Source organism: Curtobacterium sp. NPDC086286, from assembly GCF_044746255.1.
GTDB lineage: Bacteria > Actinomycetota > Actinomycetes > Actinomycetales > Microbacteriaceae > Curtobacterium.
In genome coordinates this window covers 315,912-371,894 of sequence record NZ_JBIVBW010000002.1, presented here as the reverse complement: position 1 = coordinate 371,894, position 55,983 = coordinate 315,912, and the positions used below count along the sequence as shown (strand labels likewise).

The 55,983-nt window shown below is 72.2% G+C and carries 54 protein-coding genes (1 of these 54 cut by a window edge); 24 read left to right on the top strand and 30 right to left on the bottom strand.

Annotated elements, in window-relative coordinates; translation table 11 throughout:
• Positions 1 to 946 carry the 3' portion of a PDR/VanB family oxidoreductase gene (locus tag ACIPKM_RS05250; RefSeq protein ID WP_402736315.1) on the top strand. The gene continues 8 nt to the left of window position 1, outside the view, so only the last 946 of its 954 coding nucleotides appear in the window; its start codon lies off the left edge, out of view; the stop codon is at positions 944 to 946.
• Positions 947 to 955: 9 nt separating this feature from the next.
• Here ACIPKM_RS05250 and ACIPKM_RS05245 read toward each other — a convergent pair whose 3' ends face one another.
• On the bottom strand, positions 956 to 2,353 hold the full coding sequence (locus ACIPKM_RS05245; RefSeq protein WP_194671963.1) for an amidohydrolase family protein: 1,398 nt from the start codon (positions 2,351 to 2,353) through the stop codon (positions 956 to 958).
• Between the two features lie 169 nt (positions 2,354 to 2,522).
• Here ACIPKM_RS05245 and ACIPKM_RS05240 point away from each other — a divergent pair, with 169 nt between their 5' ends.
• A complete protein-coding gene (locus ACIPKM_RS05240; protein ID WP_402736314.1) occupies positions 2,523 to 3,821 on the top strand; it encodes an amidohydrolase family protein in 1,299 nt (432 codons plus the stop codon).
• A 20-nt stretch (positions 3,822 to 3,841) separates the two neighbouring features.
• On the opposite strand, the gene ACIPKM_RS05235 is transcribed toward ACIPKM_RS05240, so the two are convergent.
• The 3 genes from ACIPKM_RS05235 to ACIPKM_RS05225 are packed head-to-tail and all read right to left on the bottom strand — an operon-like array spanning position 3,842 to position 8,426.
• Positions 3,842 to 4,834 (bottom strand): XdhC family protein, encoded by a 993-nt coding sequence (locus ACIPKM_RS05235; protein WP_402736313.1) that lies wholly within the window; start codon positions 4,832 to 4,834, stop codon positions 3,842 to 3,844.
• Entirely contained in the window at positions 4,834 to 7,611 is a 2,778-nt protein-coding gene (locus ACIPKM_RS05230; protein WP_402736312.1) for a molybdopterin-dependent oxidoreductase, read from the bottom strand. The genes ACIPKM_RS05235 and ACIPKM_RS05230 overlap by 1 nt, the downstream gene beginning before the upstream one ends.
• The gene (locus ACIPKM_RS05225) at positions 7,608 to 8,426 is read right to left on the bottom strand and encodes an FAD binding domain-containing protein (protein WP_309778761.1); all 819 of its coding nucleotides are present in this window, start codon (positions 8,424 to 8,426) and stop codon (positions 7,608 to 7,610) included. Before ACIPKM_RS05225 ends, ACIPKM_RS05230 begins: the two co-directional genes overlap by 4 nt.
• Positions 8,427 to 8,710: 284 nt before the next feature.
• On the opposite strand from ACIPKM_RS05225, the gene pucL reads away from it, so the two are divergent.
• Positions 8,711 to 9,655 (top strand): factor-independent urate hydroxylase, encoded by a 945-nt coding sequence (gene pucL / locus ACIPKM_RS05220; protein ID WP_402736311.1) that lies wholly within the window; start codon positions 8,711 to 8,713, stop codon positions 9,653 to 9,655.
• Positions 9,652 to 10,221 carry an NTP transferase domain-containing protein gene (locus ACIPKM_RS05215; RefSeq protein ID WP_402736310.1) on the top strand — a complete coding sequence of 190 codons (570 nt, stop codon included), beginning with the start codon at positions 9,652 to 9,654 and terminating at the stop codon, positions 10,219 to 10,221. Before pucL ends, ACIPKM_RS05215 begins: the two co-directional genes overlap by 4 nt.
• 26 nt (positions 10,222 to 10,247) lie before the next feature.
• Here the strand turns inward: ACIPKM_RS05215 and ACIPKM_RS05210 are convergent, their stop codons facing one another.
• The 5 genes from ACIPKM_RS05210 to ACIPKM_RS05190 all read right to left on the bottom strand — a co-directional run bounded on the left by ACIPKM_RS05210 (position 10,248) and on the right by ACIPKM_RS05190 (position 16,822).
• Entirely contained in the window at positions 10,248 to 10,769 is a 522-nt protein-coding gene (locus tag ACIPKM_RS05210; protein WP_402736309.1) for a hypothetical protein, read from the bottom strand.
• A 97-nt stretch (positions 10,770 to 10,866) separates the two neighbouring features.
• The gene (gene opgC / locus ACIPKM_RS05205) at positions 10,867 to 13,377 is read right to left on the bottom strand and encodes an OpgC domain-containing protein (RefSeq protein ID WP_402736308.1); all 2,511 of its coding nucleotides are present in this window, start codon (positions 13,375 to 13,377) and stop codon (positions 10,867 to 10,869) included.
• Positions 13,374 to 13,787, bottom strand: a complete 414-nt coding sequence (locus ACIPKM_RS05200; protein ID WP_261645721.1) for an ATP-binding protein — start codon at positions 13,785 to 13,787, stop codon at positions 13,374 to 13,376. The genes opgC and ACIPKM_RS05200 overlap by 4 nt, the downstream gene beginning before the upstream one ends.
• Entirely contained in the window at positions 13,784 to 15,805 is a 2,022-nt protein-coding gene (locus ACIPKM_RS05195) for a glycosyltransferase (RefSeq protein ID WP_402736307.1), read from the bottom strand. Before ACIPKM_RS05195 ends, ACIPKM_RS05200 begins: the two co-directional genes overlap by 4 nt.
• 297 nt (positions 15,806 to 16,102) lie before the next feature.
• Complete coding sequence (locus ACIPKM_RS05190; RefSeq protein WP_402736306.1) at positions 16,103 to 16,822, bottom strand: TetR/AcrR family transcriptional regulator; 720 nt, start codon at positions 16,820 to 16,822, stop codon at positions 16,103 to 16,105.
• 125 nt (positions 16,823 to 16,947) lie between these two features.
• Between ACIPKM_RS05190 and ACIPKM_RS05185 the strand changes: the two genes are divergently transcribed.
• Positions 16,948 to 17,874: an NAD-dependent epimerase/dehydratase family protein gene (locus tag ACIPKM_RS05185; RefSeq protein ID WP_402736305.1), complete on the top strand. Its 927-nt coding sequence runs from the start codon at positions 16,948 to 16,950 to the stop codon at positions 17,872 to 17,874.
• An 80-nt stretch (positions 17,875 to 17,954) separates the two neighbouring features.
• On the opposite strand, the gene ACIPKM_RS05180 is transcribed toward ACIPKM_RS05185, so the two are convergent.
• From ACIPKM_RS05180 to ACIPKM_RS05170, 3 genes are all read right to left on the bottom strand, one after another.
• Positions 17,955 to 19,271, bottom strand: coding sequence for a fibronectin type III domain-containing protein (locus ACIPKM_RS05180; RefSeq protein ID WP_402736304.1), 1,317 nt, complete (start codon positions 19,269 to 19,271; stop codon positions 17,955 to 17,957).
• A gap of 191 nt (positions 19,272 to 19,462) precedes the next feature.
• Positions 19,463 to 21,301, bottom strand: a complete 1,839-nt coding sequence (locus ACIPKM_RS05175; protein ID WP_402736303.1) for a DEAD/DEAH box helicase — start codon at positions 21,299 to 21,301, stop codon at positions 19,463 to 19,465.
• A 114-nt stretch (positions 21,302 to 21,415) separates the two neighbouring features.
• Positions 21,416 to 21,892, bottom strand: coding sequence for a MarR family winged helix-turn-helix transcriptional regulator (locus ACIPKM_RS05170; RefSeq protein ID WP_071303102.1), 477 nt, complete (start codon positions 21,890 to 21,892; stop codon positions 21,416 to 21,418).
• Between the two features lie 110 nt (positions 21,893 to 22,002).
• Here ACIPKM_RS05170 and ACIPKM_RS05165 point away from each other — a divergent pair, with 110 nt between their 5' ends.
• Positions 22,003 to 24,102: an MDR family MFS transporter gene (locus ACIPKM_RS05165; protein ID WP_402736302.1), complete on the top strand. Its 2,100-nt coding sequence runs from the start codon at positions 22,003 to 22,005 to the stop codon at positions 24,100 to 24,102.
• Between the two features lie 71 nt (positions 24,103 to 24,173).
• Positions 24,174 to 24,764 (top strand): TetR/AcrR family transcriptional regulator, encoded by a 591-nt coding sequence (locus ACIPKM_RS05160; RefSeq protein WP_070416852.1) that lies wholly within the window; start codon positions 24,174 to 24,176, stop codon positions 24,762 to 24,764.
• A 304-nt stretch (positions 24,765 to 25,068) separates the two neighbouring features.
• Here ACIPKM_RS05160 and ACIPKM_RS05155 read toward each other — a convergent pair whose 3' ends face one another.
• Entirely contained in the window at positions 25,069 to 25,953 is an 885-nt protein-coding gene (locus tag ACIPKM_RS05155; protein WP_402736301.1) for an SDR family NAD(P)-dependent oxidoreductase, read from the bottom strand.
• 55 nt (positions 25,954 to 26,008) lie between these two features.
• Here ACIPKM_RS05155 and ACIPKM_RS05150 point away from each other — a divergent pair, with 55 nt between their 5' ends.
• Entirely contained in the window at positions 26,009 to 26,581 is a 573-nt protein-coding gene (locus tag ACIPKM_RS05150) for a TetR family transcriptional regulator (RefSeq protein ID WP_261645727.1), read from the top strand.
• A gap of 72 nt (positions 26,582 to 26,653) precedes the next feature.
• On the opposite strand, the gene ACIPKM_RS05145 is transcribed toward ACIPKM_RS05150, so the two are convergent.
• The 9 genes from ACIPKM_RS05145 to ACIPKM_RS05105 all read right to left on the bottom strand — a co-directional run bounded on the left by ACIPKM_RS05145 (position 26,654) and on the right by ACIPKM_RS05105 (position 35,757).
• Positions 26,654 to 27,160 (bottom strand): flavin reductase family protein, encoded by a 507-nt coding sequence (locus ACIPKM_RS05145; protein WP_261645728.1) that lies wholly within the window; start codon positions 27,158 to 27,160, stop codon positions 26,654 to 26,656.
• Between the two features lie 67 nt (positions 27,161 to 27,227).
• Positions 27,228 to 28,949, bottom strand: coding sequence for an MFS transporter (locus tag ACIPKM_RS05140; RefSeq protein ID WP_402736300.1), 1,722 nt, complete (start codon positions 28,947 to 28,949; stop codon positions 27,228 to 27,230).
• Position 28,950: 1 nt separating this feature from the next.
• Positions 28,951 to 30,276, bottom strand: coding sequence for an NtaA/DmoA family FMN-dependent monooxygenase (locus ACIPKM_RS05135; protein WP_254790809.1), 1,326 nt, complete (start codon positions 30,274 to 30,276; stop codon positions 28,951 to 28,953).
• A 5-nt stretch (positions 30,277 to 30,281) separates the two neighbouring features.
• Positions 30,282 to 30,989 (bottom strand): cysteine hydrolase family protein, encoded by a 708-nt coding sequence (locus ACIPKM_RS05130; RefSeq protein ID WP_402736299.1) that lies wholly within the window; start codon positions 30,987 to 30,989, stop codon positions 30,282 to 30,284.
• Positions 30,986 to 32,050 carry an LLM class flavin-dependent oxidoreductase gene (locus tag ACIPKM_RS05125; protein ID WP_071295311.1) on the bottom strand — a complete coding sequence of 355 codons (1,065 nt, stop codon included), beginning with the start codon at positions 32,048 to 32,050 and terminating at the stop codon, positions 30,986 to 30,988. The genes ACIPKM_RS05130 and ACIPKM_RS05125 overlap by 4 nt, the downstream gene beginning before the upstream one ends.
• 80 nt (positions 32,051 to 32,130) lie before the next feature.
• Positions 32,131 to 33,273, bottom strand: a complete 1,143-nt coding sequence (locus ACIPKM_RS05120; protein WP_336698438.1) for an ABC transporter substrate-binding protein — start codon at positions 33,271 to 33,273, stop codon at positions 32,131 to 32,133.
• 208 nt (positions 33,274 to 33,481) lie between these two features.
• The gene (locus ACIPKM_RS05115) at positions 33,482 to 34,327 is read right to left on the bottom strand and encodes an ABC transporter permease (protein WP_402736298.1); all 846 of its coding nucleotides are present in this window, start codon (positions 34,325 to 34,327) and stop codon (positions 33,482 to 33,484) included.
• A gap of 13 nt (positions 34,328 to 34,340) precedes the next feature.
• On the bottom strand, positions 34,341 to 35,168 hold the full coding sequence (locus ACIPKM_RS05110) for an ABC transporter ATP-binding protein (RefSeq protein WP_402736297.1): 828 nt from the start codon (positions 35,166 to 35,168) through the stop codon (positions 34,341 to 34,343).
• 175 nt (positions 35,169 to 35,343) lie between these two features.
• Positions 35,344 to 35,757: a hypothetical protein gene (locus ACIPKM_RS05105; RefSeq protein WP_070416859.1), complete on the bottom strand. Its 414-nt coding sequence runs from the start codon at positions 35,755 to 35,757 to the stop codon at positions 35,344 to 35,346.
• Between the two features lie 78 nt (positions 35,758 to 35,835).
• On the opposite strand from ACIPKM_RS05105, the gene ACIPKM_RS05100 reads away from it, so the two are divergent.
• Positions 35,836 to 36,984, top strand: a complete 1,149-nt coding sequence (locus ACIPKM_RS05100) for an ATP-binding protein (protein WP_402736296.1) — start codon at positions 35,836 to 35,838, stop codon at positions 36,982 to 36,984.
• Positions 36,985 to 37,013: 29 nt separating this feature from the next.
• Here the strand turns inward: ACIPKM_RS05100 and ACIPKM_RS05095 are convergent, their stop codons facing one another.
• Positions 37,014 to 37,781 (bottom strand): SDR family NAD(P)-dependent oxidoreductase, encoded by a 768-nt coding sequence (locus tag ACIPKM_RS05095; RefSeq protein WP_261645733.1) that lies wholly within the window; start codon positions 37,779 to 37,781, stop codon positions 37,014 to 37,016.
• 68 nt (positions 37,782 to 37,849) lie between these two features.
• On the opposite strand from ACIPKM_RS05095, the gene ACIPKM_RS05090 reads away from it, so the two are divergent.
• Entirely contained in the window at positions 37,850 to 38,428 is a 579-nt protein-coding gene (locus tag ACIPKM_RS05090; RefSeq protein ID WP_402736295.1) for a TetR family transcriptional regulator, read from the top strand.
• 77 nt (positions 38,429 to 38,505) lie between these two features.
• On the opposite strand, the gene ACIPKM_RS05085 is transcribed toward ACIPKM_RS05090, so the two are convergent.
• Positions 38,506 to 39,453: an aldo/keto reductase gene (locus ACIPKM_RS05085; RefSeq protein WP_402736294.1), complete on the bottom strand. Its 948-nt coding sequence runs from the start codon at positions 39,451 to 39,453 to the stop codon at positions 38,506 to 38,508.
• Between the two features lie 105 nt (positions 39,454 to 39,558).
• Between ACIPKM_RS05085 and ACIPKM_RS05080 the strand changes: the two genes are divergently transcribed.
• The 3 genes from ACIPKM_RS05080 to ACIPKM_RS05070 are packed head-to-tail and all read left to right on the top strand — an operon-like array spanning position 39,559 to position 40,984.
• Positions 39,559 to 40,158, top strand: a complete 600-nt coding sequence (locus tag ACIPKM_RS05080; RefSeq protein WP_261645736.1) for a TetR family transcriptional regulator — start codon at positions 39,559 to 39,561, stop codon at positions 40,156 to 40,158.
• A gap of 17 nt (positions 40,159 to 40,175) precedes the next feature.
• A complete protein-coding gene (locus ACIPKM_RS05075) occupies positions 40,176 to 40,592 on the top strand; it encodes a VOC family protein (RefSeq protein WP_175495971.1) in 417 nt (138 codons plus the stop codon).
• Positions 40,589 to 40,984 (top strand): arsenate reductase ArsC, encoded by a 396-nt coding sequence (locus ACIPKM_RS05070; protein ID WP_261645737.1) that lies wholly within the window; start codon positions 40,589 to 40,591, stop codon positions 40,982 to 40,984. Before ACIPKM_RS05075 ends, ACIPKM_RS05070 begins: the two co-directional genes overlap by 4 nt.
• Positions 40,985 to 40,999: 15 nt before the next feature.
• Here the strand turns inward: ACIPKM_RS05070 and ACIPKM_RS05065 are convergent, their stop codons facing one another.
• A complete protein-coding gene (locus tag ACIPKM_RS05065) occupies positions 41,000 to 41,269 on the bottom strand; it encodes a hypothetical protein (protein WP_070416867.1) in 270 nt (89 codons plus the stop codon).
• Between the two features lie 289 nt (positions 41,270 to 41,558).
• On the opposite strand from ACIPKM_RS05065, the gene ACIPKM_RS05060 reads away from it, so the two are divergent.
• Positions 41,559 to 42,224: an Ltp family lipoprotein gene (locus ACIPKM_RS05060; RefSeq protein WP_402736293.1), complete on the top strand. Its 666-nt coding sequence runs from the start codon at positions 41,559 to 41,561 to the stop codon at positions 42,222 to 42,224.
• A gap of 60 nt (positions 42,225 to 42,284) precedes the next feature.
• The gene (locus tag ACIPKM_RS05055) at positions 42,285 to 42,719 is read left to right on the top strand and encodes a VOC family protein (RefSeq protein WP_402736292.1); all 435 of its coding nucleotides are present in this window, start codon (positions 42,285 to 42,287) and stop codon (positions 42,717 to 42,719) included.
• Between the two features lie 6 nt (positions 42,720 to 42,725).
• Here ACIPKM_RS05055 and ACIPKM_RS05050 read toward each other — a convergent pair whose 3' ends face one another.
• Entirely contained in the window at positions 42,726 to 43,679 is a 954-nt protein-coding gene (locus ACIPKM_RS05050) for a manganese catalase family protein (protein WP_402736291.1), read from the bottom strand.
• Positions 43,680 to 43,845: 166 nt separating this feature from the next.
• Between ACIPKM_RS05050 and ACIPKM_RS05045 the strand changes: the two genes are divergently transcribed.
• A complete protein-coding gene (locus ACIPKM_RS05045) occupies positions 43,846 to 44,814 on the top strand; it encodes a helix-turn-helix transcriptional regulator (RefSeq protein ID WP_070416877.1) in 969 nt (322 codons plus the stop codon).
• Between the two features lie 9 nt (positions 44,815 to 44,823).
• Positions 44,824 to 45,699, top strand: a complete 876-nt coding sequence (locus ACIPKM_RS05040; protein ID WP_071301770.1) for a DUF808 family protein — start codon at positions 44,824 to 44,826, stop codon at positions 45,697 to 45,699.
• A gap of 51 nt (positions 45,700 to 45,750) precedes the next feature.
• On the opposite strand, the gene ACIPKM_RS05035 is transcribed toward ACIPKM_RS05040, so the two are convergent.
• A complete protein-coding gene (locus tag ACIPKM_RS05035; RefSeq protein WP_070416879.1) occupies positions 45,751 to 46,590 on the bottom strand; it encodes a glycoside hydrolase family 16 protein in 840 nt (279 codons plus the stop codon).
• A 187-nt stretch (positions 46,591 to 46,777) separates the two neighbouring features.
• Here ACIPKM_RS05035 and ACIPKM_RS05030 point away from each other — a divergent pair, with 187 nt between their 5' ends.
• Together ACIPKM_RS05030 and ACIPKM_RS05025 are read left to right on the top strand one after the other, a co-directional pair.
• Positions 46,778 to 47,131: a helix-turn-helix transcriptional regulator gene (locus ACIPKM_RS05030; RefSeq protein ID WP_071295328.1), complete on the top strand. Its 354-nt coding sequence runs from the start codon at positions 46,778 to 46,780 to the stop codon at positions 47,129 to 47,131.
• Entirely contained in the window at positions 47,128 to 47,811 is a 684-nt protein-coding gene (locus tag ACIPKM_RS05025) for a cation diffusion facilitator family transporter (RefSeq protein WP_071301769.1), read from the top strand. The genes ACIPKM_RS05030 and ACIPKM_RS05025 overlap by 4 nt, the downstream gene beginning before the upstream one ends.
• A gap of 15 nt (positions 47,812 to 47,826) precedes the next feature.
• Here ACIPKM_RS05025 and ACIPKM_RS05020 read toward each other — a convergent pair whose 3' ends face one another.
• The 3 genes from ACIPKM_RS05020 to ACIPKM_RS05010 form a co-directional block, all read right to left on the bottom strand.
• Entirely contained in the window at positions 47,827 to 49,788 is a 1,962-nt protein-coding gene (locus ACIPKM_RS05020; protein ID WP_261645740.1) for a potassium transporter Kup, read from the bottom strand.
• A gap of 394 nt (positions 49,789 to 50,182) precedes the next feature.
• A complete protein-coding gene (locus ACIPKM_RS05015; protein WP_402736290.1) occupies positions 50,183 to 51,070 on the bottom strand; it encodes a serine hydrolase domain-containing protein in 888 nt (295 codons plus the stop codon).
• 125 nt (positions 51,071 to 51,195) lie between these two features.
• Positions 51,196 to 51,600, bottom strand: a complete 405-nt coding sequence (locus ACIPKM_RS05010) for a hypothetical protein (protein WP_070416883.1) — start codon at positions 51,598 to 51,600, stop codon at positions 51,196 to 51,198.
• 141 nt (positions 51,601 to 51,741) lie between these two features.
• Between ACIPKM_RS05010 and ppk2 the strand changes: the two genes are divergently transcribed.
• From ppk2 to ACIPKM_RS04985, 5 genes are all read left to right on the top strand, one after another.
• A complete protein-coding gene (gene ppk2, locus ACIPKM_RS05005) occupies positions 51,742 to 52,650 on the top strand; it encodes a polyphosphate kinase 2 (RefSeq protein ID WP_070416884.1) in 909 nt (302 codons plus the stop codon).
• A gap of 72 nt (positions 52,651 to 52,722) precedes the next feature.
• The gene (locus tag ACIPKM_RS05000; RefSeq protein ID WP_402736289.1) at positions 52,723 to 53,538 is read left to right on the top strand and encodes a glycosyltransferase family 2 protein; all 816 of its coding nucleotides are present in this window, start codon (positions 52,723 to 52,725) and stop codon (positions 53,536 to 53,538) included.
• Positions 53,535 to 54,371, top strand: coding sequence for an endonuclease/exonuclease/phosphatase family protein (locus tag ACIPKM_RS04995; RefSeq protein WP_402736288.1), 837 nt, complete (start codon positions 53,535 to 53,537; stop codon positions 54,369 to 54,371). Before ACIPKM_RS05000 ends, ACIPKM_RS04995 begins: the two co-directional genes overlap by 4 nt.
• Positions 54,368 to 54,991: a hypothetical protein gene (locus ACIPKM_RS04990; protein WP_402736287.1), complete on the top strand. Its 624-nt coding sequence runs from the start codon at positions 54,368 to 54,370 to the stop codon at positions 54,989 to 54,991. The genes ACIPKM_RS04995 and ACIPKM_RS04990 overlap by 4 nt, the downstream gene beginning before the upstream one ends.
• Positions 54,992 to 55,089: 98 nt before the next feature.
• Positions 55,090 to 55,854: a carboxymuconolactone decarboxylase family protein gene (locus ACIPKM_RS04985; protein WP_402736286.1), complete on the top strand. Its 765-nt coding sequence runs from the start codon at positions 55,090 to 55,092 to the stop codon at positions 55,852 to 55,854.
• Positions 55,855 to 55,983 lie beyond the last annotated feature (129 nt).

Below are 55,983 nucleotides of genomic sequence, written 5' to 3'. Positions count from 1 at the left end.
CGTGCCGGAGCGTCGGCGGCTGCGCGTCGCCGCCCGCCACGAAGTCGCCACGGACGTCGTCGCACTCGACCTGGCCCGGGTCGACGGTCCGGCACTGCCGGACTGGGAACCCGGAGCGCACGTCGACCTCGAGGTCTCCCCCGGGACCGAGCGCCAGTACTCGCTCGTCACGACGACCGCCGACGGGCACTGGCGCATCGCCGTGCTCCGCGAGCCCGACGGCCGCGGCGGATCGGTCGCCGTGCACGAGGCGCTGGCGGTCGGCGACGAGGTCGTGGTGGCCGGGCCGCGGAACCACTTCGGCCACGACCCGGCGCGCCCCGCGGTCTTCGTCGCCGGGGGCATCGGGATCACGCCGATCCGGTCGATGATCGCCGCCGCCGAACGCGCCGGCACCCCGTGGGAGCTCCACTACGCGGGGCGGTCCCGCGACCGCATGGCGTTCGTGCACGAGCTCGTCGCCGCGCACCCCGACCGGGTCGTCGTGGCGGCGGCGGACGAGGGCGTCCGGCTCGACGTCGACGCGCTCCTCGCCGCACCGCGCGACGCGGTCGTGTACTGCTGCGGGCCGCGCGGGCTCATGGACGCGGTCGAGGCCGCCGCCGCGCACTGGCCGGCGGGCAGCGTCCGCGTCGAGCGCTTCGAGCCCGCTGCGGACGTCGACGCCCCCGGCGAGGCCTTCGAGGTCGAGCTCACGGTCACCGGCGTCACCGTGACGGTTCCAGCCGACCGGACCCTGCTCGAGGTCGCGGAGGACGCCGGCGCCTTCGTGCTCTCGTCCTGCCGGGAGGGCACGTGCGGCACCTGCGAGACCCCCGTGCTCGAGGGCGAGGTCGAGCACCGGGACACCGTGCTCAGCCCCGAGGAGCAGGCCGACGACCGCACCATGATGGTCTGCGTGTCCCGCGCCCGGCGCGGCTGCCCGCGACTGGTGCTCGAACTCTGACCGGACGGACTACGGACGCTCGGTGCCGTCGAGCGGGCCGCCGGTGAGCGCGGACAGGCGCTCCAGCCCCGCTTCGGCCACGAGCTGCCGGGCGAGCGGACGCGCCCGTTCGACCGCCTCACGCACGTCCACCCGGGTGACGTCGCCGTCCGCGACGCTCAGCTCGCCGTCCACCCAGACGTCGCGGACCTCGCGGCTGCCGGCGACGAAGACCACCGCCTGGTAGGGGTCGTGGACGTTCGCGAGGGTCGGGGAGTCGCCGTCGAGGACGACCAGGTCCGCGCGCTTGCCCGGCTCCAGCGAGCCGATCTCGTCCTCCATGCGCAGGGCACGGGCGCCGCCGATCGTCCCCATCTCGAAGGCCTCGCGGGCGCTCATCGCGGTGGCCTGCAGGTCCCGCACCCGAGCGAGCAGCGCGGCCGTCTTCATCGCCTGCAGGAAGTCCTGGGAGTCGTTCGACGCCGGGCCGTCGACCCCGATGCCCACCGGGACGCCGAGCGCACGGAGTTCCGCGATCGGGGCGATGCCGCTGGCGAGGATCCCGTTCGCGACCGGGTTGTGGGCCACGCCGACGCCGCCCGCCGCGTACCGCTCCCGGTCCTCGCGGTCCACCCAGACGCTGTGCGCGGCGATCACCGGGACCTGGAACATGCCAGTCGCCTCGGCGTGCCCGATGGCCGTCCGTCCGGTGCGCTGCCGGGCCGCGGTGACCTCCTCGCGCACCTCGTGGAAGTGCACGTGCACGCCGTGGCCGCCGGCGACCGCGTAGTCGACGTGCTCCTGCCAGGTGTCGTCCGTGTACCGCCCGATCGACGAGACGCCGACCCGGAACGTGCTGTACCGGCTGGCGGCGGCGGCCTCGCGCAGGGCCTCGAACTCCTCCAGGATGGGCGTCGCGCCGAAGTCGCGGTCGACGTCGCCGGAGCCGAACGACACGACCCCGCGCAGCCCGAGGTCCTCGAGCGCCTGCACCACGCCGGGTGTCGCCGGTTCGTCCGGCACCGGGTCGGCGCAGAACATGTCGTTCGCCGTCGTCACCCCGCTCCGGAGCAGCTGGATGCCCTGCAGCACCGTGCCCGCGTACGCCTTGTCCCGGGTCATCACCGGGTTGACGCGCCCGATCAACGCCGTGAGCCACTCCCACAGCGTGTACTGCGAACCGATCCCCGTGATGAGCCCCTCGCTGAAGTGGCCGTGGGTGTTCACGAAGCCGGGCGTGACGATGTCGTACGCACCGCCGCGCACCGGCGCGTCCGGGTGGGCCGCGGCGAGGTCGGCGTACGTGCCGACCGCGGCGATCCGGTCGCCGTCGAGGAGCACGGCCCCGTCGCGGATCGCGGCGGGCGTGGCAGCGCCGTCGGGTGCTGCGGTGAGCACCCATCCGGCGCGGATCAGGGTCTGCGTCATGGGGCGAACCTACGGTCCGCGTGTTCCCCGGGTGTTTCCGCCCGGTTACCCCGCGGTGCCGACCCACGGTCCTGGAACGCCGGGACCGAGCAGCCACGCCGTCCGTGCGCACCCCGTCCGTGCGCACCCCGTCACGGGCCGGAAACAGGGGACTGCTAGAAACACCACCATGCTGACCGTCACCGGTGCCCTCCGCGTCCTCGTCGACCCCCGGACCGAACGGGAGGGCGACGTCGTCGTCGACGACGGCAGTGACCTCGTCACCACCCTCGACGCGTCCGGGTGCGTCGTCACGGCCGGTCTCGTCAATGCGCACCACCATCTCCTCCAGACCGCGTTCCGCACCCTGCCCGGAACTCGCGGCGTGCCGATGGCGGACTGGCTCCCGACCATGGCCGCGGCGTACGGACGGGTGGGGCACGACCCCGAGCTGTACGCACTGGCGGCGTCCGCCGGAGCCGCGGAGGGCCTCCTGTCCGGCGTCACGACGATCGCCGACCACCACCTGAACTGGCCCGCCGAGGCGACCACGGACGACACCGTCGCGCTCGCCGCGGCCACCGTGGGCGCGGTCCGCGGTCTCGGCGGTCGGGTCGTCTTCGTCCGCGGCTCGGCACGGGACGACCCGGACCGCGCGGCGGCCTCGGCGGACGCGATCGCGTCACGACTGCTGCACGACGACGCCGTCGGCGGCGTGGACCCGGACGGCGGGCTCCAGGTCGCCGTCGGTCCGGCCGGCGTGCACTCCGACGGCGAGGCGACCTTCCGCGCGCTCGGCGAGGTGGCGGCGCGACACGGACTCCGCCGGCGGACCCAGGCCAACGAACAGGTCGACACCGCGATCGCGCTCGAGCGCTACGGCCGTCGGCCGCTCGACCTGCTCGAGGAGTGGGGGTGGCTCGCGCCGGACGTCACGATCGCGCACCTCTGCGACGTCACCGACGACGAGATCGCCCGGCTCGCGGCAGCGGGCGTCACCGCCACGCACGCACCCGGGTGCGACGTGCCGATGGGCTGGGGCATCGCTCCCGTCGCACGGCTCGCCGCGGCCGGGGTCCCGGTCGGCCTCGGCACGAGCGGTGGCGGCAGCAACGACGCCGGACACCTGCTCGCGGACGCCCGGTTGGCCATGCAGGTGTCGGCGCTCGTCGGGCCGCAGCTGCCGGCGCGGCAGGTGCTCGGCGCGGCGACGGAGGGTTCCGCGACGGGGCTCGGGCGCCCGGAGCTCGGGCACCTCGGCGCCGGGAGCGCGGGCGACCTGTGCGTGTGGGACGTCTCCGGGGTGGCGGACGCGGGAGTCGCCGACCCCGTCGCGGGACTCCTCTGGGCCGCCCCCGGGCGGCGGCCCCGACACGTCGTCGTGGGCGGGCGCGTGGTGGTCCGCGACGGGGAGCTCGTCGCGGCGGACGAGCGGGAGATCACGGCGCGGCTCGCCGAACGACTGGCCCGGACACCCGCCGTCGCCTGACCCGATCGTGCGCCGCCGGCTCAGCTCGCGGACACCGCCCGGCGGTGGATGGGACCGGCACCGTCGACGAGCGCACCGCCGCCGGCGCCCGTCCGGACCGCGATCACCTCGGCCATGATCGCGACCGCCATCTCCGCCGGCGTCGTCGCACCGATGTCGAGCCCGATCGGGGACCGCAGCCGGTCGGTGTCCGGCGTCCCGAGCGCCCGCAGCTCCGCCATCCGACGTGCGTTCGTCGTGCGGGAGCCCATCGCCCCGACGTACCCGGCACCCCGTCGGAGCGCCGAGTCGACCACGGCGGCGTCGAACCGGTCGTCGTGCGCGAGCACCACGACGGCGGTGGTCGCGTCAACCGGCAACGCCTCGACCACACGCGTCGGCCAGCCCACGATGCGTTCGTCGGCGGCCGGGAAGCGCTCGTCGGTCAGGAACACCGGCCGCGGGTCGACGACCGTCACGGCGTAGCCGAGCACCGCGGCCGTGTTCGTCAGGGCCACCGCGAACTCGACCGCGCCCACCACGATGCACCGCGGCCGGACGTCGGCGCGCTCGACGAAGAGCCGGCCGCCGCAGCCGTCGGGGACGTGCACGACCGCGCCGAGCGTTGCCGGGTCGAGCGAGAGGCCGAGCGACGTCGGCACCCCGGACGCCGCGCGCCGGAGTGCGTCCACGACGTCGACGTCCTCGGGACGGACGCGACGGACCAGGACCTCGACGCGACCGCCGCAGCGGAGCGCCGGTGCCCACATCGCGTCGACATCGTCCGGGTCGTCGTCGAACCCGAAGCGTTCGAGCACCGCCTCGCCGGTCTCGAGGACCTGTTCCGCCGTGTCGAACAGCGCCCCCTCGACGCACCCGCCGGAGATGGTGCCGACGACCTGGCCGCCGGGCAGGACGGCCATCGACGAGCCGACGCCGGTCGGCGCGCTGCCCGTCATCGCGACGGCCGTCGCGACGACCACGGGGTCCCCCGCGTCGAGGGCGGCCAGGAGGCGCGGTGCCAGTTCGAACATCACGCACCTCCGGCGTCGGTCGCGTCCTGGAGCATCGCCCAGACCCGGTCGCGCGTCATCGGCAACCGGTGGGGGCGCACGCCGACGGCGTCGCGCACCGCGTTCGCGACGGCTGGCGCGACCGGGTTGTACGGCGCCTCGCTCATCGACTTCGCGCCGAGGGGGCCGAGCGGGTCGTGCGTGTCGGCGAAGCGCACCTCGGTGCGGGGCACGTCGGAGATCTTCGGCACCCGGTACGCCCGGAACGCGTCGGTCGTCACCCGACCGGTCTCGTCCAGCACGACCTCCTCGTAGAGCGCCGAGCCGATCGCCTGCGCGGCGCCGCCCTCCACCTGGCCGCGGAGCTGTTCCGGGTTCAGGACGGTGCCGGCGTCCACCGCCTGCACGCTGTGCAGAACGCGGACCTCACCCGTCGGCCGGTGCACCGCCACCCGGGCGCCGTGCACGGTGAACGCGAGCGACCGTGGCGTGCCGTCGTGGCTGCCGTGCGCGACGAGCGGGCCGTCGGCGAGCAGCTCGGCGTGCCCGACGAGCTCCTCCCCGATGCGGACGCCGTCCGGCCCGATCGAGACCGCCGGCCCGAGCGGACCCGACGCGGTCCGGGGTGTCCGGGCGGCGACGATCCCGAGGGCGCGCCCGGTCATGTCCTCCCGCAGTGCCTGCGCCGCGGCGTACAGCGCCTTGCCGGCGACCACGACCCCGGCGGACCCGAACGCCCCGGTGTCGTGCCGGGCAGCGTCGGTGTCCGACTGATGCACGTCGACCCGGTCCGTGGTGGTGCCGAGGGCGGTGGCGACGAGCTGCGTGTGCACCGTCGTCGTCCCGTTGCCGAACTCGGCCGTGCCGACGCCGATGCGGTACCGGCCCTCCGCCGTGGCCTCGACCGACACGTGCGCGTGGTGCCCGCGCGGTGGCATCGTGGCGATCGCCGCGAGGGCGACCCCGGTGCCGAACGCCCAGTCGCCCGAGTCGTCCAGCGGCGGACCGTCCATCCGGGGGACCTCGGGCACCGGTGCGCGGAGGGCGTCTTCCACCAGATCGATGCACTGGTCGAGTCCGTAACTGCCCTCCCAGCGCAGGTCGTCCTGCTCGTCCGGGTCCGTGACCACGAGGGGGTCTCCGGGGACCACGACGTTCCGCCGCCGCAGGTCGAGCGGGTCGATGCCGAGTTCCCGGGCGAGCTCGTCCATGGCGGACTCGATCGCGAACACGACCTGGCCGAGCCCGTACCCGCGGAACGCCCCGGACGGCAGGTTGTTCGTGTACACGGACTCCGCGTCCACACGCTTCGACGGGCACCGGTACACGGCGACGGAGTCGCTGACGGAGTGGAACATGACACCGATCCCGTGGTTGCCGTACGCGCCGGTGTCCATGGTCTGGTCGACGTGCAGTGCCGTCAGGTGCCCCTCGGCGTCGGCGCCGAGCCGGACCCGCACGCGCATCGGGTGCCGGGTCGGGGCGATCGTGAACTCGTCACGCCGACTGAACTCGTACTGCACCGCGCGACCGGTCCGCAGCACCGCGAGGGTGACCAGGTCCTCGGTCAGCAACTCCTGCTTCCCGCCGAACCCACCGCCGACGCGCTTCGCGATGACACGGACTCGGCTCGGGTCGAGGCCGAACACGTGCGCGATCTCGTCCCGCACCAGGAACGGGACCTGCGTCGCGGTCCGGAGCACGAGCCGCCCGTCGCGGTCGACGGACCCGCGGGTCGCGTGGGTCTCGAGCGCGGCGTGCGAGACGCGGCCGGTCGTCCAGGTGCCCTCGACGGTGGCCGCGGCCGTCGCCAGGGCTCCGTCGACGTCGCCCGTCTCACCGTGCAGGGCGGCGACCACGTTGCGGCCCGGCTCGGCGATCCGGTGCTCCTGGGTCGTCTTGTCGGCGTGCAGGAGCGGAGCACCGGCGGCACGGGCCGCGTCCGGGTCGTGCACGCTCGGCAGCACCTCGTAGCGCACCCGAACGAGGGCGCAGGCCTGCTCGGCGATCCGAACGCTGTCCGCGACCACTGCGGCCACGCGCTGCCCACGGAACCGGAGCACCCGGTCGAGGACCCGGGTGTCGTCCGGGTCGTCCAGGCGGGACTCGTGCCGACCGGTGGAGAACAGCACGCCGGGGTCGTCGTGGTGCGTGAGGACGGCGTGCACGCCCGGGAGGGCTTCGGCCGCCGCCGTGTCGATCGACACGATGCGGGCGTGCGGGTGCGGGCTGCCGAGGACCGCGAGGTGCAGCAGCCCCTCGGTCCGCCGCACGTCGAGCGTGTACTCCTCGCGTCCGGTCACGATCGCCATCGCGGCCGGGGCGGCGACCGACGTGCCGATCGCCTGACCGGCCGCCGCGCACGCCGTGTTCGCGACCCCGTCCAGGGCGTCCTCGATCGCCCGGTACCCGGTGCACCGGCAGATGTTGCCCTTCAACGCGCGGTGCCGGTCAGCAAGCGCGTCCTCGTCGAGCGTGGAGGCCGTGACGACGTACCCGGCGGTGCAGAAGCCGCACTGGAAGCCCGGCGCCTCGGCGAACGCGCGCTGCACGGGGTGCGGGTCCTCCGGCGTGCCGAGCCCGGCCGCCGTGGTGACGGCACGCCCCGCCATCCGGTGCGCCGGCGTGATGCAGGAGTGGACCGGCACACCGTCGACGAGCACCGAGCACGCACCGCAGTCGCCCGCGTCGCAGCCCTTCTTCACGGACGTCACCCCGTGCTCGCGGAGCAGGGTGCGGAGGACCTGACCGGGCTGCGGTTCGGCGTCCACCGTCACGCCGTCGACCTCGAACCTCATGCCGCACCGCCCGTCGTCCCGAGCGCCTCGGCGACGAGCTCCGCCGCGAACCGCCGGCTCACCGCGCGCCGCCAGTCCGGGGATCCGTGCGGGTCGTCGTACCAGGCGTCGTGTGCCTCGAGCCGTGCGTCGACCTCCGCGGCGGTCGGGACCCCGGCGTGACGGAGCACGAGTGGCCGCGGGGTCGCCCCGGTCACGACGAGGACGAAGCCCGACGCCGACCACCGCGCCGTGACGAGTGCACCGGTCCGGCCGTGCGGGCTGAGGGACACCCGGCGGAACCCGGTGCGTGCCACGAGGGCCGCTCGTGGCACGTCGAACGCCCGGATGACCTCACCCGGCGCGAGGTCGGTCGTCCGCGGCCCGGTGACCAGGTCCGCCACCGGGACCCGGCGCTCCCCGCCGTCCGGCGTCCAGACCTCCGCGATCGCGTCGAGCGTCACGAGCAGCGCGGTGATCGCCCCAGCCGGCAGGGCGACCGCGACGTTGCCGCCGACCGTCGCCTGGTTCCACACCTTGAACGACGCCAGCAACGCGTTGGCACACCGGTCGACGAGCGGCCAGGCACGCCAGTCGTCCTCGGGCGCCACGCGCAGCAGCGACGCGATCGTGCACGTCGCGGCGATCCGGAGCCCTCCGGCGCTGCGCTCGGTGTCGCGCCACCCTAGTGCCGTGAGGTCGACGAGCCCGGTCAGGCCCGGCTGCTCCTCCGAGTACAGCCAGGTGCCACCGGCGAGGGGATGCTCACCGGGACCGAAGGAGAGGTCGTCGCGGTGCGACGGTGTCCGCACGGTGCGGACGGAGACGAGGTCCATTGCAGGGTCCGATCGGGATGGTGGGACGGGTGTCGGTGGCGCCGTCGGACCGTCGTCCGTGCGCGATCATCCCGCGGTTCCACGCCGAGGACCGCCGGGGTGCGGATGTGTGCGCCACGGGGCCCTCCTCGATCGGGTGCGTCGTGGCGGCAACGCTATGGAACGGGTGTTTCCGTGTGGTTACGGGCGTTCGACGGCTGCGTCACGACCGGGCCGTGGCCGCTGACGGAGCTCGTGACCTGTTCGACCCACCGCCGAAACACGCGGGTGTCATCGTCGCCTCCATGGAGATCACCGACGTCCAGCCAGTCCCCACCACCACGACCGTCCACCTCGGTGCGAACCAGTACGGCAAGGCCGAGGTCCGGCTCGTCCGGGTGACGCGCGACACCGACCGGCACGAGATCGAGGACCTGACCGTCACGACCCAGTTGCGCGGTGCGGCGCTCGCCGACTCGTACACCGAGGGCGACAACGCCAAGGTCGTCGCGACGGACACGCAGAAGAACACCGTCTACGCCTTCGCGAGGGAGCACGGGGTGGGCACGCCGGAGGAGTTCCTCCTGCGCCTCGGCCGGCACTTCAGCACCGCCTTCGACTGGTACGACGGCTCCACCCTGTCCGCCGAGCAGCACACGTGGGAGCGGATCGTCGTCGACGGCCGGGAGCACGACCACTCGTTCGTCCGGGCCGGCCGCGGAACCCGCACGGCCGTGGTGCAGGTCGACGGCGACGACGTGCACGTGCTCGCCGGGGTCACCGACCTGACGGTCCTGAAGTCGACGGGCAGCGAGTTCCACGGGTTCCCGCGCGACGGGTACACGACGCTCGCGGAGACCGACGACCGGATCCTCGCGACCTCGGTGACGGCCCGCTGGCGCTACACGCCCGAGGCGGTGGCGGCGGGCATCGACTACGACGCCGTGTACGCGGGCGTCCTCGACCGGATGCTCGCGACCTTCGCCGAGCTGCACTCCCTGGCGCTGCAGCAGACCCTGTTCGCGATGGGCCGCTCGGCGATCGAGGCGTTCCCGGAGATCGCCGAGGTGCGGTTCTCGATGCCGAACAAGCACCACTTCCTGGTCGACCTCGCACCGTTCGGCCTGGACAACCCCGGCGAGGTGTTCTTCGCCGCCGACCGGCCCTACGGCCTCATCTCCGGCACCGTCGTGCGCGACGGCGTCGCCGAGGCCCCAGCCGCGTGGACGTCGGTGCCGGCGTTCGTGTGACCGACGTGGTGGGCGTGCTGCTCGCCGCCGGTGCGGGGACGCGGATGGGGCGGCCGAAGGCGCTGGTCGCCGAGCCGGACGGCACCCCCTGGCTGCACCTCGGCGTCGACGCGCTCCTCGTCGGGGGTTGCGACCGGGTCGTCGTCGTCCTCGGCGCCGCCGCCGACCGGGCGCGGGCCCTCGTGCCCGCCGAGGACGCCGTCACCGTCGTCGTCGCGGACGACTGGGCAGCGGGTCCGGGCGCGTCGCTCGCCGTCGGGCTCGCGGCCGTCACCGGTCCGGCGACGGCGTGCGTCTCCCTCGTCGACCTGCCAGGCCTCCCCGCGTCGGCCGTCCGGCGGGTGATCGGCGACGGTGACCACCCGGCGGCGCTCCGCCGCGCGGTCCACCACGGCATGCCGGGACACCCGGTGGTCGTCGGCTCGGAGCACCGCGCCGCGCTGGTCGCCGCGCTGTCCCGCGACCCCTCGCACGGCGCCGGGCCGTGGCTCGCGTCGTCGGGCGCGGAACCCGTCGAGTGCGGCGACCTGTGGGACGGTCACGACCAGGACCGCCCCCGCTGCTAGCGGGGGTCGCGGTCACCCATCGCGTCTCACTGGACCGACCGCGCACGGCGGTCGAGTTCGGTCAGCATCGCGTCGGTCCGGCGGACCGCTCGAGGGGCAACGATCAGGGAAGCGACCAGCATGACGAGGAAGAGGCCGACGAAGATCCAGGAGAGCGGTTGTCCGGACACTGCGAGCCAGACGGAGAGGCCGGTCATCGGAACGTACAGCAGCGGGGCCGCCCATCGCAGCGGGCGGTACTGGTTCCGGTGCTGCTGCACCGCGCGTCGCCATCCCTCGACGTCGACGTCGGGCGGAACGACCCCGCGGCGGACTGCTCGACGGAAGCCCGCGTCCTGCAGGACGGTGCCGTACCCGCGCCGCAGCCGGATGAGGAAGATCGCCATGACGATGCCGTACGCGGAACCCGTGATGGCGGAGATCACGGCTCGCTCGACAGCGTTGAGCTCCGGCATCACGACGATCGTCACCAGGAACCACAGGCCGCCGAACGCGACGGCGAGCGCCAGCGCAGCCAACCACCACGGCCACCGTCTCATCAACCCCACACGACCAGCTTTCCAGACACGGGCGCACCGCGACCAGCTGACGGACGGGAGGCGCGGTGCGGGCCCGCCCCGCGCCTCCCGTCCGTCCCACAGCGCGTCAGCGCGGGATCACCGAGAACAGGAACCGCTTCCGCACCATGTACCAGGCCAGCAGGATCAGCAGGGTGTGGGTCGCGAAGCCGATCCAGCCGTTGCCCCAGTCGACACCCGGGATCGACGCGATCGCCAGCGCGAAGAACACCTGCCAGACGAACACGTAGAGACTCGCCTGCCCGATCGGGATCCACAGCCATCCGATGGCCTTCGCGATCGGCTTCCAGAACACGGTGAGGATCGCGTACGACACGATCGCGAAGAAGGCGATGTCGACCAGGCGCCCCCACTGCAGGTCGACGCGCTGGTAGGCGGTGTTGTACAGCTGGTCGTACATCGAGGCCGGGAACGGCACGGGCGTGAACCCGAAGTGGTCGCCCGCCCAGACGTAGACCAAGAACAGGGCGTACCCGCCGATGCCGACCCCGACGAGGACCTTGCCGAGGCGCCCGGTCAGTGCGCCGATGATCTGCCGGCGGTAGTACCCGAGCACGAGTCCGTGGGTGAACACGACCTGCCAGGTGAGGAGCGGGAAGACCGCCTCGAACTGGGAGTTCAGCGGCCGGAACTCCGGGTTGAGCGCCTGGTAGACGTAGAGCGCCCAGCTGACGATGAGCAGCGCCCACCAGAACCCGCGGCGGATCACCCACATGAACGCCGGGATGAACAGGCTCAGCACCACGAAGAGGCCCATGATGTTGAACGGCCACGGGCCCATCTCGAGCAGCAGGAACTGCCGGATCGCGTACCAGGGCGGCGGGTACGCCAGCAGCTGCATCGCGTTCGGGTAGAGGTCGTAGACGCGCCCCTCGGCGCCGACTCCCCCGGTGCCGGTCCCCCGGTCGGTGAAGGTGGTGATCGCGTCGGTGTTCAGGAACGGCACGAAGCTCAGCGCGAAGACGACGAGGATCACCCCGAGCGTGACGAGGTACTGCTTCCGCGCGCGTTTCCACGCCCCGATGGCGGCCGCCCACTCGCCGAACTTCTTGATGGCGAACGGGTAGGTCATGCCGAGGACCATGCCGGACAGGAACACGAACATCTCCGCGCCGGTGATCGCGCCGACGGCGTGCAGCGTGATGTACGAGTACGGTCCGCCGATCTCGATGTGGGTGATCACCACGGCGAGGATGATGAACCCGCGGAACAGGTCGAGCCGCAGGTCGCGCCCGGGCTTGCCGTCGTCGGGGTAGCGCCAGCTCGGCAGCAGCCGACCGAACAGGCCGCTCAGCAGGAACACGACCGCGAGGCCGACGGCACACCAGACGATCCAGGCCATCTGGTCGCCGCCGGTGTCGTACTGCTGGTCGGTCGCCGCGGCGCCGTCCCGTGGCGTGACCTCGTCCGTCACGGGTCCGAACACGAAGTCGCCCGCGCGCTCGAGGTCGGTGCGGAACGAGCCGGCGATGCCGGGCACGGCGGTGTCGCGCCAGTCGGCCACGCGGTTGCCGGCCTCGGGTTCGCGGCGGTTCGTCTCGAGGAACGTCACGCCGCGGATCAACGGGCGGTCCTGCACGGCGGCGATCACCTGTCGCCACCAGCCCTGCTTCACCGGGAGTTCGTCGGCGCCCCGGAGCGAGTGGTCGTACAGCGCCCCGGTGTCGAGCAGCATCGGCCGGTCGTCGGCCACGGCGAAGCGGTCGTAGAAGCTCCCCTGTTGTCGCTGCTCGTAGCCCCAGGTCTCGTCGAAGCGTGCGGAGACCTCGCCGGCCTCGGGGACGTCGTTCCGGGTGAGCGGGACGTCCCGGCCGGCTGCCTCGGTCGCCTTGCCCTTGCCGAAGTACAGCATCGACAGCCCGACCCAGTCGACGGAGGAGTCCCCGGGCCAGTACGGCTCGTAGGGGTCGTCGGCCGCGGTGAGCTGTCCGTCGCCGTTCGTGTCGAGCTTCGAGACGTCGGTCGCGGAGAGGTCCTGCAGCCGGCCGGCGGACTCGCCGAAGGGGTAGCCCGCACCGTAGGACGGGGACCACACCATCAGCGCGTCCGAGCTGCCGCCGTGGACCGCGGTCGCGAGCGTCCGGAAGGCCGAGACGAACTGGGTCGGCTGCTGCCCCCACCGCACCCACGTGCCGTTCATCTGCGGGGCGAACCGGACGAGCACCTGGGTGTCGTACTGGCGGTGGACCTCCTCGAGCAGGGCATTGGCCGCGCGGGCGTCGGCCGCGGTGAGGGACCGGAGCGACCGGTCGGGCTCGAGGCTCACCACGAGGACGGCGCCCTGCGTCGCGGCAGCGCGGGTGGCCCGGAGGAACTCCTTGCGGGCGCTGCGGTCGAGCGGGTACTGGATCTCCACGCCGTACATCGACGGTGTCGCACCGAGTCGTCCCGCGTACCCGGCCGGTGCGTCGTCGCCCCAGTCGATGTCCGGTCCGAACCAGGTCTTCCCGTCGGACGGCGCGATCGACGCACCGCTCGTCGCGGCAGCCTGCACCGCCGACGCCGGCAGCGCGCCACCCAGGGCGAACGTCGCGAGCACCACCAGGAACGCGACGAGCCGGGCAGCGGTCCGGCTCACCGTGCGCACACCAGGGTCCAGACGTTGTGACCGCCCTCGTGTCGGTGCTCGAGCCGGTCGAGCGCGGCGATCGCGAGGGCCAGGCCCCGACCGCTCTCCTCGTCGGCGTCGGCCATCGTCACGGCAGCGAGGTCGATGTCGACCGGCAGCCCGTTGTCGGTGAGCACGGCGACGAGCTCCTGGTCGGTCGCATCGAGTTCCACGGTGTAGCGCCGGCCGGCTTCCTGGTCGGCGCGGCGGGTGTGCTCGACGATGTTCGCGGCGATCTCAGCGAGGGCGGTCTCGAGGCCGAAGCGGAGCCGGACGTCGTCGATGCCGAGGGTGTCCCACCACGCGCCGAAGCGGTCCTGCACCTCGTCGAGGGACGCCGGCACCGCCGGGACGTCGAACTCGACCCGCGCCGGGCTCACAGGGGTCCCCCGGCCGTGCTCGACTCGTGCTCGGACTGCGCGGTGCCCGGTCCGCGGTAGAGCACGGCCCGGATGACGATGCTGAAGATGAACAGGTCGAACACGACCCATGCGGTGTTCACGAGCGGCGCGATGCCGGACGCCTGGCCGGTCAGGTACCGGATGCCGATCAGGATCAGCGCCGCCACGAGGGCCCCCATCGCGATGAGCTGGGGCTTCACGAGGTCCCACCGCGGCTTCTGCTCGGACTCGTCACGGACCTTCGGGGTGACCCGGAAGCCCAGCGGCTTGCCCCGGAACACGTTCTCGAACGCACTCGTGACGGACTCGATCCAGACCGGGAACAACGCCAGCGAGTACTGCTGCCCGCGCCACGTCGGTCTGCCGGCCGCCACCACCCAGAAGAGCAGCTGGTTGAGGACGAGGAACGGGATGAGCCGGACGAAGAAGTCGACGCTGTACGCCTGGACCGGCACCACACCGAAGGACAGGCAGAGCACCGGGGCCGCGATGTAGACGATCGCGGCGAAGCCGGACAGGTAGCTCCACATCGTCGAGAAGTACATGAGCCGCTGCCCCCACGACAGGCCCTTCTGCACGAGCGGGTTCTCGCGGAAGAAGACCTGCATGGTGCCCTGCGCCCAGCGGAGCCGCTGCACGAGCATGGTCGGCAGGTCCTCGGGTGCGAGGCCCTTCGCCAGGATCTCGTCGTGGTAGGCCGACTTCCAGCCGAGGCCGTGCAGGCGCATGGCGGTCGCCATGTCCTCGGTCACCGAGATCGTCGCCAACGGCATGATCGGCTGGGCCTCGTCGTCGCGGTTGACGTCGAGCGCCCGGGTGAGCACGGCGATGGACTCGATCGCGGCGACCGGCGAGGCGTCGCGGCGGCCGAGGACGTCGAGTGCCGCGTCGTCGAGGCCCGCGAAGGTGTTCGCGTCGGTCGACATCGCCGCGAGCTCCTGCAGGTCGTTGCGGACCGATTCGAGGTCGGACGCGGCGAACCGGTAGGAGATCGTGTCGATGCCGCGTTGGAAGTCGTAGGTGACGTCGCCGAGCGGCTCGCCCCGCTGGACCTGGTCGCGGGCACGGTCGACCACGGCCTCGGCCTCGTCGAGCGCCCCGAGCACCCGCGGGTCGGTCTCCGTCTCGCGTGCTCGGGCGAGGAGCTTCCGGGAGGTCTTGATCGTCCGCGCGACCGAGGCCTCGACCTCGCGCACGTACCGGGTGACCCCGAGCTGCATGAGCGCCTCGCGCCGGAGGATCGCGTTCGACCCGCAGAAGAACGCGGCGTTCCACCCGTCCTTCGACTGCTGGATCGGCCCGTAGAAGAGGGGCGCCTGGCTGCCGAGCAGGTCGGCTTCGGGGACGTTCTCGAACCACTGCGGCGTCTGGACCAGCGCCATCCGCGAGTCCTTGAAGTACCCGAGCGTGCGGTCGAGGATCGACGGTTCCGGGATCTGGTCGGCGTCGAGGATGAGGAGGAACTCCCCCTGGGTCGCGAGCAGGGCGTTGTTGAGGTTCCCCGCCTTGGCGTGCCGCGGTCGGTCGATCCAGTCGGCGCCCCGGGTGATCACGCCGATCCCGAGCGACTCGGCGGCGGCGCGCATCTCCGGACGGTTGCCGTCGTCGAGGATCCACGTGGTGTGCGGGTGGGTGATCGCCTTCGCCGCCGTCGCGGTGCGGACGACGAGGTCGACGGGCTCGTTGTACGTCGTGATGAAGACGTCGACGGTCACGGGGTCCTGCGGCGGGGTCGGCGGTTCCCCGCGTTCACGGAGCCGCCAGGCCCCGAACGCGAAGAGCAGCGAGTCGATCACGCTGTACGTCTCGGCGAGGATCAGCGGGACGGCGATCCACCACGAGTGCCAGTTCACCGAGGCGGCCCAGCGCCAGACGATGTAGTTCACGCCGGCGATCGAGGCGAGCAGGGCGACGGTCCGGACGGCGACGAGGCGCTTCCGGGGTGTCCCGGTCGTGAGACGGCGGCGGTCCTGCCGGCTGACGTCGAGCGCGGTCACCGGGTGCCCCCGACGACGGCGTCGCCGAACGTGCTGCGTCGCAAGCGAGCCTCCCTGATCCGTCGGCCCCCGGCCGCGGCGCGCGCCCGAGGGTGGTGGTCCGTCCGGGGAGACTCCAGGTGTGCCGTCCCGAGCGTGGACTCGGTCGTCGGGTACGACCGGGGCCCACGACCTGTCTACCGCAGGAACGGGCCCCCTGTCAGACCGGCACCCCGCTCTGGGGACAACAGAACGCGGCCGACGGACGACACGACCCGCGACCGACGGACGGCGCGACCCGCAGCGCGCGCGACCCCGTCAGTCGAACTCGGCGACGAACCCGAGTCCCTCGGCCAACCGCGCGACGACCTCGTCGAAGTACGCCGCACCGTCCGACACCGAACCGACGAAGTGCCCGAACAACTCGAACGACACCGTGCCGAACACCGTCGTCCAGGCCATCAGCGTGCGGACGAGGACCTCCTCCGGCAACTCCGTGCCGAACGCCCGCAGGGACGCCACCCCATCCGCGACCGCCGCAGCCACGAGCCCCGGACCCGACCCGGCCGGGAGCGGGGCACGGTACCCCGGGTCCGCCACCGCGTCCGCGACCACCCGCACGATCGTGAGCGTCGTCCGCGACGCCGGGTCCACGGTCGACCGCGGCGCGACGTACCCGGGCACCGGCGAGCCGAACAGGAGCGCGAAGTCCCCCGGGTGCGCGATCGACCACGTCCGGATCGCCCGGCACACCGCGACCCACCGAGCCCCGGGTGCCGGTCCCGCTGCCGCCTCGGCTGCCTCGACCGCGCCGCCGAGCTCGTCGTAGTCGGCGATGAGGAGCGCCGTGAGCAGGTCGTCGCGGCTCGGGAAGTACCGGTAGACGGCCGACGACACCATCCCGACGTCACGGGCGACGGCGCGGAGGCTCAGTTGCGACGGCCCCTCCTCGGTGAGCCGGACACGGGCAGCGGCGAGGATGCCGGCCCGCACGGTCTCGCGTGCGAGGGCTCGTGCAGTGGGCGCCTTGTCCGTCATGCCTCCACCATGACACGAGAGAGCACTGCACACAATCGAGAGCACTGCTCTTGCAATTCGGCGATCGCTCGTGCATGCTGAGAACCGAGAGCGGTGCTCTCGCAAACAGACGAAAGCAGGAAGCCATGTCGCAGCACCACGTCGTCATCGGTGCCGGTCCGGTGGGCCGTCACGTCGCCGCACTCCTCGCGGAACGGGGCGAGCGGGTCACCGTCGCCACGCGCTCCGGCCGGGACACGGGTGTCTCCGGCGTCGAGCACCTCGCCCTGGACGCCTCGGACGCCGACGCGCTCACCCGGACGACCGAGGGGGCCGTCGCCCTCTACAACTGCGCCAACCCCGGCAACTACACGCAGTGGGAGCAGACCTGGCCGCCGCTCGCGACCGCGCTGCTCACCGCCGCCGAGCGGACCGGCGCGGTGTACGCCATCACCGGGAACCTCTACCCCTACGGCCCCGTCGACGGACCGATGCGCGAGAGCCTGCCGGACGCCGCGACGGACCACAAGGGCCTCCTGCGGGCACGGCTCTGGGCCGACGCACGCACGGCGCACGAGGCGGGACGGCTGCGTGCCGTCGAGGTCCGCGCCTCGGACTACGTCGGCGCCGGCATCGGCGAGAACGGCCACATCACCCGCGTCCTGCCGGCAGCGCTGCAGGGGAAGGCGGTGTCGATGATCGGCCGGACCGACCTGCCGCACACCTTCACGGACGTGCTCGACGTCGCCCGGATGCTCGTCGCGGCCGCGGCGGACGAGAGCGCCCACGGACGCACCTGGATGGTGCCGAGCAACACGCCGCGGTCGCAGGTGCAGGCCCTCACCGAGGTGCTGGCCGCGGCGGCGAAGCCCCCGGTCACCGTCCGGCGTCTCCCCGCCGGCATGCTCCGCGCGATGGGCCTGTTCTCACCGATGATGCGCGAGATCGCCGAGATGAGCTACCAGTGGACGGCCCCGTACGTGGTCGACGACTCGGCGGCCCGAGCCCACTTCGGCATCGAGCCGACCCCGTGGGACGAGGTGTGCCGCCGGACCGTCGAGGGCGTCGCCTGAACCGGCTGCGCACTGCATGACGGGAGGCGCGGTGCGAGCCCGCACCGCGCCTCCCGTCAGTCACCTGGTCGGGTCCGACCTCAGATCACCAGCAACCGCGAGAACTGTCCGGCGGACAGCCGCTGCGCCACGCCGCCTGCGGCGTCGAGCCGCCAGAGGCCGGTCGTCGGGCCGGCGCTCACGTTGAAGAACAGGTCGCCCGCCTCGTCCGCCGCACCGATCCACACGCCACGGCCCTGGGCGGTCACGCCGCTCGTGGTCTGCTCGGTGGTCGTCCCGTCGGCCGTCCGCGAGGTCAGCGAGGTGATGGTCTTGTCGGCGGTGCAGCCGCCGGGGCTGCCCTCGCTCGGAGCGGCGCACCACCCGGCGGACTTCGCGGACACCAGCGCCCGCCCGTTCGTCGCCGCGTAGGTGAAGCCGATCCGGGACTCCGCCGAGACCAGCTCGCTCGAGCCCTTCGCCAGCAGGACCCAGCCGCTCGCGCCGGACGCGCCGGTCGAGAGGTAGTTGACGTAGAGGTTCCCGCCGCCGTCCGCGATGACCGCCGCGAAGATCCGGTAGCCGGTCTCGGGGATCGACCGGGTGGTCCGGACGCCCGTCGGCGACACGGAGACGACCTTCGTCGCGGCGCCCTGGGTCCCGAAGGTCACGGCCGAGACCGTGCCGTCGCGTCCGACCGCCCAGCCGGAGCCGGCCGAGGGGATGATCGCCGTCGGTGCCGCCCCGGACACCGGGAGCTTCGTGATCGCACCGGAGACCGAGTCGACCCAGTACAGGTTGCCGGCGACGTCCGAGCGGAGGTCCGCCGTGAGGTGCAGGCCGGTCGCCACGGTCCGGGCAGCGGCACCGCCGGCGGGGTACATCACGATCGAGGTGCGGTCCGCCGAGGGCACGAACACGTCGCCCACGTCGTCCGCCGTGAAGCCGGCGGCGTTCGGCGCGATCGTGGTCGGGGCGGACGTGCCGGAGGTCGGGAACCGCACGACCGAGCCCGCGCCGTCGAGTGCGAACAGGGACTGCACGGTCTGGACCGACCCGGGCGCGGTGTACCGCACCGAGACGGCCTTGCCCGTGCCCCGGGCCCCGACCGCACGGACCGAGAACGTGTACGCGGTGCTCGCGGTCAGGTTGCCGAACCGGTCGGACCGCGCGCTGGCCGGGAGCCGGTCGACGCCGGCGTCCGGCTGCTGCTGCGCGGGCGAGACGGTGACGCGCCAGCTGGTGACCTTCGCGCCGGACTTCGGGAGTCCCCAGGTCACGGTCGCGCTGTCCGCGGCTCCGGTGACGCGGACGGAGGTCGGTGCGCCGGGCACCGACGAGGGTGCGGCCGTCGCCGGCGCGGCTCCCCCGATGACGAGCGCCACCGCGGCTGCGGCGGTCAGTACGGCTCTGAACACGTGCGTTCCCCTGTTCGTCCCGTGGTCCATGCGCCACGACTACGGACATCAGAGCACCGGTCGGACCTCTCGGACCCGTCGGCGCCGGGATCGTGCGGGCCGTGCAGGCCCTCATGCGTCATCCCGCAACCCGGAAACGACGGGAGGCGCGGTGCCAGCTGGCACCGCGCCTCCCGTGAAAAGAACGCGCGTCAGTGACGCGGCTTGCGCTCCGCGCGGTCGTCGCGGTCGTACCGACGCGGCCCGCGGTCGTCACGGTCCCGACCACCGGCACGCGGCCCACGGTCGTCGCGGTCGTACCGGCGCGCCCCGCCGCCACCACGGCGGTCCGGCTTGATCTCGATGAGCTTCCCGCTGATCCGGGTGTCCGTCAGCCGGTCGAGCACCCCAGCGTCCATGTCGGCGGGCAGCTCGACGATCGAGAAGTCCGGGCGGATCTGGATCGCCCCGAAGTCGTCACGGCGCAGACCACCCTCGTTCGCGAGGGCCCCGACGATCTGGCGCGGCTCGACGCGGTGCCGACGCCCGACCTCGATGCGGTAGGCGGTCATCGGCTGCGAGCGGCGCGGGCCACGGTCAGCCCGGTCGCCACGGGCACCGCGGTCGTCGTCACGGTCACGGCGGTCGCTGCTCCGGCCGTCGCGGTCGACGCGGTTCCGCAGCTCGTCGGCCTTCGGGTCGAGCAGCAGCGGGTCCTCGCCCTGCGCGACGACGGCCAGCGCGGCGGCGACGTCGTCGGCCGGGACGTCGTGGTGCTCGACGTAGTGGGCGATGATGTCGCGGAACGCGGTGATGCGGTCCTGCTGCTCGAGCGCCGCGGTGATCGCGTCGTCGAAGCGGGTGAGGCGCGTCTCGTTGACGTCCTCGATCGTCGGCAGCTGCATCTGCGTGAGCGGCTGCTTGGTGTGCCGCTCGATCGCGGACAGCAGGCGTCGCTCGCGCGGGGTGACGAAGCTGATCGAGTCACCCGAGCGGCCGGCACGACCGGTGCGGCCGATGCGGTGCACGTAGGACTCGATGTCGACGGGGATGTCGTAGTTCACGACGTGCGTGATGCGGTCGACGTCGAGGCCGCGGGCGGCGACGTCGGTGGCGACGAGGATGTCGAGCTTGCCGGACTTCAGCTGGTTCACCGTGCGTTCGCGCTGGGCCTGGGCGACGTCACCGCTGATGGCCGCTGCGGCGTACCCGCGGGCGCGGAGCTTCTCGGCAAGGGTCTCGGTCTCGCTCTTCGTGCGGACGAAGATGATCATGCCCTCGAAGTCCTCGACCTCGAGGATGCGGGTGAGCGCGTCGACCTTCTGCGGGTACGACACCATGAGGTACCGCTGCGTGATGTTCGCCGCGGTCTTCGTCTTCGTCTTGACCGTGATCTCGGCCGGGTCGGTGAGGTACTGCTGCGAGATGCGGCGGATCTGGGCCGGCATCGTCGCGGAGAACAGCGCGACCTGCTTGTCGTCCGGGGTCTCGGCGAGGATCGTCTCGACGTCCTCGGCGAAGCCCATCTTGAGCATCTCGTCGGCCTCGTCGAGCACGAGGTACTTCAGCTCGGACAGGTCGAGCGTGCCCTTGGCGATGTGGTCCATGATGCGACCGGGCGTGCCGACGACCACGTCCACGCCGCGGCGCAGGGCGGACAGCTGCACGCCGTACGCCTGGCCGCCGTAGACGGGCAGGACGTGCACGTGCTTCATGTGGGAGGCGAACTGCTCGAACGCCTCGCACACCTGCAGGGCGAGCTCGCGGGTCGGCGACAGCACGAGCGCCTGCGGCACCTTGCTGCCCGCCTCCATGCGGGACAGGATCGGCAGCGCGAACGCCGCGGTCTTGCCGGTTCCGGTCTGCGCGAGGCCGACGACGTCGCGCCCCTCGAGCAAGGTCGGGATCGTGGCCTCCTGGATGGCGGAGGGGGTCTCGTAACCGATGTCCTTCACGGCCTTGAGCACAGCATCGCTCAGGCCGAGGTCGGCGAAGGTCACCACTGGCCCGTCGTCGAGGGTCTCAGTGGTGGTGGCGGTGTCCGTGCTCATGCGGAAACGGTATCTCGAATACGGCGCGAGCAGTGACGAACGGGAGGATCGGGGCGGGCCCGCACCGCGCCTCCCGTCCGCCTCCTGGTCGCGTCACGGGCGCGTGCCGCGTGGTCAGGACGCGTCGCGCCGGTCCGTGGCGCCGATCCCGAGGACCGCGTCGGCGCGGTCGTTGAGCCGGGCGAGGAGCCCCGCGAGGGTGTGCAGCTCCCCCGTGGCGAACGCCCCCGTGAGGTCGTCGAAGACCTCGGCGCCGGCGACGTCGAGCGTGTCGAGCAGCGTCCGGCCGGCCGGGGCGATCGAGACGAGGCTGGCGCGTCCGTCGGCCGGATCCGGGGCGGTGCCGAGGTACCCGGACTCGACGAGCGACGCCACGCGGCGGCTGATCACCGGGCGCGACAACCCCGTGGCGTCCGCGATCGCCATCGACCGGACGGCCCCGAAGTGGTCGACCGCCCGCAGGATCACGCGCGCCGTGGGGTCCAGTCCCCCGCGCGACTCGATGAGCGACGACCGCAGGGTCTGCCGGACCCACAGCCGGTCGAGCTGCGCGCGCAGCAGTCGCTCGGCGTCGTCCCGGTCCTCGGTCATGCCGGACAGCGTAGCGGCCACATTTAGTTGCTTGTCGGAAGCAATGGATGTATCGTTGCGCGGTCTGCAAACTTTCACAGCAGGAAACACAGCACGAAGCAAGGAGCTCGATGACCGCCACCGCACCCGTCCCGGTGCAGCACGGCCGACGCGCAGCCGGGGTCCCCACGGACTCCGCCGCACCCGGCCAGCAGCCGCTGATGACCCACCGCCAGATCCTCCTCGTGATCTACGGGCTGATGGCGGGCATGTTCCTGTCCTCGCTCGGCCAGACGGTGTTCGGCACGGCGATCCGGACGATCGGTGACGACCTGCACGGGCTCGACCAGCAGGCCTGGGTGACGACCGCGTACCTCATCACCTCGACCATCGCGACGCCGATCTACGGCAAGCTCTCCGACATCTTCGGGCGCCGGCCGCTCTACATCTTCGGCATCGTGGTGTTCATCCTCGGCGCCGTGCTCTCGTCGATGTCGACCTCGATGCTCATGCTCGCCGGCTTCCGCGCCGTGCAGGGCATCGGCGCCGGTGCGCTGATGTCCCTGCCGCTCGCGATCATGGGCGACATCCTCGCTCCCCGCGAACGTGCCAAGTACCAGGGCTACTTCCTCGCCGTGTTCGGCATCTCGTCCGTGATCGGTCCGCTCATCGGCGGCCTGCTCGCCGGTTCCTCCGAGATCCTGTGGATCACCGGCTGGCGCTGGGTGCTCCTCATCAACGTGCCGATCGGCATCGCGGCCCTCGTCATGGTGCTCGTCTTCCTGCACCTGCCGAAGGTGCACGGTGGCGACACCGCGAAGCCGAAGGTCGACTGGTGGGGCGCGACCGCCGTCATCGTCACGCTCGTCCCGCTCCTGCTCGTGGCCGAACAGGGCCGCACCTGGGGCTGGGGCTCGGCCGCCGCGATCGCCTGCTACGTCATCGGCGTCGTCGGCCTCGTCGCGCTGCTGCTCATCGAGTCGAAGATGGGCGACGCCGCGATCATCCCGCTGAAGCTCTTCCGCTCCGGCACGTTCTCGATGGCGACCGTCATCGGGTTCCTGGTCGGCTTCGCGATGTTCGGCGCCATGCTGACCATCCCGCTCTACCTGCAGATCGTCGTCGGCCTGACCCCGACCGAGTCCGGCTTCGCGACGCTCCCCCTCGTCGGCGGGCTCATGATCGCGTCGATCACGAGCGGCCAGATCGTCGCCCGGGTCGGCCGCTACCGGATCTTCCCGGTGATCGGCACGGCGCTGGTGTCCTCCGGCTACGTCGTCCTGACGTTCATGAGCATCGACAAGCCGCTCTGGTTCCTGATGATCGGCATGTTCCTCATCGGGCTCGGGCTCGGGTCGGTCATGCAGTCGCTGACCCTCGCGTCGCAGGGCTCGGTCGAGGCCCGGGACATGGGCGTCGCCACGTCGTCCGCCACGTTCTTCCGCCAGATCGGTGGCACGCTCGGCACGGCCGTGCTCCTGTCGATCCTGTTCTCGGTGATGCCGTCGAACATCCTGCACGCGACCGCGAACCAGAAGGACCTCGGCGCAGCCCTCGACGCGGCGACGAACCCGACCGTGGCCACCGCGCCCGCGAACCGAGGCGTGATGGACGAGATCTGGACCCCGATCGTCACCCCGCTCGAGCAGAACGTGCAGGCCTCGCTCGACGACGTCACCGCCCAGGTGCAGCAGTCGACCGCGAGTGCCCCGGCCGCCGTGCAGGCTCAGGCCCTCGCCGCGGCCGCCGACCAGGCCCACGCCTCGGTGCAGGACGGCAAGCTCGTCGTCGACTGGTCGGACGCGGCGCAGCGGTCCTACTGGGTGGGCGAGCTCACCCCGGCCGTGGCGAAGCAGGTCGCCGACGGCAGCGGCTCCGGGTCGAGCACCATGAGCACGAACGACACCTCGTTCCTGACCGGTGCGGACAGCCGGCTCACCCGGCCGTTCATGGCGGGCTTCAACGCCTCGTCCGTGACGATCTACTGGGTCGGTCTCGGTGTGATCCTGCTCGCCTTCGTCCTCACCTGGTTCTTCCGGGTGCCGCCGCTCCGTCAGCGTTCGGCGCTGCAGGAGCGTGCGGACGCCGCGGGTGCGCAGCGCGCCGACGACGACCGGCTCTCGGCGGAGGACGAGCTCGAGACGGCCGCCGGCCTGGCCGCCGCCGAGGCGGGCTCCTTCACCGGCCCGATGACCGGATCCACCCCGACGCAGCCCGCGCAGCGCCGGTGACCGACCGGGGCGCCCGTCCGCTGTCCCCCTTCGTGGACGGGCGTCCCACCCCACCAGCACCAGGAGCCACCGTGACCACCACCCCCGCGACGACGACGGCGACGGAGCCGTGCTCGCTGCGTGAACGGAAGAAGCAGCAGACCCGATCGGCGCTGCACGACGCCGCACTGACGCTCGTCTCGGCGCACGGCCTCGACGGGGTGACCGTGGAGCAGATCTGCGCCGACGCCGACGTCTCCCCCCGGACCTTCTTCAACTACTTCTCCTCGAAGGCGCACGCGGCGCTCGGGCTCGACACGGTCGAGGTCCCGCCGGCCGCCGCGACCTGGTTCGCCACCGCCGAGGGGCGCTTCATCGACGACCTGTGCGGCCTCGTCGCCGCCACCGTGCCCCTCTCGCAGGACCGGCGCCGGATGAAGGAGCTGCTCGTGCTCCGCCCGGAGATGGCCCCGATGGTCATGCAGTGGATGGCCGAGTCCCGGCAGTCCCTGCTCGCCACGGTCGGCACGCGGACCGACGAGCAGACCGCCCGCACCGCGGTGGCCCTCGTCATGTCCGCGCTGTCCGAGGTGGCCCACCGCGAGACCGTCGGCGGCCCGGACGAGCTCGCGGTCCGACTGCGCGCCGTGGTCGGCGAGATGGGCGCGCTCGCGTCCGCCTGACCGGACGTCTGCCTGCGCGGACCCGCAGGCCGGGTTCGGCATCCCGCAGGACTCCCCCCACCGGGTGCGAAGCCGGCCTACGCTCCTCGAACCGGCCGCACCCGACGGCCGGCCACTCGCCCCGCGGCGCGCAACGGCGCGTGTCGCGGGGCGACCACGCAGGGTGTGTTCTTGCGCTCACCGACAGTTCACGCGCGAACCGGCCCGTGAACTGTCGCCCAGCGCGTGGAGACGGTACCGCTTGTCGGACGGGACGGACGGTGCCGGCTCGCACCGCGCCTCCCGTCCGACAGGTGGTCGCGTCTCAGGCGCGTGCCAGCGGGTCCAGCTGCTCCGGCGTCGCATCGGCCGCCTGCGTCGACCGGCTGAGCGCCTCGTGCCGCTCGTCCTCGGCCAGGAGCGCGCGGCCGGCGGCCGTCCCGTGCTCGAACGCGTCCGGGCCGACGAGCAGGCGGAGCGGCGGCTCGTCCATCGCCACGACCTGCAGCACGAGCTCGGCGACCAGGTCCGGGTCGCTCGCACCGATGCTCGTACCCCCGTGCATCCGTGCGGAGGCCCCGACGGTCGCCTCGTACTCCGGCCGGACCGGCGCGACCGTCATGGACGACCCCGCCCAGTCGGTGCGCATGCCGCCCGGCTCGAGGACGGTGACGCGGATGCCGAGGGCGCCGACCTCCTTCGCGAGCACCGAGGAGAACCCGCCGACGGCCCACTTCGCGGTCTGGTACGCGCCGAGCCCCGGCGTCGACATGCGCCCGCCGACGGACGAGACCTGCACGATGTGCCCGGAGCCCTGCTCACGCATGACGTGCACGGCCTCCTGGCTGAGGGTCACCACGCCGAACAAGTTCGTCTCGACCTGGGCGCGGAAGTCGGCGGGGTCGACGTCCTCGATGCTGGCGAGGTTCGCGTACCCGGCGTTGTTCACGAGCACGTCGAGCCGGCCGAAGCGCTCGACCGCGGTGCGGACCGCTGCACGGGCGGCGTCGGGGTCGGTGACGTCGAGCGCGACCGGGACGAGCTCCGCGCTGGTGAGGTCGTCGAGGGCGTGGAGGTCCCGGACCCCGGCGACCACCTGGTGACCGGCGGCGAGGGCTGCGGTGACGATCGAGCGGCCGAGGCCCCGCGAGGCACCGGTGACGAGGAAGACGGACATCATGTTCCTAACTGACTGGTTGGTTGACAGCATTCATGGAACACCCCCGTTGCTCGCTTGTCAACCGTCCGGTTGATAACCTGGACGGATGCCGATGCCCCGCGACGCCGACGCCACCCGCGCCCGACTCCTCGTCGCCGCCCGCGACGAGTTCGCGGCGGTCGGGATCGCCGGCGCGCGAGTGGACCGGATCGCCGCAGCCGCCGCGAGTAACAAGGCGCAGATTTACCACTACTTCGGCAGCAAGGACGGCCTGTTCGACGCGGTCTTCGACGCGATGGTCGCTGAGACGCTCGACGAGGTCACGATCGACGCCGACGACCTGCCCGAGTACGCCGGACGCCTGCACGACTCCTACGCGCACCGACCCTGGGTGCAGCGCCTGGCGACCTGGTACCGGCTCGAGCGGGGCGACACCTCGCACCCGATCGACGCCGTCGTGCGGAGCAACGCCGCCAAGCTCCGGGCGATCGAGGACGCACAGCGGGACGGTCGGCTGCCGACGACGTTCTCGGCGGCGGAGCTCCTCGGGATCGTGATCCACACGGCTGCGCTGTGGAGCGGTGCGACGCCGGAGTACGCCCGACTGACGGACGAGGTGGGGGCGGCTCGGCGGCGCGAGGTCGTCGTGGCGACGATGGCGGCGGTCGTGCGGGGCTGACGGGGCCCTGCGGCGCTCAGCCGCCCGTCGCGGCGACGGCATCGCATGGCCTCCGCGGTGGAGCCGACGTGACTACGGCTGCGCGTCGACGGCGACCCTCGAGCGCGCCGGCCGGTGCCAGACGAGCGCCGACCGGGCTGCATCCCGTGCGACCCGGATGACACGGAGCACCACGATGTCGTGGTCGCCCGCGCGGTGGACGCCCTCGACCGAGCACTCGAACCACGAGTGGGCACCGTCGAGGAAGACCGCACCGGACCCGGCGGCGGCGTACTCGATGCCGTGCAGGCGCCGCGCACGGTCCCGGGACGCCAACTGCGCCGTGTGCGGCCCGTGTCCGTCGCCGAGCACCGAGATGCCGAGCGTCGGCGCTGCTGCGAGGTCGGGCCACGTCGTGGACGAGTGCTGCACGGCGATCGTCGCCAACGGCGGGTCGTAGGAGACGCCGACGGTGAAGGACGTCGCCACCATGACCACGGGGGAACCGTCGACGCACGCGGCGATCGCGGCCACGACGGAGGGCACCTCGGCGATGGCCTCACGGATGTCGAGCGGGTCCTCGATGAAGTGGTCGTGCACGGGGTCCTCCTCGGGGAACGAGCGGTCGGGGACGAGCGGTCAGGGACGAACGGTCGGGGACGAACGGTCAGGAGCGGGCGAGCACCGCACGGGCCCGACGCTCGTCGGACCGCATCGCGGCGACGAGCGCGTCCGGCCCGCGGAACGTGCGCTGGCGTCGGATGCGCCGGCCGACGGTGAGCTCGACGACCGAGCCGTACAGGTCGCCGTCGAAGTCGAGCACGTGGATCTCGACCGTGCGCGGTCGATCGGGGAAGGTGCTGTTGCTGCCGATCGACACGAGGGCCTGCCGTGGCGGAGCGCCGACGGGAGCCGCGAGCCATCCGACGTAGACCCCGTCGACGGGGACGGGGACGGCAGACTCGTCCTCGGGCCGCAGGTTCGCGGTGGGGAACCCCAGGTCGTGCCCGACCCCGGCACCGTGGACGATCACGCCGGTCAGGACGACCGGGGCCCCCGGACGGCCGGACAGCGCACGCGCGGCGATCAGGGCACCGCAGGCCACGAGCGCGAGCGCACCGAGCGCGACCGCGTCACCCGCGGTGGCGAGCAGCACGGCCGTCGCGGTGCTGCCGAGCACCGCGCCGAGCTGCTTCACGGTGTTGAAGACGCTCGATGCCGCCCCGACCGTCGCGGGGCCCGCACCGAGGACCGCGGCGAGGGAGAACGGCGACCAGACGAACGCGTTCGCGATCCCGAACCCGGTGAAGGCCGCGGCGATCGTCCAGAGGGGCGCCGCGGCACCGACGAGCACCGAGGTCAGTGCCACCGACACGACGAGCAGGACGGCTCCGACCGTCGCGGTCGCCCGAGGCCCGGCGGTGTTCGTCATGCGGCCGACGAACGGCGCCGAGGCGAGGCACGCGACCCCCATCGGCACGAGCACGAGGGCCGCCGATCCCGCGCTCAGCCCGCGGATCTGCTGCAGGTCGAGCATGAGCGGGATCGGGGCGGACCCGACGCAGAACGACGCGGCGGTGGCACCCCACGACCCGGTCACGAAACCTTGGTCGCGGAAGAGCACGAGGGGCACGAGGGCGCGGTCGCCGGCTCGCCGCTGCCGGACGAGGACCGCTGCCACCACCGCCGCGCCGAGCAGGACCGCACCGCCACGGGCGACCGGGTCGGCGAGCAGCCCGGTGTCCGTGCCCTGCACGCCGACGACCACACCGAGGACCCCCACGGTCACGCCGACGACGGCGAACAGGGGCAGCGGGACCGCGATGCGCCGCGAGACGGGCACGAAGCGGAGGACCGCGATCGCCGTGACGATCCCGACGGGCACGTTCACGAGGAACACCGACGGCCACCCCCACGCCTCGACGAGCAGCCCGCCGACGATCGGCCCGGCGACCGTCGCCGCCCCGCCGCCGGCGCTCCAGACGGCGAGCGCGACGGCGAGCCTCGGCGGTTCGAACAGCGACCGGATCACGGTCAGGCACTGCGGGGTGAGCAGCGCAGCGCCGAGGCCCTGGACCGCACGCCAGGCGACGAGGGCGCCGATCCCGGGCGCGGCCGCGCACCCGACCGAGGCGATCGTGAAGACCGCGAGCCCGACGAGGTACACGCGCCGGTGTCCGAACCGGTCGCCGAGCCGGCCCGCCACGAGCAGCGGGACGGCGAACGCGAAGAGGTAGGCGCTGTTCACCCACACCGACGTCGACGCGTCGGCACCGAGGTCACGCCCGAGGTCGGGCAGGGCGACGGACACGATCGTGCTGTCGAGCAGCAGCATGAAGAAGCCGAGGCAGAGCCCGCCGAGCGCGAGCCACCGACGGGCCGGGGTCACCTCACACCGCCAGGTTCTCGCGGAGCGTGGCCCCCGGGTACCGCGGCGCGAGGGCCCCGCGGCAGCGGAGCTCCGGCACGAGCAGCTCGCTGAGGTCGGCGAACCCGGACGGCATCCCGAGCGGACTGGACAGCATGTAGCCGCCCCGCCCACCGGTCGCGGCGAAGTTCTCCTGGAGCGCGTCGGCCACTCCCGCGGCGTCGCCGACGAGCATGTGGTCGAGGCCGGTCGCGGCGCGCCACCCGTGCTCGAAGAAGTCGTCGCGGTCCATCGTGTGGTCCTCCCCGAACTCGGCGACCAGGCTGCCGACGAGTCCCGCCGGGCTCGCCTGGGCGGCGACGATCTCGTCGCGCAGGTCCCCGAGCCGGAAGGAGGCCGGCAGCGTCGAGAAGTCGTACCCGGCGTTGTGCGAGATGAAGGTCCCGACGGCCTCGCGGTTCCAGAACGACAGGAGCGTGTCCCGTCGGGCCTGGGCTTCGGCGAGCGTCGCGCCGACGATCACCTGGGTCGCCCAGAGGATCCCGACCGCGGCGGGGTCCCGTCCGGCGTCCGTCAGTGCCGCGTCGAGGGCGTTCCGGTGCCGGAGCTGCCCGGCGACGCTCGCCCCGAACCCGAACACGAGGTCGGCGAACGACGCGCTCGCGGCGATGCCCCGCGGCGAGTTGCCGGCCTGCACGACGACCGGGTGGCGCTGCGGACTCGGGACGCTGGCGAGCGGCCCCCGCACCTTGAAGAACCGGCCGTCGTGGTCGATGGGGTGCACGCGCGACGGGTCGGCGAAGCGCCCGGTCGCCCGGTCGCGGACGATCGCGTCCGGCGCGACGGAGTCCCAGAGCGCACGGCAGACGCCGATGAACTCCTCCATCCGCTCGTACCGGAGGTCGTGGTCGATCAGGTGGTCGGAGCCGTAGTTCGCGGCGTCCGCACCCCGAGAGGACGCGACGACGTTGAACGCCATCCGGCCGCCCGTGACGTGGTCGAGCGAGTTGAGCAGCCGTGCGGTGGAGAACGGGTGCGTGAAGGTCGACGAGTAGGTGAGTCCGAACCCGATGTGCTCGGTCACCGTCGACATCGCCGCGATGACCGGAGACATGTCCTGCCGGGGCCACTGGATCCCCCACTCGACCGCCGGGTCGATGCTGCCGCGCCACGTGCTCGGGACGCCGGAGCCGTCGCCGAAGAACAGCATGTCGACGCCGGCGCGCTCGGCCGTCCGGGCCACCTCCATGTACATGCGGACGTCGGGGAAGTCCTGGCCGACCCAGCTGCCGGGTGCGGCCCAGCGCCCTTCGGTGTGGGTGAAGGACAGGTCGTAGGCGATGTGCATGCCGCTCACGGGGCACCCACCGGCGATGCCGCCCACGCCTGCCACAGCGCGGTGGTCTCGGCAGCGTCCGTGACGACACCGACGTTGAGCTCGATCATCGTGAGTGCGGCGTCGTGCACGTCGATGTCGTAGGCGGCGGTGGCGTCTGCCGGCACCACGACGGGCCAGCCGAGCTGCATCGCGTCCTGCGCCGTCGCGAAGACGCAGCACTCGGACGTGAGTCCCACGACGGTCAGCCAGCCGATCCCGGCGGTGGTGAGCCGCGCCTCCAGGTCCGTGCCGAGGAACCCGCTGTAGCCGCGCTTGACGACGCGGGTCTCACCGGGCGCCGGCGCCGTGCGGTACCACTCGGCGCCGGCGGTGCCGATGCGGCAGGGCTCGTCCTCCGGCATCGGTCCGTCGAGCGCACCGCCGCGCAGCCACGTGCTGCTGTGCCACGGGGTGGACGGGTCGCTGCCGAGCTCGACCCAGACGACGGGGACGCCGGTGGCTCGCGCCTCGTCGACGAGGGCGCCGATCCGGACGATCGCGGCGTCCACCGCGGCGAACGCACGGTCGTCGAGCCCGTAGCCGGCGATGCGTGCGGGTTCACCGAAGTCGCGCTGCACGTCGACGACGACGAGCGCCGGCGTGCGGCCACCAGCATCGGACGACGAGGGTCCGTCCAGCAACCGGGCGAGTCGCGGGTCGAGCCCGCTGCTGCCGCCGGTCACCGGACGACCGCCGCGTCGTGCTGGCGGAGTGCCGGCAGGACGGTCTCGCCGAAGCGCACCATGTCCTGGTCGTACTCGGGGAAGATCAGCATGAGGCCGTCGAGCTCGCCACGGTCGACGATGTACTCGATGTGCTCCGTGACGGTCTCGGCGGAACCGGCGACGTACGCGGTCTGGAACGCGTCCTCACCCGCGGCACCGTCCGCCCACGCACGGGCCTGCTCGGCGGGGACGCCCCACGACGCCCGCATCGAGGCCAGTGCCTCGCGGTCGACGCCGGCACCCCACTCGCGCACCTTCCGCTGCGCGGCCTCGTCGGTCTCGTCCTGCACGACGGTGAGCATCGAGTAGGTCCGGCACACCCGACCCTCGTCGGCCGCGCGGTCGTGGACGTCGCGGGACAGGTCGCGCATCTCGTCGAGGCTGTCCGCCGCGAGGAACGCACCGTCGGCGTACTTCGCCTGGAACGCGCGAGCGGCCTCGGACTTGCCGGCGCTGATGATCGTCGGCCTGCTGGCCGGGTGCGGGCGGGACTCGCAGGCGTCGAGGTCGAAGTACGGCGTGTGCATCGTGACGCTGTCCTCGGTCCAGAGGCGGGTGACCGCTTCGGTCCAGAGCTCGGTCATCCGGTAGCGGTCGGCGTGGCTGAGGCCGGCGTCCCAGATCCCGAACTGCTCGAACTCGGCCGCGTAGGCCCCGTTGACGATGTTCATGCCCGCCCGACCCCCGGAGAGGTCCTGCAGCGTCGTGTACATCTTCGCCGCGACCGCCGGGTTGTGGACGTTCGCGTGCATGGTCGCCCAGATCTTCACGCGCTCGGTCGCCTCGGCGATCCCGGCCATCATCGTCATCGACTCGAGGGAGCGCCCCCAGTGGTCGGTGCTCCCGCCGAAGCCGCGCCACTTCGCCATCGACATCACGAAATCGAGGCCGATCGCTTCGGCGTGCAGGGCTGCGCGCTTGTTCCAGGCGTAGGTCGCCTCGGGGTGGGGGGCGGTGTCGGACAGCATCCATCCGCCGTTGCCGATCGGGAGGAAGATCCCGTACTCCTTCGCGGGCATGGTGCGCCGCCTCTCTGGTCGTTGCTCGGTGCGTGTCACGTCGTGCCGGGTGGGTCGCGCGTCCGCGCGACCCACCGTGGTCACGGCGCGGGCCAGACGGTCTCGCCGTCCTTCGTGATCGCGTCGATGTACTCGTTCGTGAACCAGCTCTTCGCGTCGTCCGCGGTCACCGAGCTCTTCACGATGTCGAACTGGTGCAGCATGTCGACGAGCTTCGACACGTTCTCGGGGTCGATGCCCCCGAGCGGCTGGCCCGGCGTCGGGTTGTCCGCGATGACCTTCGTCTCGGTCGTCCAGATCTTCGCGTTCTGCGCCTCGTCGTAGGTCGCGCCGGAGAGCTTCGCGGCGTACCCGACGCACTGCTTCGTCTTCGCGGCGCTCGACGAGCAGAAGTCGTAGGCGTGCAGGGCGGCGCGCAGGACGTCCTCGACGGCGGTCGGGTGGGCCTTCGCGAACGCGGGGTTCACGGCCATCGCGCCGATCGACGAGGGGATCCCGTAGTCGACGGGCTGCCACACGGTGACGTCGTCGCCGGCGGCCTTGAGCAGGTTCGGCTCGTTCGACACGAAGCCGGTGAGCGCCTCGAGACCGTTCTGCTTGCGCGGCAGGACCGAGGGGTCGTAGCCCTCCTTCACGAGGGTGAGCGAGTCCCAGTCCACCCCGGCCTTCTCCATCATCGCCCGGACGGAGGCGGGGACGTAGCCCTTGTGGCCGACGACCTTCCCGTCGAGCTGCGGGAGCTTCGTGATGTCCTTGTTCGTCATCAGGATGTCGAGCCCGGCGTTCGAGTACGACGAGATGCCGGTGATGTCGATGCCGTTCGCCCGGGCCTGGATGAGGTCCTGCTCCGCGACGGCCGACACGGTCGCCTGGCCGCTCGCGAGGAGCTTGGTGTTCTGCGCGGTGTCGCCCGACCCGGGCTTGAGGGTGACGTCGAGGCAGAGGTCCTTGAAGTAGCCCAGTTCGTCGGCCGCGATGTACTCGAGGATCGACGCCGAGGACTGGTACTGGTAGCCGGACAGGTAGGTGATGGGGCCGGCGGCCTTGTTCTCCTTGCACCGTTCGGCGGAGATGGCGCTGCCCTCGGACGAGCCGGTGCCCGCGCTCGAGCCGGTGCTGCAGCCGGTGAGGGCGAGGGCCACGGCGGCGGTGGCGGCGAGGGCCGCGAGCGCGGCCGTGGTGCGGTGCGGGCGGGTGCGGTGCGGGTGGGTGCGGTGCTGCATGGTCACTCCTGTGGGAAGGGATGGGTGGTGCAGGGCGGGGGCGGGGTGTGGGTCGGGGTGGTCGGGGTGGTCGTCGGGTGTCGGCCTGGAGGCGCGGCTGGCCTCGCGTGGGCAGGCTCGCGCCGACGGGTGGTGCTGCTGGGCCGCGGGGCGGCGTGCGGTGGCCGGGCGGTGCGGCGGGTGGCGGGGCGGCGGGCGGCGGTCGCCGTCAGTCGTTCGCGGTGCGGTGCCAGCGGAGGACCCGCCGCTCGACGAGCGAGATGAGTCCGAGCAGGACCACGCCCATCACCGCGAGGATCGCGATCGCGGCGTACACCACGGCGAGCTGGTTCATCGACGACGCCGTGCTGATCACGGTGCCGAGCCCGCCCGTCGACCCGGAGGCGGAGAGTTCCGCCACGACCGCACCGATGATCGACAGCGGGAACACGATGCGGAGCGCCGCGAAGACGAACGGCAGGGCGTTCGGGATGCGCAGGTGCACGAGCATCTCGAGGCGGGACGCGTCGATCGTCCGGTACACCTGCAGGACGGGCTGCGGGACGGACCGGAGACCGGCCGCGGTGTTGATGAGGATCGGGAAGAAGCAGATGAGCGCCGTGATCACGAGCTTCGGCAGCGGGCCGAACCCGAACGCCACCACCAGGGCCGGGGCGATCGCGACGAGCGGCGTCACGTTGAGGACGATCGCGATCGGCATCACCGCGCGGCGGACGATCGGCAGCTCGCTCGTCAGCACGGCGAGGACGAACGCGGCCACGAACCCGATGCCGAGGCCGACGAGCGACTCGACGAGGGTGATCCCGGCGTTCTGCAGGTAGTAGGGCAGCTGCGTGGCGAGGGTCTCCCCCACCGCGGGCAGCGGCGGCAGCAGGTACGGCATCGTCGCCGCGCCGATCTGCCAGAGCACGGCGAGGACGGCGAGCATCACGACGAGGGGCGCCCAGACCGTCGGACGGATCCAACCAGGGAGCGGCCGACGGGTCGCTGCGGCCTCGGACTCGGCGGTGGTGGTCGTGGCGGAGGCGGTGGAGGTCGTGCTGGTGGTGGTCATCGTGTCGTCTCCCTCAGGCCGCGTCCGTCGCACGCCACGCGCTGTGCAACCGCGTGCGGACGAGGTCCTCGTACTCGTGGAAGCGCCGTTCCTCGAACAGTCGCTGGTTCCGCGGTCGCGGCATGTCGATGTCGATGACGTCGACGATGCGCCCGGGACGCGGCGCCATCACGACCACGGTGTCCGACATCCGGACCGCCTCGGACACCGAGTGCGTGACGAAGAGCACCGTCGTCCGCAGCTCGTCCCAGAGGTCGAGCAGCTGGTCCTGCAGGGCCTCGCGGGTGAACTCGTCGAGGGCCGAGAACGGCTCGTCCATGAGCAGCACGTCTGGGCGCAGGCCGAACGCCCGGACGATCGCCGCACGCTGCTGCATGCCACCGGAGAGCTGGGCGGGCAGTTTGTCCTCCGCCTCGCCGAGACCGGCCATCCGGAGCAGCTGTCGCATGTCCGGGCCGCTGTCCGCACCGCGCTCCGCGAGGTCCTCGATCGCGGCGCGCCGACGCCCGGCACCGGGGTTGACCCGTCCGGCGAGGGAGACGTTCTGCAGCACGGTGAGCCAGGGCAGCAGCGCCGGCGTCTGGGGCACGAGGCCGATGAGCTTCGCCGCACACGCCTGCGCCGGGGTGACGCCGTGGACCTGCACGTCGCCGCGGTCGGCGGGCTCGAGGCCGGCGACGAGCCGCAGCAGCGTCGACTTCCCGCAGCCGCTCGGGCCGATGAGCGACACGAATTTCCCGGGCTCGATCGTCAGCTCGACGTCGTCGAGGGCCACCATGGCGCTCGGACCGCTGCCGTACACCTTGCGCACCGCGTCCACCCGGACCGCTGCTGTGGTCATCCGTTCCTCCATACCGTCGGCGAGCACGCAGGCTCGGTCTCGTATGGCGGAGAGCGTGCGTCGCGAGCTCGGGTTCGTCTGCGACGCGGAAATCCGCTGCTGGTGATGAGGTTAGGACGCTCGTGTTACGGAGTCGGGCCACATGTGTTGCGAACGTGTGAACGACTGCACGGGGTCAGCGCTGCGAGGGCGCCGCCGTCCGCCCGTCCCAGACGAGCACCTCGATCCCGAGGTCCTCGGCGGCCACCGAGACCCACCCGGCGAGCGCCCGCGCAGCCGGTTCGGCGACGACGAGGACGGCCCGCTCGGCCCCGGGGACGGACTGCCGCAGCCACAGCAGCTTGAACAGGTCGGCCATCACCTTGTTGCGCCAGGCCGGCTTGTAGGCGCCCTGGTTCGCCACGAGCTGCACCACCACGCGGTCGTCGGCGTCGATGCCCTCGACCTCGACCCGGGCACGGTCGAGCACGACGGTGCGGGGACGGAGGACGAGCCCGAGTGCGGTCCCGGTGTCGTCGAGCATCCGCCGCTCGACGGAGTCGGGGGCGAACCGGCCCCAGTCGGAGCGGGCGTCGGGGACCTCGGTCATGTCGGCAGTGTAGGCGGCGTCGCCCGCGCCGATACACTGTTATGAAAGAGCAGTTTCATAACAATCGATCGAGGATTGATGCAGCCGAGTCCGTACACGCCCGGAGAAGTCGCACGGATCGTGCCCGGTCGCGCCCGGCAGCTCGCGGAGGTCGACGAACGCCTCTCGACGCTCATCGACCTCGGGCGGCTCGTCGGACGGATCCGCGTCGACCACGCCGCCCGAGGATTCGGGAAGACGTCGCTGCTCCGCGAGTACCAGCGGCGCGCGTCGGCCCGCGGCGCGGCCACGGTGTGGGTGACCGCGGGCGAGGAGCAAGGACTCATCGCGCAGATCGCAGCGAGTGTCCACACCATCACGGACGGGTTGGCCGAGCACGTCAGGACCAGGCTGCGGGAACGGATCGAGACACTGCAGCTCTCGGTCGGGGTCCCCGGCATCGCGACCGCGACCAGCACGTTCCGACCACCGACCGGTGGTGACCGTCCGGACCAGTCCGGAGCGCGCGCTCTCGAGGCAGTGATCCGGGCGGCCGTCGCGGAGCAACCACTGGTGATCCTGATCGACGAGATCCAGTCCGCAGATCCCTCGGGGCTCCGGACGCTGGTGTACGCCTGGCAGCATCTCCAAGCCGAAGGCGCGGACGTCCCGGCAGCCGTGTTCGCTGCAGGGCTCCCGAACGCACCCGAGACCATCGCCGGGATCGTCACCTTCAGCGAACGGCTTGCGTACCGCCCGCTCGGGCCGCTCCACCGCGAGGCCGAGGAGATCGCACTCATCGGACCCGCTCGCGCACTCGGGGTCCACTGGACGCAGCCTGCGGTCGACCGTGCGCTCGCGATCGCGCAGGGATACCCTTACTTCGTCCAGCTCATCGCGGATGCGGCCTGGACGGCTGCAGGACGGCCCGATCCGGGAAGCGCCATCGAGCTCAGCGCGGTCGAGCACGGACGCGACGCGATGCAGGCGGACCTCGATGCCTTGTTCCGAGCACGATGGTCTGCATGCTCTCCGTCGGAACGACGCATGCTCGCAGCCATCGCTGAACACGGGGACGGGCCGGTGTCGCGCGCTGCGATCGCGGCATCGCTGAACACGGGCAGCAACCAGCTCTCCACGCCCCGTGCACGACTGATCGACAAGGGACTCATCCAGCCCGCCGACCGCGGCACGCTCGAGTTCACGATCCCGGGGTTCGCAGCGTTCGTCCGCGACAGCGAGACGTAGGCACCACCCCTCGACGCCGACCGCCCCGCTCAGACCACCGACCACCCGCCGTCGCTCGGCAGCACCGCGCCGTTCACGTTGGCCGAGTCGTCGCTGAGCAACCACGTGATCGCCGCCGCGAGCTGCTCGGGCTGCGCCACCGGCGGGATCGTCGTCTGCATGATCGGCCCCACCCGTCCGGCCGCGTACTCGCTGCGCATCGGCGCCTCGATGTTCGTCGCCACCGCACCGGGCGCGACGGCGTTGGCTCGGATGCCCTGCGGCCCGTGGAAGAACGCGACGCTCTTCGTGAACCCGGCGATCGCGTGCTTCGACGCCGTGTACGCAGCACCCGCGGCCGACGCCCGGAGCGCCGCCTCGGACGCCACGTTCACGACCGCACCGCGTCCGGCGGCGATCATCAGCGGCAGGACCGCTCGGGTGAGCCGCATCGGCCCGGTGACGTTCACGCTGAAGACGCGGTCCCAGGTGGCGTCGTCGACCTCGCTCGGCGGGAGGAACGCGTCCATGATGCCGGCGACGTTCGCGAGCCCGTCGACCCGGTCCCCGGCGGCGGCGAGGAGCGCGTCGATCGTCTCCGGCGCGGCGACGTCGCCGACGACGGTCTCGACGTCGAGGCCGGCGGCGTCGACGAGTTCGGCGCGCAGCACATCGAGCCGTTCGGCGACGACGTCGGTGGCGATCACCCGTCCACCCTCGTTCGCGATGCGCGTCGCCGTGGCGCGTCCGATGCCGGAGCCCGCTCCGGTGACGATGATGGTCCTGCCGGTGAACCGTCCGGCGGTGGTGTCGGTCATGTCGTCTCCTCACTGAGAGGCGCTCGCTGCGCCACCACAGTTGTAGCACTCAGTGCCGAAAGGAATCCATGAGCTCGACGAGCGACCGGCCGACCGGACGCCCGCGGACGATCGACCCCGCCGCGGTGTCGCTCGTGGCCCTGCGGCTCTTCGACGAGCAGGGCTTCGACGCCGTCTCGATGGACGACGTCGCGACGGCCGCCGGGGTCAGCCGCCGCTCGTTGTTCCGGCTCTTCCCGAGCAAGGCCTCGCTCGTGTGGGGCGGCCTCGACGAGTTCGCGGTGCGCTTCACCGACGAGCTCCGCCTCCGGCCGGCGTCCGAGTCCGCGTGGGTCGCGCTCCGCGCCGCGTACCGGGTCGGTGCCACGTTCCCGGACGACACGATCGAGATCACCCGCCACCGCCTGCGGGTCATCCGCGCGAACCCCTCCCTCGAGCGCGGCGGGGAGGCCGCGTCCACGGCCCTCACCGGGGTGATCGAGCGGTTCGTGGCCGAGCGGGACGGCGGCTCGAGCGACGACCTCGCGACGCGGGTCCGCGCACACGCCCTCGCAGCTGCGGCGAGCACGGCGCTCACGTGGTGGGCGACGCACGGCGAGGGCCGCCCCGAGGACGTCGTCGACGAGGCGCTCGCGCTGTTCGGCTGATGGACGGGAGGCGCGGTGCGGGCCCGCACCGCGCCTCCCGTCCGTCACCGGTCGCGCCCACTGCCCACCGACGCCCGTCAGACCCGGCTCTCGATGCGCTTGCCGCGCACGTCGCGCGAGAGCGCGTCGATGCGCGCCAGGTCGTCGGCCGTGAGGACGACACCGGCCGCCGCCACGTTCTGCGCGACCCGGTCGGGGTTCTTCGACCCCGGGATCGGGACGACGTCGTCCCGCTGCGCCAGGATCCACGCGAGGGACAGCTGCGAGAGCGAGACGCCGTGTTCGTCGGCGATCGCGGTCAGTGCCCGGACGACCGCGACGTTCTGGTCGAAGTGCTCCGGCGCCCACCACTCGAGCATGTGCCGGATGTCGTCCTCGGGGTAGGCGGACCGCGGCTGGACGGCCCCGCCGAGGAACCCGCGCGCGAGCGGCGAGTAGGCCACGAGCCCGATGCCGAGCTCGTCGACGAGCGGGAAGAGTTCCTCGGACTCCCGGGCGAACACGGAGTACTCGGTCTGGAACGCCGAGATCGGGTGCACGGCGTGGGCCCGACGGAGCTGGTCGCCGTCGGTGTTCGAGAGCCCGAGGTACTTGACCTTGCCGGCCTGCACGTACTCCGCCATCACGCCGACGACGTCCTCGATCGGCACCGCTGGGTCGTGGACGTGCTGGTAGAGGAGGTCGATCGAGTCGGTGCCGAGGTTCCGCAGGCTCTGGTCGACGACCTCGCGGATGTGCTCGGGGCGGGAATCGGGCGCCCAGTCGTCCGCGGTGAAGCCGAACTTGGTGGCGATGGTGACCTCGTCGCGGACGGGCGCCAGGGCCGCACCGAGGAGTCGTTCCCCGGCACCCCACCCGTACATCTCGGCGGTGTCGAAGTGGGTGACGCCGAGGTCGTGCGCGCGACGGATCGCCGCGATGGACTCGGTGTCGTCGGCGGGCCCGTACGCGAAGACCGTCCCCATCGCGCCGTAGCCGATGGATCCGACCGTGAGGCCCTGGGTCCCGAGAGTGCGCTGCTGCATGTGCCGTCCTTCCGTCGTGTCTGGCGACGCAGATGACACTGTACGCCCGTTCTGTCAGCCTCTGACAACTTGGTCATGTTCCGCCTCCCTCGGTACGATGCCGTCGTGGGTGAGACGAGCGCGCGGACCGGTCTGCGGGACATCACGCGCGAAGCCGTGCGCGCGCGGATCGCGGCGGTCGCCGTCGCCCGGTTCGACCGCGACGGGTTCGACGCCGTCACCGTCGAGCAGATCGCGGCCGAGGTCGGCATCTCGGCGCGGAGCTTCCACCGGTACTTCCCGGCGAAGGAGGACGCCGTCATCGGCGATCCGCTGCGACACCGGGGTGCGCTCGCGGACGCGCTCCGGGAGCGTCCGGACGACGAACCGGCGTGGACCGCGCTGCGCGAGGCGTTCGTCGGCATGATGGTCCGCGCCGACGAGGACCCCGAGTCCGGTCGGCGGTCGGTCCGCGTCATGATGTCGACGCCGTCGCTCCGCGCCCGCAACCTCGAGAAGCACCTCGCCTGGGCGGACGTCCTGACACCGATCCTGACCGAGCGGCTGCGCGCCGGGGGCCCCGACGGCGCCGAGCTCGGTGCGGCCGTCCTCGTGCAGGCCGCGCTCGGGTGCTTCGACGTCGCGATCGCCACCTGGTCCGTCACCGACGAGGACGCTCCGGCCCTGCTCCGCCGGACGTTCGACACGCTCGCCGCGGCGGTCTGAGCGGTAGGGTCCGGGGCATGAACGTGAACGGGCCCTCGCCCTACTTCCAGTTCGACGGCACCGCGCTCCAGGCACTCGGGCGCTGGCAGGACGTCTTCGGCGGCGAGCTCAGCATCGCCACCTTCGCGGACTTCTCGCGCACCGACGGCCCCGCCGACGCGGTCGCGCACGGGCAGCTCACCGGCGGCGGCATCACGCTGTTCGCCGCCGACGCCCCGACCGGCGAGACCTCGTTCTCGGCGACCGGGCTGCTCTTCTCCCTGCTCGGCGCCGCCGAACCCGACGTGCTCCGCGGCTGGTTCGACGACCTCGCCTCGGACGGCACCGTCGTGGACCCGCTGCAGGAACGTCCGTGGGGCGACTGGGACGGCACCGTGCGGGACGTCTTCGGCGTCACGTGGCTGATCGGCTTCGAGGCGGCGGCACTCGCGTGACCGACCGTCCCACCGTGCTCTTCGTGTGCGTGCACAACGCCGGCCGGTCCCAGATGGCCGCCGGCTACCTGCAGCACCTCGCGGGCGACCGCGTCCGGGTGTTCTCGGCCGGCAGCGAACCGGCCGACCGTGTCAACGCCGTCGCGGTCGAGGCCATGGCGGAGGAGGGCATCGACATCGCGACCGCCGTCCCCGCCGTGCTCGAGACCGACACCGTGCGGGAGTCCGACGTCGTCATCACGATGGGCTGCGGCGACGCGTGCCCGGTGTTCCCCGGGAAGCGCTACGAGGACTGGGAGCTCGACGACCCGGCCGGGCAGCCGATCGACCGCGTCCGCCCCGTCCGGGACGCCATCCGCGCGCGGGTCGAGCAGCTGATCGCGACCCTCTGAGCAGGAATCCCGACGCTACCGCTCGTCGAGCGCCAGCAGCGGTGCCCAGTACGCATCGGGCCCGTCGGCGACCACGGCGTCCGGTTCGAAGCGGAAGCCGTAGCCGCGGACGAAGTCGAGGGCCGCTGCCTGCTCCCCCGCCGCGTCGTCGTCCGCCTCGTCGAAGAGGTACTCGCCGTGCCCCATCCGGACGCCCGAGTCGCTGATCACCGTGAGGTCCCAGCGGCCCTCCTCGGCACGTTCGATCCGCACGACGGCGGCCTGCTCAGCGGTGAAGTCAGCCATGCGGCGAGCATACGGACGTCACGCGTCAGGCGCTCAGCTTCGAGTTGGCCGACCGGCGAGAGAGTGACGGGAGCGCCCCGAACTGGGGCCGGGTGATCTGGCTCAACGAACATGAACCATCTCTCACCTTGCGATACTGATCGGTATGACAACACCCGAGCCGCAGGGGGGCGGCACGTCACCGACTCCTCCCCCGTACCAGCCGCACGCCCCGGCAGGCCAGACCTTCGCTCCGTACCCCGGCGCCCCCACTCCGCAACAGCGCTCTGCCGGACTCGCGATCGCCGCGTTGGTCGTCGGGATCGTGGCGTTCGTGTTCGGATGGGTCCCCGTGTTCGGCGCGATCGTCGGCGTGGTCGCCGTCGTTCTCGGCGCGATCGCTCTCCGGAAGCGTCAGTCGAAGGGTCTCGCCATCACGGGCCTCGTCCTCGGCGCCGTGGCCACCATCACGTCGATCACCTTCGCGGCCGGACTCGGTGCGTTGGTCGGCACTGCATCCGACTCGGCGACGCAATCGTCCGTCGTCGCGGAGTCGGCCACCCCGGCGCCGGTCGCGGCCGAGGAGTCCGAGAGCGCCTCCCCCTCGGAGAGCTCCGAGTCCGAGCCGTCCGAGGCCCCCTCCGAGAGCACCGAGGCTGCGCCCGCGACGCCCGTGGAGTACACCTCCGCCCTCGTCAAGGCCGAGAGCTACTCCGAGATGATGCACATGAGCAAGGCGGGCATCTACGACCAGCTCACCTCGGAGTACGGCGAACAGTTCTCCGCCGAGGCAGCGCAGTACGCGATCGACCACGTGCAGGCGGACTGGAACGCGAACGCGCTCGAGAAGGCGAAGAGCTACCAGGAGGACATGTCGATGTCCCCCGCCGCGATCCGCGACCAGCTGGTCAGTGAGTACGGCGAGAAGTTCCTGCCGGCCGAGGCCGACTACGCGATCGCGCACCTCAACGACTGACACCGGAACGAGCAGCGGAGGCCCTGTCGAACGACGGGGCCTCCGCTGTATCGTCTGCCCATGGCGACGGTGCGGCAGGTGCAGGTGACGTTCGACTGCGCGGACCCCGAGCGGGTGGCGCGCTTCTGGTGCGAGGTCCTCGGCTACGTGGTGCCGCCGCCACCGGAGGGGTTCGACTCGTGGGACGCCTTCGACCGGGCGCTGCCCCCGGAGCACCGCGGTTCGGCGTTCGCGTGCGTGGACCCGACCGGAGTCGGCCCGCGGTTGTTCTTCCAGCGCGTGCCGGAGGGCAGGGTCGTGAAGAACCGCGTGCACCTCGACGTCCGGGTCGGCAGCGGGCTCGTCGGCGCCGAACGGCTCGCCGCCCTCGACGCCGAGAGCGACCGGCTCGTCGCCCTCGGCGCCACGCAGTTCCGCCGCATGCTCGCCGACGAGGTCAACGAGTCGTGCATCGTCATGCAGGACGTCGAGGGCAACGAGTTCTGCCTCGACTGAGACCGGTCAGGCGACGGGGCCGTACACCGGCGTCTCGGCCTGGTCGAGCTCGAGCTCCGCGGTCTGCTGGATGAGCGCGAGCAGATCGGCGTCGAGCCCCGGCGCGAACTCCTCGAGCCGCTCCGGCGCGATGAACGACGGCACCCCGGCGGGTGCCTGCTCGGACGCGTCGAGGTCGGTGCCGTCGTTCGACGGAGAGGCGCCGCGGAAGATCTTCGCGGCCTCGGACGCACCGTCGAGGTCGAAGCTGTACTGCTTGCTCTGCAGCCCCAGGTCGACGAGCGCCTTGACCTCGGGGAACGCCTCGGCGTTGGTCTTCGGGATCGGCAGGAGCTTCCCCCAGTCGACGCCGAGGGCCTCGAGCGCCTTCGCGTAGGCGTTCTCGTGCGCCTGGTCGCGCACGATCAGGTACGCGATGGTGCTGCGAGCGGTGGGGTTGTCGGTCATCTCGTAGATCCGGCACTTCTGCAGGCGGCCGGTCGACTCGAGCATGAGGTTGTACAGCAGGTCGAGCGGCAGGTTGCCGGAGTTGTACACGTAGCTGCCGCTCCACGGGTTCCCGGCCGCGTCGACCGGCAGGGCTCCCTGGGCACTGACGAGGTAGTGGTGGATGTTGCCCGTGTCGAGCGCGATGTGCAGCGGGGTCGCCCCCTTCGCCCCGGGGGTGTCGAGCGGGTCGGTGGGCGTGCCGGAGTACTCGGGAGCACCGTCGAGCAGCCGCGAGATCGTGGTGCCGATGAGCTCGACGTGGCTGATCTCCTCGGTCCCGACGCCCTGGATGAGGTCGCGGAACGGCTTCGCGGCCGGACCCCGGAAGTTCATCGCCTGGAACAGGTACTGCATCATCGTGCGCATCTCGCCGAACTGCCCGCCGAGTCCCTCCTGCAGGGCGTTCGCGGCCGCGGGGTCCGGTTCGCCGTCGGCGATCTCGTTGATCCAGGTCTGTGCGTGGAAGTACATGTGGTCCTCCGTCCGAGCGACGGATCCGCCGCTGTCCTCACCGTCCTCGGGGGCGTCTGGCAGCCCGTACGGAACAGCCGCCGAACGCAGTCGCGTCCGTGGTCGGGTGCGCGAACTGCGTCGCGATGTGACCGATCGGGGACGACATGCGCGACACTGGTCGGACATGGTCCACGATGTCGCGCCGATCCACGTCGATCGCCGGGGGTCCTCCCTCGACGATGCCGTGGCGCTGTACGAGCGGGTGTACGACAGCCGTGACATCCACATCGGCGATGCTGCCCGCGACGGGTTCGCCTTCCGCTTCCGGGCCGTCGGCGACCAGGACGTGGTGGTGGGCACCTCGGACGTGGCGGCACGACGGTGGGGCACGATCGTCCCCGGTCACGACTACGTCCTGGCGTGGGCGACCGGCCCCGGCATGACGATCGACACCGGGACCCGCGACCCGGTGCAGCTGCTGCCCGGCATCCCGGTGATGTACCCGGTCGGTCGCGACTTCACGTTCGAGGGGCTCCCCTCGGGACAGCACTCGGTCCGGTTCGGTGGCGCGTTCCTCGAGTCGATCGCCGCCGCGCGCCGCGGCGACGACGAGCCGCGGCAGCTCGCGTTCCGCCGCACGCTGGGGGTGGACGCGCTGCGGCTGCTCCGCAGCCGGATCGGCGAGGCCGCACCGCGCCTCCTGGACCCGACCGCGCCGGAGACGGTCCGCGCACGCTGGAACCAGTCGATCGCGGACGCCGTGGCGGCGGCGTTCGACGCGACGCCGTCGTCGGCGCCCACGGTGGCGGTCGGGTCGTCGACGATCCGGTTCGCCAAGGAGTGGATGGTCGCGAACGCCCGCCGGCCGCTCACGGTCGCCCAGGTGAGCGCTGCTGCCGGGGTGAGCGCACGGGGACTGCAGGCGGCCTTCCAGCGGAACGTCGGCGTCCGGCCGATGCAGTTCCTGCGCGAGGCCCGGCTGCACGGGGTCCGCGCCGAACTGCTCGCGGGTGACCCCGAGCGCGTGACGGTCGCCGAGGTCGCGCTGTCGTGGGGGTTCAACCACCTCGGGCGGTTCTCCGGGTACTACGCCGAGGTGTACGGGGAGTCCCCCTCGCAGACCCTGCGCCGACGGGACGCGCCGAGGCCCTAGTCTGAGCGCATGTCAGTCGGTCTGCTCGCCATCGTCGACGACGTGCTCTCCGCGGCCCTCAAGGCCAGCGCCAAGACCGCTGGCGTCGTGATCGACGACGCCGCGGTGACCCCGCAGTACGTGCAGGGGCTCTCGCCCGCGCGCGAGCTGCCGGTCGTGGGGCGGATCGCACTCGGCAGCCTCTTCAACAAGTTCGTCATCATCATCCCGCTCGCGCTGCTGCTCACGGCGTTCGCGCCGTGGGTGCTGCCGTGGCTGCTGCTGCTCGGCGGCACCTACCTGTGCTTCGAGGGGGCCGAGAAGGTCACCGAGTGGTTCGGCGCGCACCACGTCAGCGAGTCCGAGGAGACCGTCGCCGAGCCGAAGCTCGTGTTCGGGGCGATCCGCACGGACCTCATCCTCAGCACCGAGATCATGCTCATCGCCCTCGCCGGACTCGACCCCGACCTCGGGCTCTGGCCGACGCTCGGCGCGCTCATCGTCATCGGGCTCGTCATGACCGGGGCGGTCTACGGCGCCGTGGCCCTGCTCGTGAAGATCGACGACATCGGGCTGCAGATGATGAAGAACAGCGTCCGTCGCACGAGACGGACGGGCGCGCGGATCGTCCGCGCCATGCCGACCGTGTTCCGTGTGATCGGCGTCGTCGGCACGGTGGCCATGCTCTGGGTGGGCGGACACCTCGTGATCGCGAACCTGGCGGAGACCTTCTGGCACGGCCCGTACGACCTGCTGCACGCGATCGAGCACGGCATCGAGGCGACCGGGCCGGTCGTCACGTGGATCGTGGACACCGCGGTGTCGGCGGTGGTCGGGCTCCTGCTCGGCCTGGTGGTCGTCGCCGTCGTGCTGGGCATCGGACGGCTGCGCGGCCGCACCCGCTGAGCGGCCGCGGCCGCCCCGGTCCCCGCGTCGGTCAGCGGCGCCGGCGCCCGGTCAGTTCCAGATCGCGATCCAGTCCACGCTGACGTGCCCGACCGCGCTCGCCGGGATCGCCCCGCCGTTCGTGGTGGTCTCCGCCTGCATGGTCACGCGGAAGGCCGTCGTCGGCACCGCCTTGGTGGTCGACGAGACGAGCTTGCCGTCCCAGTAGAACCGGACGATGCCCTTGTCCCACTCGGTCGTCGCGACGTGCCAGCCGGTGCTGTCCGAGGGCGCGAAGGTCTCCTTGCCCGGTTCGAACCGCATGCCGAGCGGCGTCCAGCTGCCCGGGACCGCCGAGGCCGGGCGGGGGCGGGCACCGAGGTCGGCCTCGGGCCAGTCGATCTCGCCCTCGTTCCAGTCGTCGCTCGACGGCCAGAGGATCGTCGAGAACTTGTAGCCCTGGGTCTTCGTGGTCTTGTACCGGATCGACACCCGACCCGTCTTGTGCGGGGCGTACCCGTCGGGCATGATCGCCGCGACGAGGGGCTGGCCCTTCTCGGTGTGCAGCGCGAAGTCGAGCACGCCGCCCTTCACGCTCAGGACCTTCGACGGCGCGTACTTCCCCTTGCCGGTCGTGTCCGTGAAGCCGTCGTAGAGACCGATCCGCGGGTACGTCGCCGCGAACTTGCCGACCGGCGCGGCACTGTCGAACCCGGCGCGGAACGTCTGCTTCCAGGTCCGGCCGTTCGTCGTGACGTTCGTCTTCGGGATCGTCCGGCCGTCCGGCACGGTCGAGGTCGCCTTCGACGAGGCGGGGAGGGCCGCTGCTCCGGCGGGCGCGCCGGCAGCGAGGCTGGTCGCGGCGACGAGTGCGATCGAGAGCGCGGCGACGAGGACGGACGGGGACCGCATGCTGACTGCCTCCTGCGTGGGGGTGTGCGTGTGTTGCGATGGCCGTGGTGCTTGTGCGATGGAGTATCGGGCGTCGCTGCTCGTCGGTTAGTCGATTCCCGGCCTGGATCCCCCGGCGTTCAGGTTCGCTGTACCCGACGTACCCGTCTACCCCCGATCGGTACAGCGCTCGCTGTACTGTGGGTGCATGCTGCTCGTCGCTCCGCGCCTCGAGGTGATGAACCGCCTCGGCCGCGCCCTCGCCGATCCGACCCGTGCGCGGATCCTCCTCCGCCTGCTCGAGTCGCCCCGGTACCCCGCCGTGCTCGCCGACGACCTCGGGACCACCCGGGCGAACGTGTCGAACCACCTGGCGTGCCTGCGCGGCTGCGGGATCGTCGTGGCCGTGCCGGAAGGCCGCCGGACCCGCTACGAGATCGCGGACGCGCACCTCGCCCGTGCACTCGAGTCACTCGTCGACGTCGTGCTGGCGGTCGACGACGGCGCGCCGTGCACCGACGACGCCTGTGCCGTGCCGCTCTGCTGCGGGCCGGGCGCATGAGCGCCGCGCTGCCCCTCGGGCCGCGTCCGACGGCCGTCCGGAGCGCGGTGCTGCGCCGCCGGATCCGATGGATCGTCGCCGCCACCATCACGTACAACGTCGTCGAGGCCGTCGTCGCGATCAGCGCCGGTTCGGTCGCGTCGTCCACCGCCCTGATCGGCTTCGGCCTGGACTCGATCGTCGAGGTGCTCTCCGCGGCCGCGGTCGCGTGGCAGTTCGCGGCGCCCGACCCCGAGCGGCGCGAACGGACGGCGCTCCGCGTGATCGCCGTCTCGTTCTTCGGGCTCGCCCTGTACGTCTCGGTCGACGCGGTGCTGACGCTGACCGGACTGCGCGAGCCGGAGCACAGCACGGTCGGCATCGTGCTCGCCGCGGTCAGCCTGGCCGTGATGCCGTTCCTCAGCTTGCTCGAACGGCGCACGGGCCGCGAGCTCGGTTCGGCGTCGGCCGTCGCGGACTCGAAGCAGACCCTGGTGTGCAGCTACCTCTCCGCCGCCGTCCTGGTCGGCCTACTGCTGAACACCCTGTTCGGCTGGACCTGGGCGGACCCGGTGGCCGGGCTCGTCGTCGTGGTGTTCGCGGTCCGGGAAGGGCTCGAGGCCTGGCGGGGCGACGCGTGCAAGCAGCCCGTCGCCGCGCTCACCGGCGAGCGCGAGGTCGAGGCCTGCGACTGCTGCTGAGGCGAACGACGGTCGTCAGATCTCGACGTCGCTGCCCATCGTCACGGTGCGGTGCGCCGGCAACCCGAAGCGGGCAGCCGGGTCGGCGGCGTTGTGCGCCAGCCCGACGAAGAGCTTCTTGCGCCAGCCGACCATGCCCCGGTTCCCCGCCACCGGCCGGAGTGCGCCGCGCGAGATGAAGTACGACGCGTTCGCCATCTCCTCGGGGTCGACGTCGAGCACCTCGGCCAGGCAGGCCGCGTGCAGGGCCTTCGGCAGGTCCTGGTCGTCCGAGAAGCCGAACTTGATCGTGATGTGGTCGATGCCGTCGTCCTCGTAGCCGAGGTCGTCACGGAAGAAGGCCTTGGCGTGCGGCACGTGGGGCACGTTCGCGGTGATGACGGACACGATGACGACCGTCCGGTGCACCACGTGGTTGTGCTCGACGTTCGCCCGGAGCGCCAGCGGCGTCGTCTCCTTGTTGGGGTGCGGGAAGATCGCGACACCCTGCACGCGCGGGATGCCCTTCGTGTTGATCTTCTCGATGAAGTCGGCGAGGGACCCCTCGCGCTCCTTGCGCTCCTCCTGCACGAGCTGCCGGCCGCGACGCCACGTGGTCATGAGCGTGATCACCGCGAGCGCGATCAGCAGCGGGACCCATCCGCCGTGCAGGATCTTCGACAGGTTGCCGGCGAGGAACGTCAGCTCGAGCCCGCCGAACGCCACCGCGGCGACGACGAGCTTCCACGTCTTCCAGTGCCACAGCGGCTTCACCACGAGCAGCAGCAGGAGCGTGTCGACGACGAGCGCACCGGTGACGGAGACCCCGTACGCGGTGGCGAGGCTCGCCGAGGAACGGAACGCGAGCATGACGGCCATCACGCCGATGAACAGCAGGAGGTTGACGGCCGGCAGGTAGATCTGGCCGCCCTCCTGTCGGGAGGTCTGCCGGATGGTGAGCGGCGGCAGCAGGCCGAGCTGCACGGCCTGGCGGCTCAGCGAGAACGCCCCGGAGATGACCGCCTGGCTCGCGATGACGGTGGCCATCGTCGCGAGGATCACGACCGGGATCTGCAACGCGCTCGGGAAGAGCAGGAAGAAGGGGTCCTTCGCCGCCCCGGGCTGGTTGAGCACCAGCGACGCCTGGCCGAGGTAGTTCAGCACGAGGGCCGGGAAGACGACGAAGAACCAGGCGCGGAGGATCGGCGTCCGCCCGAAGTGGCCCATGTCGGCGTAGAGGGCCTCGGCGCCGGTGATGACCAGCACGACCGCGCCCATCGCGACGAACGTGATGTACGGGTGCGCGATGAGGAACGCGATGGCCCACGTGGGCGAGAGCCCCTGCAGGACGCCCGGGTGCGCCAGGATGTGCGGCACCCCGGCGGCGGCGATGACGACGAACCAGAGCAGCATCACGGGGCCGAACAGGTTGCCGACCTTGCCCGTGCCGACCCGCTGCACCGCGAACAGCACCACGAGGATGACCGCCGCGATCGGCACGATGAGGTGGCCGACGCTCGGAGCGGCGGTCTGCAGCCCCTCGACGGCCGAGAGCACGGACACCGCCGGGGTGATGACGGAGTCGCCGTAGAACAGCGAGACGCCGACGATCCCGATGACGAGGAAGATCGTCGCTCCCCCGCGGCGCTTCGCGTAGAGGCGCCGGGCGAGTGCGGCGAGCGCCATCACCCCGCCCTCGCCGTTGTTGTCGGCGCGCATGAGCACGAGGACGTACTTGATCGACACGATGATCGTGATGCTCCAGAACATCATCGAGATCACGCCGTAGACGTCCTCCTGGTTGGCCTGCACGATGCCGCCGTCGATCGTGAACACGGTGCGCAGCGCGTACAGCGGGCTCGTACCGATGTCGCCGAAGACGACGCCGAGGGCGGCCAGGGCGAGGGCGGCGATGCCCTTCGCGGGGCCGTGGGTGCCGGCGTCATCGGAGGTCTCGGTCGTCGGGGTCTGAGAGCGGGTCTCGGTCACGCTCGTCACTTCCGTCTCTTCACCGTCCGTCCGACGGCTTCTTCGCCGTCGGGCGACGGCCGCGGATCATCATCGCACCCGTTCGGCCGGAGCGCTCGCAGCGGGCGCACATGCGCACTCCGGCGGGATCGGGTGCGTTCCCCGGACGAACCCGCCTCCGCCGGAGGAACCTGTGCGGGCCGGAATGCCCGGGGGCGCCGGACACCGCGCACGTCGAGGAACGCGGTCGTACCGTCGGGACAGGACTCCAGGAGGAACCATGAACTTCGACGGCTTCGACCCCGCGGGACTGATCGTCTTCTGCGTGGCGGTGGTGCTGGTCTTCGGCGGACTGATCTCGAGCCGACGGCGCCACTGACGCCCGGCCCTCGGCCCGCGGCCCTCGCCCCTCGGCCTGCGGCGTTCAGGCCCGGTCGGCCCGTTCCTCCGACTCCAGCTCCGTCGCGACGACCGCCGCGAAGGCGTCCGCTCCGAAGTGGTCGTCCGCCGTCACGGTGACGACCGTGTCGCCGTCGAAGAGCAGCATCTGCCCGTACGCGCCGTGCAGCCGCCAGAGTCGGCCGGGGCCGCCCCACCCCGCCATCGCGTACCGCTCGTAGCCGGGGCCCGTGCCGTCGCGCTCGACCCAGTCGGTGTGCATCGCGTCGCACCAGCGTGCGCCCACGATGCGACGCCCCGCGAACTCCCCGCGGTCGCGCACCAGTCGGCCGATCCGTGCGAGTTCGCCGGTGCGCAGCGCCAGGCCCTCGCCGCCGACGACGTACCCGTTCGGGCAGCGTGCCCACGGCACGTCCTCGATGCCGAGCGGGTCGAACAACCGCCGGGCGACGAACGCGCCCACGTCGCCGACCCGGGTCTCGAGGACCCGCATCGCCGTGTACGTGCTCGCGTTCGCGTACTGGAACACCCGGCCGCGCGAGGGGCGCCCGAGGAACTCGGCCGCGAGGTCCGGCCAGTCGGTGAGCTCCGTCTCGGACCACGGCATGTCGACACCGCTCGTCATGGTGAGCAGGTGCCGGAGCGTGACCGCGTCCGTGCCCGCCCCGAAGCGGACGGCGGGCAGGAGGGTCGACACCGGGACGTCCACGTCGACGAGTCCGTCGTCGGCGGCGATCCCGGTGGCGAGGGCCGCGATCCCCTTGGCGACGGAGTGGACCTCGCGGCGGATGTCGGGCGTCCATTGGTGCTCGGCGGCGTCGTCCCCGACGAGGACGTGGAGGCCGTGGGCGGCGAAGCCGGTGGCGTCGACGTGACGGACGAGGGCGTCGAGGAGGTCGGTCGCGGTGCGCACCCGGCCATCCTCTCGCGGACGCGACCGCGAACGGACCGGACCGCAGACGGACGGGAGGCGCGGTGCCAGCCGGCACCGCGCCTCCCGTCCGTCATCGGGTCGCGTCGCGACCCGCACTCCGGTCGTCAGCGACGGCGGAAGTAGCCGTTCGCGCCACCGACGAACATGAGGATGGTCGCGACGATGACCGCGATGCCACCGATCCAGCCGAAGGCGTTCGAACCGGACGCCGCGCCGACACCGACGTTGAGGACCTGCAGGATCGCGAGCACGAGCAGGACGATGCGCGCCCAGTTGCGGCCGTCGCGCATCTTGAAGACGATGATGAGCTCGACGATGGCGATGATGAAGCTGATGATCGCGCCAGCGACCACCGGCCCGGTCCCGACGGCGTTCGCTGCGGCCGCGCCACCGCCGCCCGCGACGAGCACGACGATGCCGCTGATGATGTTCGCGAGGACCACGATCAGCCAGATGATGAACGAGACGGTGACGGTGGTCGGACGTCCCGACCGGGTTGTACCTGACATGCTTGCTCCTTCTGCCGCGATCGCGTCCAGCGACCTCACTGTGAACGTACAGCCCTGACGGAAGTTTGTCCGGTGTCCCTGCGGACGCGGCCGGGAAGCGCACGCCAGGATGGGGGTGCAGCACACCGACGAGGAGGACCCGTGGACAAGGCCCAGTACTCGCAGCCCATCCGGGAGTACATCGAGCAGCTCCGGACCGAGGGCTACAGCGTCGCCGACGGGCACACCGCCGACCCGGACCTCATCGACCCGTACGGCAACCCGGTCCTGACCTGGCGCGACGACTACCCCTACGACGAGCGCCTCGGCCGCGAGGAGTACGAGTACCAGAAGTACCACCTGCAGATCGAGCTGCTGAAGTGCCAGTACTGGCTCGAGGACACCGGGCAGAAGGCCGTCGTCCTCTTCGAGGGTCGCGACGCCGCGGGCAAGGGCGGCACCATCAAGCGGTTCACGGAGCACCTCAACCCCCGGACCTCCCGCGTCGTCGCGCTGAGCAAGCCGAGCGAACGCGAGCGCGGCGAGTGGTACTTCCAGCGCTACGTGCAGTACCTGCCGTCGGCGGGCGAGATGGTCCTGTTCGACCGCTCCTGGTACAACCGCGCCGGTGTCGAGCGGGTGATGGGGTTCTGCTCCGACGACGAGTACGAGTCCTTCATGACGCAGGTGCCGCAGTTCGAGCGGATGCTCGTCGACTCCGGCATCCACCTCACGAAGTTCTGGTTCTCGGTCACCCGCCGCGAGCAGCGCACCCGGTTCGCGATCCGGCAGCTCGACCCCGTGCGGCGGTGGAAGCTGTCCGACATCGACCTGCTCTCGCTCGACCGGTGGGACGAGTACACCGAGGCGAAGACCGCCATGTTCGCCCGGACGAGCAAGCGGTACGCACCGTGGACCATCGTCCGGTCGAACGACAAGAAGCGCGCCCGCCTGAACGCGATGCGGTACTTCCTGACGCAGTTCGACTACCCGGACAAGGCGGTGGACGTGATCGGCCGGCCCGATCCGCTCATCGTCCGGCGCGGGAAGCGGGACGTCGACGTGGAGTAGGGGCGGCCAGGAGGCGCGGTGCCGGCCCGCAGCGCTGGGCGCGGTCCGAGCACGGCCTGGTTGGGTGGTCGCATGCGCCGCCCCGACACCGTCACCGTCGTCGTGCCGGTCCTCGACGACGCGGACCAGCTCCGCCGGTGCCTCGCGGCGTTGGCTCGCCAGACGCGGCTGCCCGACGAGGTGGTCGTCGTCGACAACGGCAGCTCGGACGACAGCGCGGCCGTCGCTTCCCAGGCCGGTGCCCGCGTGCTGCACGAACCCGTCCGGGCGATCGCCGCGGCGGCGTCCCGGGGCTACGACGCGGCGACGGGCACCCTGATCGCCCGGCTGGACTCGGACTCCTGCCCGGGTCCGGACTGGCTCGAGCGGGCGCTCCGGCACTTCGACGACGACCGCGTCGTGGCGGTGACCGGGCCGGGCGAGTTCCGCGGGCTCGGTCGTCTGGAGCGGGCGTTCTGGCACGTGGCGTACATGCGCGCCTACTTCGCCCTGATGACGGCGGCGCTGTGGCGGCCGCCGTTGTTCGGTTCGAACCTGGTCATCCGGCGCCGCGCCTGGGAGGCCGTCCGGTCCCGCGTGCACCGGTACGACGCCGACGTCCACGACGACGTCGACCTGTCCGTGCAGCTCGATCCCGCGTGGCCGGTGGTGCTCGACCGTTCCCTCGTGATGTCCGTGTCGGGCGAGCCCGTCCGCGACCTGCCCGGCCTCGTCGTGCGCACGCGGAAGGCGCTCCGGACACTGGCGCTCGGCGGGTTCCGGATCCTGCCGGTCGTCCGGGCCGTGCGGCGCTGCTGGGCGACGCCCCGTGCCGTGCCCGGTGCCGTGGTCGAGCGGGTCCCCGGACCGGACGTCGTGGAACCGCTCGAGGAGGTGCCGGCGTCGTGAGCGACTCCCCGCTCGTCGGGCCGCGGTCCGCCCCGGACCTGCACGTCCTGTCCCTCAACGTCCGCCGACGCGTCCCGCACCGTCGGACCGACCACCCCGATGCCTGGTCGCACCGCCGCGGTGCCGTGCTCGAGCTGCTCGGGTCCGAGTCCCCGCACCTCGCCGCCCTGCAGGAGGTCCTGCCCGACCAGGAGCGCTGGCTCACGGAGCGGTTGCAGCCCCGGTGGACCGCGGCGCTCCGGGGTCGCGGGCGCCGCGGCGACGGGGAGCGCGTCGGGATGCTGGTCGACACCGACCGTCTGCGGGTCACCGGCGAGCACGTCCGGGCGCTGTCCCGCCGGCCGGAGCGGATCGGGAGCCGGTCGTGGGGCACCCTGTTCCCCCGGATCGCCGTCGGCCTCCGGCTCGAGGACCGCGTCACCGGCACGCGCTTCCTCGCCGTGTCCGTGCACCTCGACGTCGCATCGCCCCTGGCACGCCGGCGGTCGGCGGAGCTCCTCGTCCGCTGGGCGGACGAGGCCGGGCTCCCGGTCGTCGTGCTCGGCGACGCGAACGCCCCCGCCGACAGCGCTCCGCACCGGGTCCTCACCGACGCGGGGTTCGCGGACACCTGGACGACGGCGGCCTCGCACGCGTCCGAGCAGTGGGGCACGCACTTGGGCTACCGCGCTCCCCGCCGGGGCGGACGCCGGATCGACTGGATCCTGGCCCGCGGTGCTGACGGGGTACGTGCCTCCGTGTCGGCGGCGGCCGTGTCGACGCGCCGACCGAGCGGGGTGTGGCCGTCCGACCACGCCGCCGTGCAGGCCGTGCTCCGGTGGGAGGCACCGTGACCACGACCACCGCGGACCACCGCGTGATCGACCGGCTCGGTGCGACGTTCCTCCGCCGACCCCGCGGGGCCGAGGTCGTCGCCGACGCCGTCCGTGCGGTGACGCTGGTGAGCCTCCCGGTCGCCACGATCGGGTGGGGCTGGATCGCGTTCGCCGTGCTCCTGCTCGCACTGCTCGGGGTCGTCGTCCCCCGCGTGCTCGGACTCCGACCCGCCGTCGACACCGCCGTGTGCGCACTGGCGCTCGTCGCCGGGTGGAGCAGCGTCCTCGGCTGGTACACGTCGGTGTTCCTGTGGGACAAGGTCGTGCACTTCGTGCTGCTCGCCGCGTTGACCGCGGTGCTCTGGGTGATCGCGAGCGACACCGGGGTGCTGCGCACGGGCGACCGGGTCGGCCGGGTCCAGGCGGTCGTCGTCGCCGGCGTGCTGTCGCTGGCGATCGGATCCGTCTGGGAGATGTTCGAGTTCCTCGGGCACACCTTCCTCGACCCGACCATCTACGTCGGCTACGAGGACACCATCGGGGACCTGGCCGCCGACGTCGGGGGCGGGGTGCTCGCCGGGCTCCTGCTGCCGTGGGCAGTGCGGGACCGCCGGGTCGTCGCCGGACCGTCGTCCTGAGCCCAGGCGGGCCGCTCGTGCTCGCGGAGGGGTGCCCTGTCGGAGGGTGTCCCAGCGTCCCCTCCCACGGAGGCGACCCCGGTCCTAGCGTCGAGGGCATGCCAGCGAACCCAGCAGCCCAGCGCGAGCACGCCCAGCTCTTCCCGGACCACACCTCGACCCTCGCCGAGACCGACCCGGGGTTCGCGGCGTCCTTCGCCGACTTCACCTTCGACGAGACCCTGCGCGACGTCGCGATCACCCGGCACGACCGACTCCTCGTCCAGCTCGGCGCGACGATCGCCGTCGGTGCGCACACCGAGTTCGCGGTCCTCCTCGGAGCCGCGCTCGCGAACGAGGTCACCCCGGTCGAGGCGAAGGAGGTCGTGTACCAGGCCGTCGCCTACGTCGGCTTCGCCCGCACCGTCGACTTCCTCACGATCACCCACGACGCTCTCGTCGCCCGCGGCGTCGCGCTCCCCTTGCCTGATCAGAGCACGACCGACCCCGAGACGCGACTGGCCCGCGGGCGCGAGGTGCAGGGGCGGATCGTCGGCGCCGACCGGGTCGACCGGATGTACGACGCCGCGTCGCCCGACACGGTGCACTTCCAGCGGTTCCTCTCCGGCAACTGCTTCGGCGACACGGTGGCCCGCGGCGGGCTGGACCTCCGGACCCGCGAGCTCGTCACCTTCGCGATGCTCGTCGCGCTCGGTGGCGCCGACGCGCAGGTCCGCGGGCACGTCGCCGGCAACCTCGCCGTCGGCAACCACCGCCGGGACCTGCTCGACGTGCTCACCGTCCTGGTGCCGTTCATCGGGTACCCCCGCACCCTGAACGGCCTCGCGGTCGTCGACGACGCGGCCCCCGCGACGGACCGGTGACGGACCGGCGACGGACTGGAGGCGGGGGGGGGGGGGGGGGGGGGGCCGCACCCCCCCCCCCCCCCCCACGCCGGGCGCCCGCCGGGCGCCGCCGCCCCCGAGCACACGCCCCGCGCCCCGGCGAAGGTC

Bases quoted from the DNA above. Each gene is read 5' to 3' on its own strand.
- ACIPKM_RS05245 (WP_194671963.1), bottom strand. From the start codon at position 2,353: ATGACGCAGACCCTGATCCGCGCCGGATGGGTGCTCACCGCAGCACCC.
- ACIPKM_RS05240 (WP_402736314.1), top strand. From the start codon at position 2,523: ATGCTGACCGTCACCGGTGCCCTCCGCGTCCTCGTCGACCCCCGGACC.
- ACIPKM_RS05235 (WP_402736313.1), bottom strand. From the start codon at position 4,834: ATGTTCGAACTGGCACCGCGCCTCCTGGCCGCCCTCGACGCGGGGGAC.
- ACIPKM_RS05230 (WP_402736312.1), bottom strand. From the start codon at position 7,611: ATGAGGTTCGAGGTCGACGGCGTGACGGTGGACGCCGAACCGCAGCCC.
- ACIPKM_RS05225 (WP_309778761.1), bottom strand. From the start codon at position 8,426: ATGGACCTCGTCTCCGTCCGCACCGTGCGGACACCGTCGCACCGCGAC.
- pucL (WP_402736311.1), top strand. From the start codon at position 8,711: ATGGAGATCACCGACGTCCAGCCAGTCCCCACCACCACGACCGTCCAC.
- ACIPKM_RS05190 (WP_402736306.1), bottom strand. From the start codon at position 16,822: ATGACGGACAAGGCGCCCACTGCACGAGCCCTCGCACGCGAGACCGTG.
- ACIPKM_RS05185 (WP_402736305.1), top strand. From the start codon at position 16,948: ATGTCGCAGCACCACGTCGTCATCGGTGCCGGTCCGGTGGGCCGTCAC.
- ACIPKM_RS05175 (WP_402736303.1), bottom strand. From the start codon at position 21,301: ATGAGCACGGACACCGCCACCACCACTGAGACCCTCGACGACGGGCCA.
- ACIPKM_RS05170 (WP_071303102.1), bottom strand. From the start codon at position 21,892: ATGACCGAGGACCGGGACGACGCCGAGCGACTGCTGCGCGCGCAGCTC.
- ACIPKM_RS05165 (WP_402736302.1), top strand. From the start codon at position 22,003: ATGACCGCCACCGCACCCGTCCCGGTGCAGCACGGCCGACGCGCAGCC.
- ACIPKM_RS05155 (WP_402736301.1), bottom strand. From the start codon at position 25,953: ATGCTGTCAACCAACCAGTCAGTTAGGAACATGATGTCCGTCTTCCTC.
- ACIPKM_RS05150 (WP_261645727.1), top strand. From the start codon at position 26,009: ATGCCGATGCCCCGCGACGCCGACGCCACCCGCGCCCGACTCCTCGTC.
- ACIPKM_RS05135 (WP_254790809.1), bottom strand. From the start codon at position 30,276: ATGCACATCGCCTACGACCTGTCCTTCACCCACACCGAAGGGCGCTGG.
- ACIPKM_RS05125 (WP_071295311.1), bottom strand. From the start codon at position 32,050: ATGCCCGCGAAGGAGTACGGGATCTTCCTCCCGATCGGCAACGGCGGA.
- ACIPKM_RS05120 (WP_336698438.1), bottom strand. From the start codon at position 33,273: ATGCAGCACCGCACCCACCCGCACCGCACCCGCCCGCACCGCACCACG.
- ACIPKM_RS05115 (WP_402736298.1), bottom strand. From the start codon at position 34,327: ATGACCACCACCAGCACGACCTCCACCGCCTCCGCCACGACCACCACC.
- ACIPKM_RS05110 (WP_402736297.1), bottom strand. From the start codon at position 35,168: ATGACCACAGCAGCGGTCCGGGTGGACGCGGTGCGCAAGGTGTACGGC.
- ACIPKM_RS05105 (WP_070416859.1), bottom strand. From the start codon at position 35,757: ATGACCGAGGTCCCCGACGCCCGCTCCGACTGGGGCCGGTTCGCCCCC.
- ACIPKM_RS05100 (WP_402736296.1), top strand. From the start codon at position 35,836: ATGCAGCCGAGTCCGTACACGCCCGGAGAAGTCGCACGGATCGTGCCC.
- ACIPKM_RS05095 (WP_261645733.1), bottom strand. From the start codon at position 37,781: ATGACCGACACCACCGCCGGACGGTTCACCGGCAGGACCATCATCGTC.
- ACIPKM_RS05090 (WP_402736295.1), top strand. From the start codon at position 37,850: ATGAGCTCGACGAGCGACCGGCCGACCGGACGCCCGCGGACGATCGAC.
- ACIPKM_RS05085 (WP_402736294.1), bottom strand. From the start codon at position 39,453: ATGCAGCAGCGCACTCTCGGGACCCAGGGCCTCACGGTCGGATCCATC.
- ACIPKM_RS05075 (WP_175495971.1), top strand. From the start codon at position 40,176: ATGAACGTGAACGGGCCCTCGCCCTACTTCCAGTTCGACGGCACCGCG.
- ACIPKM_RS05065 (WP_070416867.1), bottom strand. From the start codon at position 41,269: ATGGCTGACTTCACCGCTGAGCAGGCCGCCGTCGTGCGGATCGAACGT.
- ACIPKM_RS05055 (WP_402736292.1), top strand. From the start codon at position 42,285: ATGGCGACGGTGCGGCAGGTGCAGGTGACGTTCGACTGCGCGGACCCC.
- ACIPKM_RS05050 (WP_402736291.1), bottom strand. From the start codon at position 43,679: ATGTACTTCCACGCACAGACCTGGATCAACGAGATCGCCGACGGCGAA.
- ACIPKM_RS05045 (WP_070416877.1), top strand. From the start codon at position 43,846: ATGGTCCACGATGTCGCGCCGATCCACGTCGATCGCCGGGGGTCCTCC.
- ACIPKM_RS05040 (WP_071301770.1), top strand. From the start codon at position 44,824: ATGTCAGTCGGTCTGCTCGCCATCGTCGACGACGTGCTCTCCGCGGCC.
- ACIPKM_RS05035 (WP_070416879.1), bottom strand. From the start codon at position 46,590: ATGCGGTCCCCGTCCGTCCTCGTCGCCGCGCTCTCGATCGCACTCGTC.
- ACIPKM_RS05030 (WP_071295328.1), top strand. From the start codon at position 46,778: ATGCTGCTCGTCGCTCCGCGCCTCGAGGTGATGAACCGCCTCGGCCGC.
- ACIPKM_RS05025 (WP_071301769.1), top strand. From the start codon at position 47,128: ATGAGCGCCGCGCTGCCCCTCGGGCCGCGTCCGACGGCCGTCCGGAGC.
- ACIPKM_RS05010 (WP_070416883.1), bottom strand. From the start codon at position 51,600: ATGTCAGGTACAACCCGGTCGGGACGTCCGACCACCGTCACCGTCTCG.
- ACIPKM_RS05000 (WP_402736289.1), top strand. From the start codon at position 52,723: ATGCGCCGCCCCGACACCGTCACCGTCGTCGTGCCGGTCCTCGACGAC.
- ACIPKM_RS04985 (WP_402736286.1), top strand. From the start codon at position 55,090: ATGCCAGCGAACCCAGCAGCCCAGCGCGAGCACGCCCAGCTCTTCCCG.